Annotated in this window: 47 protein-coding genes (2 of these 47 running past the window's edge); 23 read left to right on the forward strand and 24 right to left on the reverse strand. The window is 54.8% G+C overall.

What is annotated here, in order from left to right; genetic code table 11:
- The 4 genes from bcsC to AC07UY_RS05485 form a co-directional block, all read left to right on the forward strand.
- Window positions 1–2,871 carry the 3' portion of a cellulose synthase complex outer membrane protein BcsC gene (gene bcsC, locus AC07UY_RS05470; protein ID WP_494700850.1) on the forward strand. The gene continues 612 nt to the left of window position 1, outside the view, so 2,871 of the gene's 3,483 nt are visible here — the last part of the coding sequence; its start codon lies beyond the left edge, outside the window; its stop codon occupies window positions 2,869–2,871.
- A gap of 81 nt (window positions 2,872–2,952) precedes the next feature.
- On the forward strand, window positions 2,953–4,959 hold the full coding sequence (hmsP, locus tag AC07UY_RS05475) for a biofilm formation regulator HmsP (protein ID WP_494659670.1): 2,007 nt from the start codon (window positions 2,953–2,955) through the stop codon (window positions 4,957–4,959).
- Window positions 4,960–5,116: 157 nt separating this feature from the next.
- Window positions 5,117–6,403: a dicarboxylate/amino acid:cation symporter gene (locus tag AC07UY_RS05480; RefSeq protein WP_203359647.1), complete on the forward strand. Its 1,287-nt coding sequence runs from the start codon at window positions 5,117–5,119 to the stop codon at window positions 6,401–6,403.
- Window positions 6,404–6,626: 223 nt separating this feature from the next.
- Window positions 6,627–8,123, forward strand: coding sequence for a M16 family metallopeptidase (locus AC07UY_RS05485; RefSeq protein WP_494659671.1), 1,497 nt, complete (start codon window positions 6,627–6,629; stop codon window positions 8,121–8,123).
- Window positions 8,124–8,220: 97 nt separating this feature from the next.
- On the opposite strand, the gene kdgK is transcribed toward AC07UY_RS05485, so the two are convergent.
- Complete coding sequence (kdgK, locus tag AC07UY_RS05490) at window positions 8,221–9,150, reverse strand: 2-dehydro-3-deoxygluconokinase (protein WP_203359649.1); 930 nt, start codon at window positions 9,148–9,150, stop codon at window positions 8,221–8,223.
- 232 nt (window positions 9,151–9,382) lie between these two features.
- Here kdgK and pdeH point away from each other — a divergent pair, with 232 nt between their 5' ends.
- The 3 genes from pdeH (at window position 9,383) to AC07UY_RS05505 (ending at window position 13,450) form a co-directional block, all read left to right on the forward strand.
- Window positions 9,383–10,150: a cyclic-guanylate-specific phosphodiesterase gene (gene pdeH, locus AC07UY_RS05495; RefSeq protein ID WP_494700849.1), complete on the forward strand. Its 768-nt coding sequence runs from the start codon at window positions 9,383–9,385 to the stop codon at window positions 10,148–10,150.
- A 121-nt stretch (window positions 10,151–10,271) separates the two neighbouring features.
- Window positions 10,272–12,320, forward strand: a complete 2,049-nt coding sequence (locus tag AC07UY_RS05500) for an AsmA family protein (RefSeq protein WP_494700848.1) — start codon at window positions 10,272–10,274, stop codon at window positions 12,318–12,320.
- Between the two features lie 533 nt (window positions 12,321–12,853).
- Window positions 12,854–13,450: a hypothetical protein gene (locus AC07UY_RS05505; protein WP_203359652.1), complete on the forward strand. Its 597-nt coding sequence runs from the start codon at window positions 12,854–12,856 to the stop codon at window positions 13,448–13,450.
- 67 nt (window positions 13,451–13,517) lie between these two features.
- Here the strand turns inward: AC07UY_RS05505 and AC07UY_RS05510 are convergent, their stop codons facing one another.
- From AC07UY_RS05510 to AC07UY_RS05520, 3 genes are all read right to left on the reverse strand, one after another.
- On the reverse strand, window positions 13,518–14,840 hold the full coding sequence (locus AC07UY_RS05510; RefSeq protein ID WP_494700847.1) for an MFS transporter: 1,323 nt from the start codon (window positions 14,838–14,840) through the stop codon (window positions 13,518–13,520).
- A gap of 273 nt (window positions 14,841–15,113) precedes the next feature.
- Window positions 15,114–16,142: an inner membrane protein YhjD gene (yhjD, locus tag AC07UY_RS05515; protein WP_494659674.1), complete on the reverse strand. Its 1,029-nt coding sequence runs from the start codon at window positions 16,140–16,142 to the stop codon at window positions 15,114–15,116.
- A gap of 80 nt (window positions 16,143–16,222) precedes the next feature.
- Window positions 16,223–17,122: a LysR family transcriptional regulator gene (locus tag AC07UY_RS05520; protein ID WP_494700846.1), complete on the reverse strand. Its 900-nt coding sequence runs from the start codon at window positions 17,120–17,122 to the stop codon at window positions 16,223–16,225.
- 119 nt (window positions 17,123–17,241) lie between these two features.
- Between AC07UY_RS05520 and AC07UY_RS05525 the strand changes: the two genes are divergently transcribed.
- The gene (locus AC07UY_RS05525; RefSeq protein ID WP_494659676.1) at window positions 17,242–18,000 is read left to right on the forward strand and encodes an SDR family NAD(P)-dependent oxidoreductase; all 759 of its coding nucleotides are present in this window, start codon (window positions 17,242–17,244) and stop codon (window positions 17,998–18,000) included.
- A 63-nt stretch (window positions 18,001–18,063) separates the two neighbouring features.
- Here the strand turns inward: AC07UY_RS05525 and AC07UY_RS05530 are convergent, their stop codons facing one another.
- Window positions 18,064–18,591, reverse strand: coding sequence for a GNAT family N-acetyltransferase (locus AC07UY_RS05530; RefSeq protein WP_494700845.1), 528 nt, complete (start codon window positions 18,589–18,591; stop codon window positions 18,064–18,066).
- Window positions 18,592–18,855: 264 nt separating this feature from the next.
- Here AC07UY_RS05530 and AC07UY_RS05535 point away from each other — a divergent pair, with 264 nt between their 5' ends.
- The gene (locus AC07UY_RS05535) at window positions 18,856–20,442 is read left to right on the forward strand and encodes an STY4199 family HEPN domain-containing protein (protein WP_494700844.1); all 1,587 of its coding nucleotides are present in this window, start codon (window positions 18,856–18,858) and stop codon (window positions 20,440–20,442) included.
- Between the two features lie 11 nt (window positions 20,443–20,453).
- On the opposite strand, the gene AC07UY_RS05540 is transcribed toward AC07UY_RS05535, so the two are convergent.
- The 3 genes from AC07UY_RS05540 to AC07UY_RS05550 all read right to left on the reverse strand — a co-directional run bounded on the left by AC07UY_RS05540 (window position 20,454) and on the right by AC07UY_RS05550 (window position 24,647).
- On the reverse strand, window positions 20,454–22,103 hold the full coding sequence (locus AC07UY_RS05540) for an alpha,alpha-trehalase (protein ID WP_494700843.1): 1,650 nt from the start codon (window positions 22,101–22,103) through the stop codon (window positions 20,454–20,456).
- Between the two features lie 277 nt (window positions 22,104–22,380).
- Window positions 22,381–23,733, reverse strand: a complete 1,353-nt coding sequence (gorA, locus tag AC07UY_RS05545; protein WP_301700358.1) for a glutathione-disulfide reductase — start codon at window positions 23,731–23,733, stop codon at window positions 22,381–22,383.
- A 71-nt stretch (window positions 23,734–23,804) separates the two neighbouring features.
- A complete protein-coding gene (locus tag AC07UY_RS05550) occupies window positions 23,805–24,647 on the reverse strand; it encodes a 23S rRNA (adenine(2030)-N(6))-methyltransferase RlmJ (RefSeq protein WP_203359661.1) in 843 nt (280 codons plus the stop codon).
- 292 nt (window positions 24,648–24,939) lie between these two features.
- Between AC07UY_RS05550 and prlC the strand changes: the two genes are divergently transcribed.
- Window positions 24,940–26,982 (forward strand): oligopeptidase A, encoded by a 2,043-nt coding sequence (prlC, locus tag AC07UY_RS05555; RefSeq protein WP_494700842.1) that lies wholly within the window; start codon window positions 24,940–24,942, stop codon window positions 26,980–26,982.
- Between the two features lie 7 nt (window positions 26,983–26,989).
- Window positions 26,990–27,742, forward strand: coding sequence for a 16S rRNA (guanine(1516)-N(2))-methyltransferase RsmJ (gene rsmJ / locus AC07UY_RS05560; protein WP_494700841.1), 753 nt, complete (start codon window positions 26,990–26,992; stop codon window positions 27,740–27,742).
- Window positions 27,743–27,897: 155 nt separating this feature from the next.
- Here the strand turns inward: rsmJ and AC07UY_RS05565 are convergent, their stop codons facing one another.
- A complete protein-coding gene (locus AC07UY_RS05565) occupies window positions 27,898–29,100 on the reverse strand; it encodes an NAD(P)/FAD-dependent oxidoreductase (protein ID WP_494700840.1) in 1,203 nt (400 codons plus the stop codon).
- A gap of 219 nt (window positions 29,101–29,319) precedes the next feature.
- On the opposite strand from AC07UY_RS05565, the gene AC07UY_RS05570 reads away from it, so the two are divergent.
- Complete coding sequence (locus tag AC07UY_RS05570; protein ID WP_494659684.1) at window positions 29,320–29,823, forward strand: RrF2 family transcriptional regulator; 504 nt, start codon at window positions 29,320–29,322, stop codon at window positions 29,821–29,823.
- 35 nt (window positions 29,824–29,858) lie between these two features.
- Here AC07UY_RS05570 and dtpB read toward each other — a convergent pair whose 3' ends face one another.
- Complete coding sequence (dtpB, locus tag AC07UY_RS05575; protein WP_494659685.1) at window positions 29,859–31,331, reverse strand: dipeptide/tripeptide permease DtpB; 1,473 nt, start codon at window positions 31,329–31,331, stop codon at window positions 29,859–29,861.
- Window positions 31,332–31,611: 280 nt separating this feature from the next.
- Complete coding sequence (gene uspA / locus AC07UY_RS05580) at window positions 31,612–32,046, reverse strand: universal stress protein UspA (RefSeq protein ID WP_125400568.1); 435 nt, start codon at window positions 32,044–32,046, stop codon at window positions 31,612–31,614.
- A 391-nt stretch (window positions 32,047–32,437) separates the two neighbouring features.
- On the opposite strand from uspA, the gene uspB reads away from it, so the two are divergent.
- The gene (gene uspB / locus AC07UY_RS05585; protein WP_490469364.1) at window positions 32,438–32,773 is read left to right on the forward strand and encodes a universal stress protein UspB; all 336 of its coding nucleotides are present in this window, start codon (window positions 32,438–32,440) and stop codon (window positions 32,771–32,773) included.
- A 76-nt stretch (window positions 32,774–32,849) separates the two neighbouring features.
- Here uspB and pitA read toward each other — a convergent pair whose 3' ends face one another.
- Window positions 32,850–34,346, reverse strand: coding sequence for an inorganic phosphate transporter PitA (gene pitA, locus AC07UY_RS05590; protein ID WP_203359667.1), 1,497 nt, complete (start codon window positions 34,344–34,346; stop codon window positions 32,850–32,852).
- A 230-nt stretch (window positions 34,347–34,576) separates the two neighbouring features.
- Between pitA and AC07UY_RS05595 the strand changes: the two genes are divergently transcribed.
- From AC07UY_RS05595 to AC07UY_RS05630, 8 genes are all read left to right on the forward strand, one after another.
- Window positions 34,577–35,776 (forward strand): BaiN/RdsA family NAD(P)/FAD-dependent oxidoreductase, encoded by a 1,200-nt coding sequence (locus tag AC07UY_RS05595; RefSeq protein WP_494659686.1) that lies wholly within the window; start codon window positions 34,577–34,579, stop codon window positions 35,774–35,776.
- Window positions 35,777–36,040: 264 nt separating this feature from the next.
- The gene (locus tag AC07UY_RS05600; RefSeq protein ID WP_494724430.1) at window positions 36,041–37,516 is read left to right on the forward strand and encodes an MFS transporter; all 1,476 of its coding nucleotides are present in this window, start codon (window positions 36,041–36,043) and stop codon (window positions 37,514–37,516) included.
- Entirely contained in the window at window positions 37,513–39,057 is a 1,545-nt protein-coding gene (locus AC07UY_RS05605; protein ID WP_494700838.1) for an FGGY family carbohydrate kinase, read from the forward strand. Before AC07UY_RS05600 ends, AC07UY_RS05605 begins: the two co-directional genes overlap by 4 nt.
- Window positions 39,054–40,733: a glycerol-3-phosphate dehydrogenase/oxidase gene (locus AC07UY_RS05610; protein ID WP_494700837.1), complete on the forward strand. Its 1,680-nt coding sequence runs from the start codon at window positions 39,054–39,056 to the stop codon at window positions 40,731–40,733. The genes AC07UY_RS05605 and AC07UY_RS05610 overlap by 4 nt, the downstream gene beginning before the upstream one ends.
- Window positions 40,730–42,286 carry an FAD-binding oxidoreductase gene (locus tag AC07UY_RS05615; protein WP_494700836.1) on the forward strand — a complete coding sequence of 519 codons (1,557 nt, stop codon included), beginning with the start codon at window positions 40,730–40,732 and terminating at the stop codon, window positions 42,284–42,286. The genes AC07UY_RS05610 and AC07UY_RS05615 overlap by 4 nt, the downstream gene beginning before the upstream one ends.
- Complete coding sequence (locus tag AC07UY_RS05620) at window positions 42,286–42,861, forward strand: glycerol-3-phosphate responsive antiterminator (protein ID WP_203359673.1); 576 nt, start codon at window positions 42,286–42,288, stop codon at window positions 42,859–42,861. Before AC07UY_RS05615 ends, AC07UY_RS05620 begins: the two co-directional genes overlap by 1 nt.
- Window positions 42,862–42,878: 17 nt before the next feature.
- Window positions 42,879–43,193, forward strand: a complete 315-nt coding sequence (locus tag AC07UY_RS05625) for a putative quinol monooxygenase (RefSeq protein ID WP_494700835.1) — start codon at window positions 42,879–42,881, stop codon at window positions 43,191–43,193.
- Window positions 43,194–43,226: 33 nt separating this feature from the next.
- Window positions 43,227–44,393 carry an iron-containing alcohol dehydrogenase gene (locus AC07UY_RS05630; RefSeq protein ID WP_494700834.1) on the forward strand — a complete coding sequence of 389 codons (1,167 nt, stop codon included), beginning with the start codon at window positions 43,227–43,229 and terminating at the stop codon, window positions 44,391–44,393.
- A gap of 40 nt (window positions 44,394–44,433) precedes the next feature.
- Here the strand turns inward: AC07UY_RS05630 and nikR are convergent, their stop codons facing one another.
- The 8 genes from nikR to AC07UY_RS05670 form a co-directional block, all read right to left on the reverse strand.
- Window positions 44,434–44,835, reverse strand: coding sequence for a nickel-responsive transcriptional regulator NikR (gene nikR / locus AC07UY_RS05635; RefSeq protein ID WP_203359676.1), 402 nt, complete (start codon window positions 44,833–44,835; stop codon window positions 44,434–44,436).
- A 15-nt stretch (window positions 44,836–44,850) separates the two neighbouring features.
- Window positions 44,851–45,648 carry a nickel import ATP-binding protein NikE gene (gene nikE, locus AC07UY_RS05640; protein WP_494700833.1) on the reverse strand — a complete coding sequence of 266 codons (798 nt, stop codon included), beginning with the start codon at window positions 45,646–45,648 and terminating at the stop codon, window positions 44,851–44,853.
- Window positions 45,645–46,409: a nickel import ATP-binding protein NikD gene (nikD, locus tag AC07UY_RS05645; RefSeq protein ID WP_494659693.1), complete on the reverse strand. Its 765-nt coding sequence runs from the start codon at window positions 46,407–46,409 to the stop codon at window positions 45,645–45,647. The genes nikE and nikD overlap by 4 nt, the downstream gene beginning before the upstream one ends.
- Entirely contained in the window at window positions 46,409–47,242 is an 834-nt protein-coding gene (nikC, locus tag AC07UY_RS05650; RefSeq protein ID WP_494659694.1) for a nickel ABC transporter permease subunit NikC, read from the reverse strand. Before nikC ends, nikD begins: the two co-directional genes overlap by 1 nt.
- A complete protein-coding gene (gene nikB / locus AC07UY_RS05655) occupies window positions 47,239–48,183 on the reverse strand; it encodes a nickel ABC transporter permease subunit NikB (protein WP_276293581.1) in 945 nt (314 codons plus the stop codon). Before nikB ends, nikC begins: the two co-directional genes overlap by 4 nt.
- Window positions 48,183–49,757, reverse strand: a complete 1,575-nt coding sequence (gene nikA, locus AC07UY_RS05660; RefSeq protein ID WP_494700908.1) for a nickel ABC transporter substrate-binding protein — start codon at window positions 49,755–49,757, stop codon at window positions 48,183–48,185. Before nikA ends, nikB begins: the two co-directional genes overlap by 1 nt.
- Before the next feature lie 179 nt (window positions 49,758–49,936).
- Window positions 49,937–50,524, reverse strand: a complete 588-nt coding sequence (acpT, locus tag AC07UY_RS05665) for a 4'-phosphopantetheinyl transferase AcpT (protein ID WP_494659695.1) — start codon at window positions 50,522–50,524, stop codon at window positions 49,937–49,939.
- A gap of 54 nt (window positions 50,525–50,578) precedes the next feature.
- A complete protein-coding gene (locus AC07UY_RS05670; RefSeq protein WP_494659696.1) occupies window positions 50,579–51,628 on the reverse strand; it encodes an AI-2E family transporter in 1,050 nt (349 codons plus the stop codon).
- Window positions 51,629–51,719: 91 nt separating this feature from the next.
- Between AC07UY_RS05670 and AC07UY_RS05675 the strand changes: the two genes are divergently transcribed.
- A complete protein-coding gene (locus tag AC07UY_RS05675) occupies window positions 51,720–52,979 on the forward strand; it encodes an MFS transporter (RefSeq protein ID WP_494659697.1) in 1,260 nt (419 codons plus the stop codon).
- 3 nt (window positions 52,980–52,982) lie between these two features.
- Here AC07UY_RS05675 and AC07UY_RS05680 read toward each other — a convergent pair whose 3' ends face one another.
- Both AC07UY_RS05680 and AC07UY_RS05685 read right to left on the reverse strand, forming a co-directional pair.
- On the reverse strand, window positions 52,983–53,540 hold the full coding sequence (locus AC07UY_RS05680; protein WP_192614221.1) for a DcrB family lipoprotein: 558 nt from the start codon (window positions 53,538–53,540) through the stop codon (window positions 52,983–52,985).
- 72 nt (window positions 53,541–53,612) lie between these two features.
- Window positions 53,613–54,278, reverse strand: coding sequence for a 7-cyano-7-deazaguanine/7-aminomethyl-7-deazaguanine transporter (locus AC07UY_RS05685; protein ID WP_192614222.1), 666 nt, complete (start codon window positions 54,276–54,278; stop codon window positions 53,613–53,615).
- A gap of 234 nt (window positions 54,279–54,512) precedes the next feature.
- On the opposite strand from AC07UY_RS05685, the gene tusA reads away from it, so the two are divergent.
- Window positions 54,513–54,758, forward strand: coding sequence for a sulfurtransferase TusA (gene tusA, locus AC07UY_RS05690; protein ID WP_494700832.1), 246 nt, complete (start codon window positions 54,513–54,515; stop codon window positions 54,756–54,758).
- Between the two features lie 103 nt (window positions 54,759–54,861).
- Here tusA and zntA read toward each other — a convergent pair whose 3' ends face one another.
- Together zntA and AC07UY_RS05700 are read right to left on the reverse strand one after the other, a co-directional pair.
- Complete coding sequence (zntA, locus tag AC07UY_RS05695; protein WP_494700831.1) at window positions 54,862–57,063, reverse strand: Zn(II)/Cd(II)/Pb(II) translocating P-type ATPase ZntA; 2,202 nt, start codon at window positions 57,061–57,063, stop codon at window positions 54,862–54,864.
- Window positions 57,064–57,139: 76 nt separating this feature from the next.
- Window positions 57,140–57,671, reverse strand: the 3' portion of a protein-coding gene (locus AC07UY_RS05700; protein ID WP_192614224.1) for a lysoplasmalogenase. The gene runs 95 nt beyond the window's last position; the window shows 532 of its 627 coding nt (coding positions 96–627); its start codon lies off the right edge, out of view — the gene reads right to left on this strand; its stop codon occupies window positions 57,140–57,142.

A 57,671-nucleotide genomic window follows, 5' to 3' on the forward strand; every position in this document is an offset into this window, starting at 1 on the left:
GAACAGATGGCGAAATCCAGCAGTGGACGCAACGCGGCGGCGGATATCTGGTATAAGCAGATCAAAGATTTACCGGTGAGTGAATCCAGCGTGCAGGCACTGCAAAAGTACCTGACGGTGTTCAGCGAAGGCGACAGCGTCAATGCGGCGCGCGGTAAGCTGAATGATCAACAAAAACAGCTGGCCGATCCCGCTTTCAGAGCAAGAGCCCAGGGGATGGCCGCAGTTGACGCCGGACAAGGCGGCAAAGCAGTGACGGAATTACAGCAGGCGGTCAGCGCAAACCATAACGACAGCGAAGCCGTTGGCGCGCTGGGTCAGGCCTATTCACAGCGTGGCGATCGCGCGCGCGCCGTGGTGCAATTTCAGAAAGCCCTTGAGATGGACCCGCAAAGCAGCAGCCGTGATAAGTGGGAAAGCCTGCTCAAAGTCAACCGTTACTGGCTGTCAATTCAGCAGGGTGACGCCGCCCTGAAAGCCAATAATCCAGACCAGGCAGAGCGTCTTTATCAGCAGGCGAGAAACATTGATAACGCCGACAGCTATGCGGTGTTGGGGCTGGGTGATGTGGCGATGGCGCGTAAAGATTACGCCGCCGCCGAACGGTACTATCAACAAACGCTGCGCATGGACAGCAGCAACAGCAACGCGGTGCGCGGGTTAGCGAATATTTATCGGCAGCAATCCCCGGAGAAAGCCTCGGCATTTATCGCCTCGCTCTCCACCAGCCAGCGTCGCAGTATTGATGACATTGAGCGCAGCCTGGAAAACGATCGCCTGGCGCAGCAAGCAGAAGCGCTGGAAAATCAGGGGAGCTGGGCACAAGCCGCTGAACTTCACCGTCGCCGACTGGCAATGGATCCGGGCAGCGTCTGGATCACTTATCGTTTATCACGCGATTTATGGAGCGCCGGGCAGCGCAGTCAGGCCGATGCGCAAATGAGCGCGCTGGCGCGCCAGAAGCCCAATGACCCGGAACAGGTTTACGCCTACGGACTTTACCTCTCCGGTAACGATCAGGATCGTGCGGCTATGGCGCATATTAACAGCCTGCCGCGCAGTCAATGGAACAGCAACATTCAGGAACTGGCAGACCGGTTGCAAAGCAATCAGGTGCTGGAAACCGCTAATCGTCTGCGTGACAGCGGCAAAGAGCGGGAAGCGGAAGAGTTACTCCGACAGCAACCCGCCTCCACACGTATTGATTTAACGCTTGCCGACTGGGCGCAGCAGCGCCGGGAATACACAACCGCACGCGCGGCGTATGAGGCGGTTCTGGCTCGCGAGCCGAATAATGTTGATGCCCGTCTTGGTTTGACGGAAGTCTATCTCGCTCAGGGGGATAAAGCGGCGGCACGCGCCGAACTGGCAAAACTGCCGGCGACTGGAGCTGGAGAAACGTCGTCCATCAATATGCAGCGTCGTATCGCGCTGGCGCAGATGCAGTTGGGCGACACTGCGAGCGCGCAGCAGACGTTCAATAAAATTGTACCGCAGGCGAAATCGCAGCCGCCGTCAATGGAAAATGCGATGGTGCTGCGTGACGCTGCCGCGATTCAGGCGCAGGCGGGCGAACCAGAGCAGGCGCTCGACACCTACAAAGATGCGATGGTCGCTGCGGGGATCACGCCAACACGTCCCGAGGATAACGATACATTTACCCGTTTGACGCGCAACGATGAGAAAGACGACTGGCTGAAACGCGGCGTACGTAGCGATGCGGCGGATTTATATCGTCAGCAGGATCTTAACGTCACCCTTGAGCATGATTACTGGGGATCGAGCGGCACCGGCGGGTATTCTGACCTGAAAGCGCACACCACCATGCTGCATGTGGATGCGCCGTATTCCGACGGACGCATGTTCTTTCGTACCGATATGGTCAACGTGAACGTGGGTAGCTTCTCTGATGATGCTAACGGGCAATACGATGACAACTGGGGCACGTGTACCTTGTCCGACTGTAGCGGCAGCCGCAGTCAGTCGGATCGTGGCGCCAGCGTCGCCGTGGGTTGGGCGAATGACACCTGGAGCTGGGATATTGGCACCACGCCAATGGGCTTCCAGGTTGTTGATGTCGTGGGCGGCGTGAGTTACAGCAACGACATCGGTCCGTTGGGATACACCCTTAACGCGCACCGTCGTCCTATCTCCAGTTCCCTGCTGGCCTTTGGCGGGCAGAAAGATGCGCCAAGTAATACCAACAAAACATGGGGCGGTGTCCGTGCGGATGGGGGCGGAGTCAGCCTCAGCTATGACAAAGGCGAAGCGAACGGCGTCTGGGCATCGCTGACTGGCGATCAGCTCACCGGGCAGAATGTGGAAGACAACTGGCGCGTGCGCTGGATGACCGGTTACTACTACAAGATCATTAACGAGAATAATCGTCGTGTCACCATCGGTCTGAACAACATGATTTGGCACTACGACAAAGACCTGAGCGGATACTCGCTGGGTCAGGGCGGTTACTACAGCCCGCAAGAGTATCTCTCATTCGCCGTACCGGTGATGTGGCGCCAACGCACAGAGCACTGGTCGTGGGAGCTGGGCGGTTCCGTGTCATGGTCGCATTCGCGCACCAAGACCATGCCGCGTTACCCGCTGATCAATTTGATCCCAGAAGATTTTCAAGATGAAGCCCGCACCCAGACCAACGATGGCGGTAGCAGTCAGGGCTTTGGCTACACGGCGCGGGCGCTGATTGAACGTCGCGTCACCTCTAACTGGTTTATCGGAACGGCGATAGATATTCAGGAGGCGAAGGACTACACCCCGAGCCATTTCTTGTTGTATGCGCGGTACTCTGCCGCAGGCTGGCAGGGCGATATGGATTTGCCGCCACAGCCGCTGGTGCCTTACGCCGACTGGTAAGTTTTCAGATACCGCCTCTCTTAATGCCGTCACGATCGGGTATACTCTGGCGGCTTTTAAAGATATCCCTGGAGAGTCAATTTGCGCGTCAGTCGCTCGTTAACAATTAAGCAGATGGCAATGGTTGCGGCTGTTGTCATGGTGTTCGTTTTTATTTTTTGCACCGTTTTGCTGTTTCATCTGGTACAGCAGAACCGCTATAACACGGCTACGCAACTGGAAAGCATCGCTCGTTCTGTTCGGGAACCTTTGTCTGCGGCAATACTCAAGGGCGATATCCCCGAAGCGGAATCTATTCTTGTCAGTATTAGACCTGCCGGGGTGGTCAGTCGCGCCGATGTCGTATTGCCTAATCAGTTTCAGGCGCTGCGCATCAGCTTTATTCCCGAGCGCCCAGTGCCGGTCATGATCACGCGCCTGTTCGAGCTGCCGGTACAGATTTCGCTGCCGGTTTATTCGCTTGAACGCCCGGCAAACCCGCAGCCGCTGGCGTATCTGGTGCTCCAGGCCGACTCGTTCCGCATGTATAAGTTTGTCATGAGTACCGTCTCCACGTTAGTGACCATTTACTTACTTTTGTCGCTGGTGCTCACGGTGGCCATCTCCTGGTGTGTGAACCGCCTGATTTTGCACCCGCTGCGTAACATTGCGCGTGAGCTCAATAACGTTTCGCAAGAAGACCTGATTGGGCATCAGTTGACGCTGCCGCGCCTGCATCAGGATGATGAAATTGGCATGCTGGTGCGCAGTTACAACCTGAACCAGCAGATTTTGCTGCGTTACAACGAAGAACAAACGGACAACGCGATGCGTTTTCCGGTTTCAGAGTTGCCGAATAAAGCGTTCTTGATGGGGATGCTGGAGCAGGTGGTGGCGCGCCAACAGACGACGGCATTGATGATCGTGACGTGCGAAACACTGCGGGATACCGCTGGCGTGCTTAAAGAGACGCAGCGGGAAATCCTGCTGCTGACGCTGGTGGAAAAGATGAAATCCGTGCTGGCGCCGAGAATGGTGCTCACCCAGGTGAGCGGTTACGACTTTGCGATCATCGCGCACGGCGTCAAAGAGCCGTGGCATGCGATAACATTAGGTCAGCAAGTGCTCACTATCATTAATGAGCGACTGCCGATCGAAAGCATACAACTGCGCCCCAGCTGTAGCATTGGTGTTGCGATGTTTTATGGCGATCTGAGCGCGGAACAGCTGTACGGTCGCGCGGTGTCCGCCGCCTTTACCGCGCGGCGAAAAGGCAAAAATCAAATTCAGTTCTTTGATCCGAAACAGATGGAGCTGGCGCAGCAACGCCTGACTGAAGAGAGCGATATTCTTAGCGCGCTGGATAATCACCAGTTCTCCATTTGGTTACAGCCGCAGGTGGAGATGTCCAGTGGCAAGGTGCTGAGCGCAGAAGCGTTGTTGCGTATGCAGCAGCCGGATGGAAGCTGGGAACTGCCTGAAGGGTTGATTGAACGCATTGAATCCTGTGGCCTGATGGTGACGGTCGGCCATTGGGTGCTGGAAGAGTCCTGTCGTCAGCTTTCGGCCTGGCAAGAGCGCGGTCAGATGATGCCGCTTTCCGTGAATCTCTCCGCGTTGCAGCTTATGCACCCGAGTATGGTGTCGGATCTGCTGGAGTTGTTAAACCGTTACCGCATTGAGCCGGGCACATTGATTCTGGAAGTGACAGAAAGCCGCCGGATTGACGACCCTCATGCCGCAGTGGCGATCTTACGCCCATTACGTAACGCAGGCGTCCGTATTGCGCTGGACGATTTTGGTATGGGATACGCGGGGTTACGCCAGCTACAACACATGAAGTCGCTGCCGGTCGATGTGCTCAAAATCGATAAAATGTTTGTTGAAGGGCTACCGGAAGATAACAGCATGGTTACCGCAATTATCCTGATGGCGCGTAGCCTCAATTTACAGATGATTGCAGAAGGCGTGGAGACGGAAGCGCAGCGTGACTGGCTGGCAAAAGCGGGTGTCGAAGTGGCGCAAGGTTTCTTATTTGCCCGTCCTGTTCCTGCTGAAGTGTTTGAAGATCGTTACCTGAAAGACGTATCGCCTGATTACAAAAGTTAAAAAAGGTCGGGCTTGTGCGAGCCAGTTCAAACTTTTTAACATTTTTGTTTCAATTATGATCCAGGTACATTTCTGTCATGTTGTCGGGGTGTTATTTTAAGGCCGCAGGTCAATCATAACCTTACAAGGCCTGTGGTTTTTACTTCAAGGACACCCTATGAAAACCTCTCTGTTCAAAAGCCTTTACTTTCAGGTCCTGACAGCAATCGCCATTGGTATACTCCTTGGCCATTACTACCCTGAATTAGGCGCTCAAATGAAACCGCTTGGCGACGCGTTCGTTAAGCTCATTAAGATGGTCATCGCTCCTGTCATCTTCTGTACTGTCGTGACCGGCATTGCAGGCATGGAAAGTATGAAAGCCGTTGGCCGCACAGGTGCGGTTGCGCTGCTGTACTTTGAAGTCGTCAGTACTATCGCGCTGATCATCGGCCTCATCATTGTTAACGTGGTGCAACCTGGCGCCGGGATGAACGTCGATCCGGCAACTCTGGATGCCAAAGCTGTCGCGATTTACGCTGAGCAGGCGAAGGACCAGGGGATCGTGGGCTTCCTGATGGATATCATCCCAGGTAGCGTTATCGGTGCATTTGCCAGCGGTAACATCCTGCAGGTCTTGCTGTTTGCCGTGATGTTCGGTTTTGCTCTCCATCGCCTGGGCAGCAAAGGACAGATGATTTTCAACGTGATTGAAAGCTTCTCGCAGGTCATCTTCGGCATCATCAATATGATCATGCGTCTGGCGCCTATCGGTGCGTTTGGCGCGATGGCCTTTACCATCGGCAAATACGGCGTGGGGTCGCTGGTGCAGTTAGGGCAGTTGATCATCTGCTTCTATATCACCTGTATCCTGTTCGTGGTGGTTGTACTGGGTGGGATCGCCCGTGCAACCGGCTTCAGCATTTTCAAATTTATTCGCTACATCCGTGAAGAGCTGCTGATTGTACTGGGGACCTCTTCTTCCGAGTCTGCGTTGCCGCGTATGCTCGACAAGATGGAAAAACTGGGCTGTCGGAAGTCGGTCGTCGGGTTGGTTATTCCAACCGGCTATTCATTCAACCTGGATGGCACATCCATCTATCTGACCATGGCGGCGGTGTTTATCGCGCAGGCGACGAACAGCCATATGGATATTTTCCATCAGATAACGCTATTGGTGGTGTTGCTGCTCTCCTCGAAAGGGGCCGCAGGGGTTACCGGAAGTGGCTTTATCGTTCTGGCTGCCACCATCTCCGCCGTCGGGCATTTACCGGTTGCGGGTCTGGCGCTGATCCTCGGTATTGACCGCTTTATGTCTGAAGCTCGTGCGTTGACCAACCTGGTCGGTAACGGCGTGGCGACAGTCGTGGTCGCCAAATGGGTGAAAGAACTGGACCACAAAAAACTCGACGATGTGCTGAATAATCGTGCGCCGGAAGGCAAATCGCACGAAATATCCTCTTAATCTCGCCTCTAATGCCCGCAGTCCCTTCCAGGACTGCGGGTGTTTGCGCATAATTGACCCCTGCACCAGAATCGCCTTATCGGGCGGCTTCGGTTTTTTTACACTTCATCCGTGACATTTCCATGTTCTTGCGGTCTAACACGAAGTGTTTTTAACGTCATATTCAGATAAGCCTTTTTCAGGATTGTCTTTTTATTACCAGGATTGTTGATCAGGGGTTCACATGCAGGGCACAAAAATTCGACTTTTAGCAGGCGGTTTGCTGGTGATGGCCACTGCCGGCTATGTGCAGGCTGATGCGCTCCAGCCCGATCCAGCATGGCAACAGGGGACGCTGGCAAATGGTTTACAGTGGCAAGTGTTAGCCACTCCGCAGCGCCCCAGCGACCGAATTGAGGTTCGCCTGCTGGTCAATACCGGTTCTCTCGCTGAGAGCACACAACAGAGCGGTTTCAGCCATGCTATCCCGCGTATTGCGCTGACGCAAAGCGGCGGCCTGGAGGCCGCGCAAGCACGTTCACTTTGGCAGCAGGGGTTTGATCCTAAACGCCCGATGCCGCCAGTTATCGTTTCCTACGATTCCACGCTGTATAACCTCAGCTTGCCGAATAGCCGTAACGATCTGCTTAAAGAAGCACTCTCTTACCTGGCCACTGTCTCAGGTAACCTAACGATCACGCCGGAAACGGTGAATTACGCGCTGAGCAGCGAAGATATGGTCACGACCTGGCCGATGGACACCAAAGAAGGGTGGTGGCGCTATCGTCTGAAAGGGTCGGCATTGTTAGGCCATGACCCCGCAGACCCGCTGAAACAGCCGGTCGATGCGGCGAAAATTGAAGATTTCTACCAGAAATGGTACACCCCGGACGCGATGACGCTGATTATTGTCGGCAACGTTGATGCGCGTTCGGTTGCAGAGCAAATCAATAAAACCTTTGGCGAATTAAAAGGTAAGCGTGAAACACCTGCGCCAGTACCGACCCTTTCACCGTTACGTGCGGAAGCGGTCAGTATCATGACGGATGCCGTACGCCAGGATCGTCTTTCCATTATGTGGGACACGCCGTGGCAACCTATCCGCGAATCTTCCGCATTGCTGCGCTACTGGCGTGCTGATTTAGCCCGTGAAGCGCTGTTCTGGCATGTTCAGCAAACGTTGAGCAAGAACAACGCGAAAATTGGTCTGGGCTTCGACTGCCGGGTACTGTTCCTGCGCGCCCAGTGCGCGATCAACATCGAGTCAGCCAACGACAGGCTGAATGCGAATCTGGGGATGGTGGCGCGTGAGCTGGCGAAAGTTCGCAACGATGGCCTGCCGGAAGAGGAATTTAACGCGCTGGTGGCGCAAAAGAGTCTGGAATTGCAGAAGCTGTTTGCGACCTACGCGCGTACCGATACTGACATCCTGATTAGCCAACGCATGCGTTCGCTGCAAAATCAGGTGGTGGATATCGCCCCTGAGCAGTATCAGAAACTACGCCAGGACTTCCTCAACAGCCTCACTGTTGAAATGCTGAATCAGGATCTTCGTCAGCAGTTATCGCAGGATATGGCACTGATTCTGCTGCAACCGAAAGGCGAGCCAGAGTTCAACATGAAGGATTTACAGGCAACATGGGATCAAATCATGGCACCTGTAGCCTCAGCGGCAGCCACGACCAGCGTAGAAATGGATGAGTCGCATCCTGAAGTGACCGATATCCCGGCGGCACAGTAGGCAGGATAAGGCGTTAACGCTGCCATCCGGCGATGGTGTGATGCCTGATGGCGTTACACTTATCAGGCCTACGCTCTTGTAGGCCTGATAATGAGCATTACTGAGGCATTGCGTCGCGTGGGATGATTGCCCCGCGATGCTGGATGACGGTGCTGGCGGTCAGATGTCCGCGTTTTGCTGCATCAACCGCAGTGCCGCCAGTCAAACGCACAGCCAGATAGCCTGCGCTGAAAGAGTCGCCCGCAGCGGTAGTGTCAATCACCTTCTCTTTCGGCAGTTTCACCGCTGCGACGTCAATCAGTTCTTCACCTTGAATTGAGACCAGGCAAGAGTCCGCACCGCGTTTTACCACCACTTCCTGTACGCCCGCCGCATGGGTGCGTGCAAACACGTCCTCAACCGGTTTTACACCCCACAGCGCGTCTTCATCATCCAGCGTCAGGAAGGCGATGTCGGTGCATTCCAGCATTTGCTGGTACACCTGCTGCGTCTCTTCAATACTTGCCCACAGGCGAGGACGGTAGTTGTTGTCAAAAATGACTTTTCCGCCGTTGGCGCGACACTCGCGCAGCAGGGTCAATAACTTCTCGCGGCTGGTTGGACTCAGGATTGCAAGACTGATGCCGCTCAGATACAGGTAATCGAATGTCGCCAGCTCCTCGCAGATCGCGGCAGACTGCTCGCTCTCCAGCCAGAATTTCGCGGCGGCTTCATTACGCCAGTAGTAGAACGTGCGCTCGCCAGTGCTGTCGGTCTCAATGTAGTAGAGACCCGGCAGACGGTTCTCCATGCGTTGCGTCAGGGAGGTGTCGACGTTTTCACCCTGCCAGGAATCCAGCATTTGCTGGCTGAAATTATCAGTGCCCAGCGCTGTGACATAGTGAACGGATAATGCCGCAGAATCGACCTGGCGGGCGATATAAACGGATGTATTCAACGTGTCGCCACCGAATCCGCGCTGAACATCGGCGCCTTTCTGTGACAGCTCAATCATGCATTCGCCAATCACGGCAATCTTTTTGGACATAGTCGTGAACCTGCTCTGAAAATAATAGCGGTAGTGTGCGCTGTGGGTGTTTAGTGGTCAACCATATTAAAACAACGTTCCATTATTTTTTTGAGCCAACGCGTATTCTGTGATGATTTTTTGACGATCTGTTTTTTATTTTGCAAGGGACTGAACATAAAGTTCTCCGCTTAAGCGCCGATAACCTTTGACGAGTCCGGGCAGTCACACTCTCACACACAGGACATCTGAGATGATAAAGCAGGTTATCCAGCAGCTAAGCATTCCTGATGCAAGCATCGAAAGCTTGCAGGAGCGGCGCTTTTGGCTGCAGTGCGAGCGGGCTTATACCTACCAACCGATTTATCAGACCAGCGGGCGATTGATGGCTGTTGAACTGCTGACGGTGGTGACACATCCTGATAATCCCGCCCAACGTCTGGCCCCGGATCGCTATTTTGCCGAAGTGACGGTGCGACACCGTATCGATGTTGTCAAAGAGCAACTCGCTCTTCTGGAAAAGAATGAACGATTTTTCAGGCATCATGACTTACTGGCCTCGGTGAACGTCGATGGCCCAACGCTTATCGCCATGCGCCAACAGAGCGATATCCTGCATACGATTGAACGTATGCCCTGGCTGCGCTTCGAGCTGGTAGAGCACATTCGCCTGCCAAAAGATTCATCGTTCGCCTCAATGTGCGAGTTTGGCCCGCTCTGGCTGGATGACTTTGGGACTGGAATGGCAAACTTCTCCGCGCTCAGTGAAGTGCGTTACGACTACATAAAAGTCGCCAGGGATCTGTTTGTTATGCTGCGGCAAACCCCAGAGGGGCGAAATCTGTTCACTTTGCTGCTGCAACTGATGAACCGTTATTGCCGTGGTGTCATTGTCGAAGGCGTTGAAACACTGGAAGAGTGGCGTGATGTGCAGAACTCGCCAGCGTTTGCCGCGCAGGGCTATTTCTTGTCGCGCCCGGTCGCGCTGGACACCCTCGAAGAGGTGATTTTGACGCTGTAATACTGGGCTGTCTCCCGTAATGTCGCGTGGCTGACGCGGTATTCCCGGACACTGCCTGCCTCCTTTTTCGCCTGCTGGACTATCTTTAGGACAGGCAAGGAAAGAAGCGAGGACGTAACCTATGACGAAAGCAGGCAAAATAACGGCTGCAATATCAGGGACTTTCTTGTTGTTGATCGCAGTACTCATCATTCTGATCGCGACATTTGACTGGAATCGCCTCAAACCGACCATCAACCAGAAAGTCTCTACCGAACTCAATCGACCCTTCGCCATACAGGGCGACCTCGGGGTGGTGTGGGAACGCCAGCCGCAGGAAACGGGTTGGCGTAGCTGGATTCCGTGGCCGCACGTCCACGCAGAAGACATTATTCTCGGTAATCCGCCGGATATCCCGGATGTCACCATGGTGCACCTGCCGCGCGTTGAAGCCACGCTGGCGCCTCTGGCGTTATTGACCAAAACCGTCTGGCTTCCGTGGATCAAACTGGTGAAACCGGATGCACGCCTCATTCGCCTGTCTGAACAAAACAATAACTGGACGTTTAATGTAGCGGGCGACGATCGCAGCGATCCGTCTGCACCGCCGTCGGGCTGGTCTTTCCGGCTGGATAATATTCTGTTTGATCAAGGCCGTGTCGCGATCAACGACCAGGTGAGCAAGGCTGACGTCGAGATCCTGGTCGATCCGCTGGGTAAACCACTGCCCTTTAGCGAAGTGACGGGCGCGAAGGATAACAACAACACCGCCAGGGTTGGGGATTATGTTTTTGGCCTGAAGGTGCGGGGACGCTACAACGGTGAGCCGCTTACAGGAACTGGCAAAATTGGCGGTATGCTGGCCTTACGCAGCGAAGGCACGCCGTTCCCGGTGCAGGCCGACTTTCGTTCGGGCAACACCCGCGTGGCGTTGGTGGGCGTAGTGAACGATCCTGGCAGGATGGGCGGAGTCGATCTTCAGCTCAAATTTTCCGGTGATTCGCTGGGCGAATTATACGACCTGACAGGCGTACTGCTGCCCGACACCCCGCCGTTTGAAACGGACGGGCGTCTGGTGGCGAAAATCGACGCGGAGAAATCCTCTGTCTTTGATTATCGCAACTTTAACGGGCGGATTGGCGACAGCGATATTCATGGCTCGCTGACCTATACCACTGGCAAGCCGCGACCAAAACTGGAAGGCGATGTGGAATCGCGCCAGCTTCGGCTGGCCGATCTCGGCCCGTTGATTGGCGTGGACTCCGGCAAGGGGAGCCGAACTGAACAACGCAAAGGTGAGCAAGACCTTCAGCCTGCGGGCAAAGTCCTGCCTTATGACCGTTTTGAAACCGATAAATGGGATGTGATGGATGCCGATGTGCGTTTTAAGGGGCGACGCATTGAGCACGGTAGCAGCCTGCCGATTCGCGATCTTTCCACACACATCATCCTGAAGAACGCCGATTTGCGCCTGCAGCCGCTGAAATTTGGTCTGGCGGGCGGCAGCATCGTCTCCAACATTCATCTGGAAGGGGACAAGAAACCCATGCAGGGGCGGGCGGAAATCCAGGCGCGTCGTCTCAAGCTCAAGGCGCTGATGCCTGACGTGGAATTAATGCAAAAAACTCTGGGCGAGATGAACGGGGATGCCCAGATTCGTGGCAGCGGGAACTCCATCGCGGCGCTGTTAGGCAACAGTAATGGCAATCTGAAACTGTTGATGAACGACGGTCTGGTCAGCCGGAATCTGATGGAAATTGTTGGATTGAACGTAGGTAACTTTATTGTTGGGCAAATATTTGGCGATGACGAAGTGCGAGTGAATTGCGCGGCGGCGAATCTCGACATTACCAATGGCGTAGCACGCCCACAACTCTTTGCTTTTGATACGGAAAATGCAGTGATTAACGTCACCGGAACGGCCAGTTTTGCCTCTGAACAACTTGATTTAACCATTGATCCGGAGAGTAAAGGGATTCGTATCATTACCCTGCGTTCACCGCTGTACGTGCGTGGGACGTTCAAGAATCCACAGGCGGGCGTGAAGGCTGGCGCATTGATAGCACGAGGTGCGGTTGCCGCGGCGCTGGCAACCTTAGTGACCCCCGCTGCCGCGCTGCTGGCGCTGATTTCGCCTTCCGAAGGCGATGCTAATCAGTGCCGGACGATTCTGTCGCAGATGAAGAAGTAGATAAGGGCTAAACAGGCCGTCATATAACCAGGCCTGTTTTCGTTCCAGGAATTTTTTGGGATATCGACAGGAACCTGTGAATGTTTAGATATTTATTTCGCAAAATGCTGTTAATGATATTTTTAATATCTTAGCAATATCGCTGTCTACCATATGATAATTTATCAGAGAAAGAATTATTAATGTGTAAAACAAAAGGGTTGATCGTCAGACGCATAATAAGAAAAGTTTAGGTGTACCAGAAAATATGCGTTCACCTTTCTTCGTAAGGCGATGATCATATCTGTCGGAAGATGCAATAGGGTTTTAGTGGTTTTTGGAATAGCAAATTCATTCTAATTTACTATGTATCAGCCGTTGTTTTAACTCTATAGATTAACCAGGCACGCAATTTCTTAAGCGTGGGATACAATTATTTTATTAAATATCAGTGTATTGAAAATGGAATGTGTGTTTGTGGCCTCAGGTTCATAAGCAGATGATAAGGCTACTTATGAACACCTCCGGGAAAATCTGTGACTGGAGATACGTCAATGACAGACCAACACGACAGTTTTCTTAAAGATGAATACTTAAAGCTGCAGGATCAATATGAAGATTATGACCGAAGAGCCTTGCTTATAAAAGGCTGGATAGGTGCAGGATCTATTGCCGGGTTTGCGTTAGGAACCAATGGCGATAAACCCATCACCTTTCTGACACTTTTTTCAATTGCACTGATCGCCTGTTGCTTTTGGTATCTTGAAGCTAAATGGAAAACATTCCAGTACGCTATCGCGAGTCGTATCAGAGTTATTGAAGCGCATTTTCGAAAAGACCCTGATATTTTATTTAAAAACCCCGCACCATTTCAGATTTATAATTGGTGGTTTAAGTCCTATGCAAAGAATAACCCTATTTATAAGTATGAACGATATTATAAGCCGGTAAGCCGTCTTGTTCGCTTAAAAAAGGCCGCCTTTCAGGATTTTGTTCATTTGCCCTATTCCCTCATTATTGCACTGTGCCTGTTAATGGGGTTAATTAACCTGTTTTCCGGTAAGCCAGCACCTTCGCCATGTAAGCCTGTCGTGGTGGTCGCGCAAACATTAACCCCGAACTCCAGCGTTGTGTGCGTACCTGGCTCATAATTCAGAGATAATGTTGCCCCTGGACGATAGCGTCCCGGGGCAACATGTCGCGTATCCGGCACTCACATTACAGCGACTGGTGGCGCGTCTCATGCGTTAACAGGAGTGCTATCAGCGTCAGCCCCGCCATTGATGCCAGGTAAATCCCCACCGCCGCCAGCCCGTAGTTTGCCTGCAACCACGCGGCAATGTAGGGGGCGACAGAGGCTCCGAGAATCGACGCGACGTTATAGGAGAACGACGCACCGGTGTAGCGTACCTCGGTTGGGAACAACTCCGGCAGCAGCGCGCCCATCGGACCGAAAGTCAGCCCCATCAGACTCAGCCCCAGCAACAGGAAGGCGAAGACCAGCACCGGATTACCAGAGCCCAGCAGCGGTTTAAAGGCGAACAGCGCAAACAGAATGATCATCGTGGTGATAATGACCATGCTTTTACGACGGCCAAAGGCATCTGCCAGCAGGCCCGCAACTGGCACCATCACGCCGAATCCAATGACGGCCATCATCAGCATCCACAATACGTCGTTACGCGACATACCGAGGCCCACAGGGGCGGCAGCGGTACTGAAGGTCATGGAATAGACGGTCATGATATAAAACAGCGTATAGGTCGCCAGCATGATAAATGTGCCAAGCACCGTGACGCGCACATGTTTTGTCAGCAGGGTTCCCAGCGGAATTTTTACCTGTTTTTTGGCGGCGGCGACTTTCGCGAATACCGGCGTTTCGTGCAGAGAGACGCGCACATACAGGCCAATAATCACCAGCACCGCAGAGAAGATAAACGGTACACGCCAGCCCCAGCTCATGAATTGTTCCTCGGTCAGTAACCAGGAGAGCAACAGGAACGTACCGTTGGCAAAGAAGAAACCGATAGGCGCGCCCAACTGAGGGAAGGAGCCGTACAGCGCGCGTTTGCGCGGCGGCGCGTTTTCCGTCGCCAGCAGCGCCGCGCCGCCCCATTCACCGCCAAGTCCCAGCCCCTGGCCAAAACGCGCCAGCGCCAGCAACAGCGGGGCGAAAATACCGATCGTCGCGTAGCCGGGCAGCAGACCAATGATGACGGTGGAGATCCCCATTGTCAGCAGTGAAGCTACCAGCGTCACTTTGCGTCCAACGCGGTCGCCAAAATGGCCGAATACGGCGGAGCCAATCGGGCGTGCCACAAAGGCGATGGCGAAGGTGGCAAGCGACTGTAGCGTGGCGGCCGCAGGATCGCCCTGTGGGAAGAAAATATGGGGGAACACGATCACGGCGGCGGTGGCGTAAATGTAAAAGTCGAAAAACTCAATGGCGGTGCCGATGAGTGATGCGATGACGACTTTATTACGCGAATTGACCGGCGTGTGTTCCTGTTCGTTGTCGAGTGTTGTGGCGGTTGCTTGCATAGTATTTTCTTATTTTTTGGCGAACGAATGGCCATATTACGCACAGCAAAAGAGACATTTCAATATGTAACAAAATGGGGTTTTGCTCAAAAAAGCGACAAAAAGGGGATAATTTTTAGGCCAGCGATTTCGCTTCTATGAAATGCTTCACAGAATTTTAAACTTAGATAATAAAACTGGTTTTTGGTTAAATAAAAGTTAAGGACTGGATTTATATTCTGAAATGGCGAGCGGGGCTGATATTTTTTGTTTTTCATCAGCCCCATGAATGATTTAGCGGTGTGTTTTGCCAGGCATCCGAGGGTCGTCTTTGTATTGCGCGGTGGCAATCCAGGCCGCGCAGAAGAGCGTCAGGCGGGCGAAGAAATAGAAGAACGCCATCAGACCCAGCACCGAGCCAAATGCGGCACCGGAAGGGGATTTCACCAGCGCGGGCAGGGTCCACGTCATGATGATTTTGATGACTTCAAAGCCGATGGCAGCAATAAATGTTCCGCGAATCAGCGCTTTCTTGCGCGGGCGATGGCGCGGCAATCGCCAGAAAATCCAGAAGAACAACAGGTAGTTGGCAAAGATTGAAATGGCCAGACCAATCAGCCGCCAGGCGGGTTTCAGCCATTCGATACTGTCGAGATACAGCGCCGAAATGATCATCTGCTGGGCGGACCCGGCGATGGAGGTGATGGAGAGGGTGACAATCAACGCGACCAACAGGCCAATCAGGGAGATAAAGTCACGCAGGTATTTTATCCAGATTTTTTCCTGATCCTGCGGCGTGCGTTCCCACACGTCCCGCGACTGGGCGCGAATCGCTTCCCGCAGATTCCCCATCCAGTTGATGCCGGAATAGAGCGCGATCCCCAGACCGACCAGACCGACGGTGGTACGCTGCTGAACGGCGGTATTGATGGTGCTTTTCAGGGTAGCGGCTAAGGTGGGGTCGCTGACGTTCTGCAGAATTTTTTCGAAGATATCCTGGAGCAGCGTGGGGTGCGACGCGAGAATAAAACCGGCGGCGGCGAATGACACCATCAGAATGGGGATCATCGACAGAAACGAGAAGTAGGTAATGGCCGCGCCGAACTGGTTTCCCAGTCGGTCATTAAAACGTTCTGCTGCACGGATAAGATGGGCAATCACGGGCTGGCGTTGGATCTTTTGCGCTGTCGTGGTGACGGTTTTCAGCGTCTTGTGGGCTTTGCCGCTTTTCTCTGACGCTTCATGCGCGTCAGTCTCTGTTGTTTGAATCGGGTCGTGCTCCAGTTCCTGATCCGGGCGTTTTACGTCATTTTCCTGCATCATCAGGTCGATAGTCCTTTTTTTGTCTGCTATCGGGTTAGTATAGCCTCTCAGGGCGGCTTCCCGAAAAGTGCGGCCAGACGCTAATCCACATAACCTTTCATCACCCCGGTTAACCACTCCATAAACAGATGAACCCGGCGGGAAAGGTTGCGACGGTGTGGATACAGCAGTGAAACCGGCATGGCGTCGGCACGATATTGCGGTAACACTTCAATGAGCGTTCCTGCACGAAGCGCATCACGCACTCCAACGCGCGGCACCTGAATGATGCCCAGACCCGCCAGGCAAGCCGCATGATAGGTCTCGGTGCTGTTAACCGTTAGTATGCCGCCTGTTTTAATCCACTGCGTCCCATTGACTGTTGCGACTTCGAAACCCTGCGGCCGTGTGCCCAGATTCAGTGAGTAGTGCACCACTGCGTGCGAGGCCAGATCTTCCAGACTCTCCGGATAGCCAAAGCGCGCCAGATACTGGGGGCTGGCGCAATTAATGACCGACAGCTTCCCCAGTGGGCGAGCGATCAATCCAGAATCTTTCAGCGCGCCAACGCGCACAACGCAATCAAAGCCCTCGCGAATTAAATCGACCAGGCGGTCGCTGCTGCTGAGTTCCAGTTCAATCCCCGGATACTGATGCAAAAATTGAGGGAGCTGCGGCATGACCAGGTTTTTGGCAATGCCCACCGGCATATCCACTCGCAGTTTACCGCTGATGCTTTTGGGGTCGTGCTGAAACAACCCGTCCAGCTCATCAAGATTGCTCAGCAGATCTTTGGCGCGCTCGTAATAGACCATACCGTCCTGCGTGAGCTGAACGCGTCGCGTAGTCCGGTGCAGTAGCTGCGTCCCAAGCAGGTTCTCCAGCGCCTGAATCTGGCGAGATACGCTACCTTTAGGGAGGCCGGATGTCTCGGCGGCGCGCGAAAAACTCTCCAGTTCCGCGACGCGGATGAACAACTGCATTGCGTGAATTTTATCCATCCCGACCGCCTATTGTTGTTCTGTGTGAAACAGTGATGCGCATCTGGCTATATTTATTGTTTTTCTATCACCTAATAAGCTCTTTCTCAATCTTCACAACAGCTGAAATGAGGTTTCTTATGACACAACGTATCGCATTAGTGACCGGCGGCAGCCGTGGACTGGGTAAAAACGCGGCGTTGAAGTTGGCAGACAAGGGAACGGATATTATTTTCACCTGGAATAGCCAGCAGCAGGCGGCGCTGGATGTTGTCGCTGAAATTGAGCGAAAAGGGAGGAAAGCGGTGGCAATACAGCTGAACGTCAGTGATATTGCCAGTTTTGCGACATTCACCCGTGACGTCAAAACACAACTGAAAAGTGTCTGGAATCGCGAGACGTTTGATTGTTTAGTGAACAATGCCGGTATTGGCCTGTATGCGCCGTTTGCAGACACGCCGGAAGCCATGTTTGATGAATTATTGAGCATCCATTTTAAAGGCCCTTTCTTCCTGACCCAGCGCCTGTTACCGCTGATTAAAAATGGGGGACGGATCCTGAATGTCTCAACGGGGCTGGCCCGTTTTGCCCTGCCGGGGTACGCGGCCTACGCCTCAATGAAAGGGGCGATGGAAGTGCTGACACGCTATCAGGCCAAAGAGTTAGGGGAGCGTGGGATCACGGTGAACAGTATTGCGCCTGGCGCGATAGAAACCGATTTTGGCGGCGGCAGACTGCGAGACAACAAAGAACTGAATGCCTACGTTGCGTCGCAAACCGCGTTGGGACGCGCAGGCTTGCCGGGGGATATTGGTGATGCCATTGTCGCATTGCTCAGTGATGAACTGGGGTGGATGACGGCGCAGCGGATTGAAGTGTCGGGCGGCATGTTCCTGTAAGCGTGGGGTGGATGCGATCCGGCGGGCGAGGTTGTCCGCCGGAGTAGCATCGGCGAGCGAATATCAGCGCCACTCATGCTTTAACAGGCCAAAGAGCCAGTCATCCTGCCACCGTTGCTGTAGCCAGTAGCTTTCGCGCAGCGTCCCTTCCAGCACAAATCCTGTTTTCTCCAGCAACTGGCGAGAAGCCTGATTACCTGCGGTGACGCAAGCTGTCAGTCGCCGCAGACCACCGGCGGAAAAAGCATAGTCGCAGACGGCGCGTAAAGACTCTGTCCCATAACCTTGTCCCTGAGACTCGGGAGCCAGCAGGAACCCGACTTCGGCGCAATCTTTCCCCCGATGAATATAACCATTGATGCCAAGCGGTTTGCCCGTTTCGTTATCGCAAAGGATCAGACACAGCCAGTGAGGGCTTCCAGGATGCCATTCGGGTAATCGGGAGTCGAAGGCCTCGCGAATGTCTGCTTCGCTACGCGCATCGTCCACATAGCGCATTACGTCAGGGTGTTGCTGTAGCGAAAGAAAAAAGGGCCAGTCGGCAGGCTCAATCGGGCGACAGGTCAGGCGAGAGGTTTTCAATACGGGCATGAACGTTCCTCCGAATAATTTTCTCAATGTTCACGTCGTGGTCACTGTTATATATGTTTAACTTGTTATATCTATAAAAACAGATAATTAAAATGAATATTACGAACCCTCTGGAGGTAACACCGTTAGTTTAAGACCGAGATATCCGGGGCGACCACCGGGTTTGGCGTCCCTCCGGGAACCAAATCCCGGTGTTTCCCCTCATTCATCAGCTTAAGTGAACGGTGTTACCCCAGGTGGGCGTTTTTTAAATTAAGGATGATAATGACGATCAGCGTTTTACAGACGACAAGCACTACCTTTGAGCACTGTCTGGGTATTATCCGCCACGCATCGGTAGAAATTTTGCTGTTGTTAGGGGTCCATGCCTCAGAAGGGAAAGATCCGCGCTGGTTTCTCGAACAACTGGATCAGGCCCGTTTGAACCTCGGCGGCTGGAATGCCATCGCAAAGCGACTGCATATGGATGACGCACAACTCAGCCAGTTTACCCTCCGGTTGCGCCATCTCCAGCAATGCGTACCGCAATATGAAAACGGACAGGCCGTAAGTGAGAATCAGCTCATTGCCGCGCTGCGTTTCGTCACCGCGCTGGAACAGTTACGCCAGTGCCAGCCGCTGCTCACATATCTCACTGACGTAGACGCCAGCGATGAAAGCCAACAACGGCGTGCAGAGCGCCAGCTTCGCGCGATTGAGCTGGTTTTAAAAGGGCTGGTGGCGCAGGTCTGGCCGGACAGCCAGTCACTGAATGCGTATTTAAAACAGCACTTTGGCGGTGATCGTCTCAGGCGCTGGATTAAACAGGGTGATGGCCAGGAAGCGCTCAGTGGAATGTGTTTTAGTGAACTGGCGCTGATGGTCGTCGATAAAAAGAGCTTCGCCCGCCACTACGCCGGGGTGTTTAACGACACCTCGGTACTGACGCTGTTTGTTGAACCCCGTGCGACGCTACGGCAATTTCTCGACGATTGTCGACAGGCGCGTAATGACGTGATTGCCGGTAAACCGCTCACGGCGGCGCAGTTGACGCTGCTGTCCTGCCAGTATCAGCATATTACCCGCCCGGTACAGCGGGCGTTTGAGCGCGGGCGTACGCGGGTGAATCCCGCCTCGTTGTTGATTGTCGATGACGCGCCACTGGAACAGTATTGGGAACGTGCGCGGCATATTAATCACCAGGCGGGTGGCGAGCTGCAAGAGATCGGTGAAACGATAGAACCCCCGCGCAAACGGCCGCAACGTACAGCTGAAGAGCGGGAACAGCTGATCTCCGGCACCCTGTGGGGCGCTGTCGGCGTCATGGTACTGGCGATACTGGGGGGCGGAATTTGGTTATTCAGTTCGCAGGAGCCACCAGCTGCGCCGGGCGTTGAGATCGTACAGAATGAGCCGAAACGGGAAGCCCCTTCGCCGCGGGAGAGCATCACGCAGAAGGGGATCACATGGGATGCATTTAACATGCGGGCGGCTATCGACAGGAATGACACCCATGTCACAACCCTGTTTTTACAGGGCGGGATGAACTGGCAGTTAGCCTGGACCGAGCAGGCTTTCTCACTGGGAAATACTGACGTGTTGCAGCTGTTGCTCCGGTATCCCTCGCAGATGGATGAACCTAAACCCTGTCGGCGGTTTATCAATACCCTGGGGCACGCCATGTCGAACGGCGCGTCGCTGACCGCCGAACACGCCTTGTATCTGCAACGTTTTTGCACGGTGCCTGCGGTCGTGGCGCGCCAAAAACATGAGGCTGAGCAGGCGACATTACGCGCTCGCGCTGAACCCAGCGCGGACAACAAGAAATGGCTGAAGATCCAGACCGCCATTTATAAGGAGATTCGCGGATAGCAGGGGGGGAGCTACGGCTCCCCGTACAATCCAATCAGGCGGCGCACCACGCCGTTAGTCCATCCGAACCCATCCTGTAAGGGATATTCGCCACCGCCGCCTTCACGCGGCGTGCCGCCCGCGATATGGTATTTTTCAATAAGCTTATGATGATGCTGGTAAAAATGGTTTACCGTTTGTAGCCAGCTACGGGCAATCTCATCACCAAGGGCATCATCGCCATACATCTTGAACCCCTGAATCGCCATCCACTGCAGCGGCGCCCAGCCGTTGGGTTTATCCCACTGTTCGCCGGTTTCGTATTCGGTCGCCATAATCCCACCGGGCGTCAGTAGGCGACTGCGGACCGCGCTGCTCAGGCGATCGGCCTGTTCATGGGTCGCCATGCCGACATACAGCGGCACAATGCTGGCGGCGGAGAACAGGGCCATCTGCTCGCGCCGCCAGTCGTAGTCCCGATAGCAGCCATTATCGTCATCCCACAGGTAACGGTTCACGGCGGCCCGACGGTTGCTGGCCTTCTGGCGGAAAAGAGCTTCGGTGTCCCGGTCGCCTTTCAGCGCAGAAATATTGGCAATGGCGCTCTCCAGTTTGAACAAAAAGGCGTTGAGATCGACCGGGATAAACTGGGTGGTGCGAATACTTGCCAGTCGCGCTGTATCGCGCAGCCAGCGGGATGAGTAATCCCAGCCGGAAGCCGCGCCAGCACGCAGATCGCGATACACCTCATTGGGAGGGCGACCGGAATGTTTGGCGGTTTCCACATCCTCCAGCCACGACTCGTCACGCGGGGTGTCGCGATCGTCCCAGTAACGGTTAAGCAGCGAACCGTCGGGCATCCGGACGACGTGACGATACGCCTGATTGAGCACCAGTGATTCCGCGCCGTCCATCCAGAATGCGTACTCCATCTTCAGATGGTCGAGGTAGCGCCGTGCGCCGCGGACGCCATCTTCCTCGAACAGTTCAACCATCAGGGCAAACACCGGTGGCTGCGAACGACTCAGATAGTAGGTACGGTTGCCGTTCGGAATATGGCCGTAGTTCTCAATCATCCAGGCGAAGTTGTCCGCCATACATTTCAGGAGATCTCCGCGACCGCTTTCCGCCAGCCCCAGCATGGTGAAATAGGAGTCCCAGTAGTAGGTTTCGCTGAATCGCCCGCCCGGGACAATGTAGGACTGCGGTAACGCCAGCAGCGAAGACCACGGAATGTGATCCTGCGGCTCGCGCGTCAGCACGGGCCAGAGCTGGTCGATATGCTCTTTCAGCGAGTTTTCCGGGTTAGAGACATATTCCGTGGAGGACACGTCCGGCAGCCAGAAGTGGTTTTCCACAAACTGTCGCAGGTTGAAATCCCGGTGTCGTTTGACTTTCCGGTATCGGATCAGGATATCGAGCGGATCCATTTTCGGCGCACAGTCCGGGAAGGTTTTGCTGTCGGCAAAGATTCGGGCGGATTGCACATGCTCGAACAGTTCGAGGTATCGATCGGCTGGCGTAAGCGCGTCGGAGGCGGGAAGCCCCTCAATCATCTCGGGTTCCGGCTCTGCCTCGATCATTTCATCCAGCTTTAACTCGTGCGGATCCGTTTCATAAATCAGATCAACCTCGATCGTCATTTCGTCGGAGGGGACGTGTTGCAGTTTCTGGTTGAGCATAATGAGAAGGACCTCCGGATTGCGTCGTAAAAGATACGGGTGTTGCCCGGCTGTTTTTTAAGCGTAGACATTCGCTTCGGTGCGCGGGGTGCAAAGTGTGCGGTGGTTCACATTTATGACTGAGGGGAACGAGTGCGTATATCTCGTGACTTGATGATTTATAAGCCGTTATCGCCAGAGGGATTTACAACAATAGCGGACAAAAATTCAGAGCATTCGTTTGAAAGCGACTGATGAAGGGTAAAAAAATGCCCCTCCGGGGAGGGGCATTCGAAACTTAACGCATCGTAACAAATTCTTCCGACGCGGTGGGGTGGATGGCGACAGTGTTGTCGAAGTCTTTTTTGGTTGCGCCCATTTTCAGCGCCACCGCAAAGCCTTGCAGCATTTCATCCATACCGAAACCGATGCCGTGGATGCCGACAATCTTCTCTTCCGGTCCTACGCAGACCAGCTTCATGCGGCACGGCTGACGGTGAGAGGTCACCGCCGTGTACATCGCGGTAAATGACGATTTGTACACTTTTACCTGATCGTCGCCATACTGCTCGCGCGCCTGGGGTTCGGTCAGGCCCACGGTGCCAATCGGCGGGTGGCTGAAGACCACGGTCGGAACGTTGCTGTAGTCCAGATGCTCGTTCGGTTTGTTGTTAAACAAACGCTCAGAGAGACGACGACCCGCTGCCACTGCGACTGGCGTCAGCTCTACGGCGCCGGTGTTATCGCCCACCGCGTAAATGCCATCTACATTCGTATTCTGGAATTTATCGACGACGATGTAACCTTTTTCACTGGTTTTCACGCCCGTTGCCGCCAGATTGAAGTTATCGGTTGCCGGTTCGCGACCGATAGCCCAAATCAGGCAATCAACGGTTTCGCTGCGACCGTCTTCCAGTTGCAGCGTCAGGCTGCCGTCGGCGTTTTTAACCACTGCTTTCGGGATGGCGTTGGTGTGAAGCTGAGGGCCTTCGGCATTCATCACTTCGACCAGCGTCTCGGTGATCATCGGGTCAAAGTTGCGCAGCGGCGCGTGTTTACGCACGAACAGATGCGTTTTAGCGCCCAGACCGTTGATCACACCCGCCAGTTCGACAGCGATGTAACCGGCCCCGACGACCGCAACGCGTTCCGGCAGCGCGGGCAGTTCAAAGAAGCCGTCAGAGTCGATACCGTATTCCACGCCCGGAATGTCCGGGTGGCTCGGGCGACCGCCGGTGGCAATCAAAATATGGTCGGCAGTGATCGTTTCGCCATTCACTTCAATGGTTTTCGCATCAACGAAACGGGCAAAGCCTTTGATCACATCAACCTTATTTTTGCCCAGCACGTTATCGTATGAGGTGTGGATACGGTCGATGTAGGCGCTACGGCTGGCGATTAACGTGTTCCAGTTGAACGCGTTAATGGTGGTGTCAAAGCCGTAATCCGGGCCATACAGGTGGATCGCTTCACGAATCTGCGCGGCATGCCACATCACTTTCTTCGGTACGCAGCCGACGTTCACGCAGGTGCCGCCTAACTCTTTGGCTTCAATCAGCGCACATTTCTGGCCGTACATGGCCGCGCGGTTAATGGAGGCGATACCACCGCTGCCGCCGCCGATAGCGATGTAATCATAGTGTTTGGTCATGACTTTTGTCCTTAATCGTTGATTGCTGCGATTGTAGCGCGAGACTTAAAAGGTTCCACCGATGGCTGTGATTACTCTGGCACTACCCAGTTTACTGAGGTATGACCGGTGCCTGCCGGGACCAGCTTGCTGTGCAACCACGGCAGCACGGCATTCATCTGTTGTTCCAGCTTCCACGGCGGGTTGATCACAATCATGCCGGATGCTGTCATTCCCCGCTGATCGCTGTCCGGGCGGACTGCCAGCTCAATTTGCAGAATACGGCGAATACCGGTGGCTTCCAGCTCTTTGAGCATGCGTTTGATTTGTGCACGCAGGACGACCGGATACCACAGCGCGTAGGTGCCGGTGGCAAAACGTTTATACCCTTCGTTGATCCCGCTGACGACGGCCTGATAGTCCGTTTTCATTTCATAAGGCGGGTCAATGAGGATCAATCCGCGACGGGAAACCGGCGGTAATTTCGCTTTCAACTGTTGATAGCCGTCGGCGCGTGCCACACGGGCGCGTTCATCTTTCTGAAACTCGGAGCGCAGCAGAGGGAAATCGCTCGGGTGCAGTTCGGTCAGTTGCAGGCTGTCTTGCTCACGCAGCAACTGACGGGCAATCAGTGGCGAACCAGGGTAATAACGTAGCTGACCGCTGCGGTTAAAATGCTGCACAACGGAGATGTATGGCTCCAGCTCAGTCGGTAAATCATCCTGCTGCCAGATGCGCGCGATGCCTTCCAGATACTCCCCGGTGCGCTCGGCATGCTCGCCACTCAGTAGATACCGGCCAGCGCCCGCATGGGTGTCCAGATAAAGAAACGGTTTTTCTTTCTCTTTGAGCGACTCGATGATCAGGCTCTGAACGGTGTGTTTAAGGACGTCGGCGTGGTTGCCAGCGTGATAGCTGTGGCGATAACTGAGCATGGGTAAAGGAGTTCCAGGTTAAAAGCGTAGGCACGATAAGCGAAGCGCCATCGGGCGAAAATAGAGCATATCGGCACAGTATACAGAAAAGTCGCCATCGCCGCGAAAGGACAACGCACAGCATTGAAATTCACTACACTTAACCCCATGCTACTGAGTATGACGCGCCGGATGGCGGCTGACGCCTTATCCGGCCTACAAATGATGAAACCTGTAGTCCGGATAAGACGCTTCGCATCCGGCGAAAACGCGTGACGCGTTTCGTTCCCCCTTTTTAACCAGGACTGTGCATATGACGAATCCATTACTGACTCCCTTCGACCTGCCGCCGTTTTCCAAAATTCAGCCCGAGCATGTAGTTCCCGCCGTTACTCAGGCGCTGAATGACTGCCGCGAAAATGTGGAACGTGTGGTCGCGCAGGGCGCGCCGTACACCTGGGAAAACTTATGCCAGCCGCTGGCAGAAGTGGATGACGTGCTGGGACGTCTTTTCTCGCCGGTCAGCCACCTGAACTCGGTGAAAAACAGTCCGGAACTGCGTGAAGCGTATGAACAAACCCTGCCGCTGCTGTCTGAGTACAGCACCTGGGTTGGACAGCACGAAGGGCTGTACCAGGCATATCGCGACCTGCGCGACGGCGATCACTACGCCACGCTCTCCACCGCGCAGAAAAAAGCCGTGGATAACGCGCTGCGTGATTTTGAACTCTCGGGTATTGGTTTGCCGAAAGAAAAACAGCAGCGCTACGGTGAAATCGCCACTCGCCTGTCTGAACTCGGTAACCTTTACAGCAACAATGTCCTTGATGCCACGATGGGCTGGACGAAGTTAGTGACAGATGAGGCCACGCTTGCCGGGATGCCGGAAAGCGCGCTGGCAGCCGCCAAGGCTCAGGCCGAAGCGAAAGAGCAGGAAGGGTATCTGCTGACGCTGGATATCCCGAGTTATCTGCCGGTGATGACCTACTGCGACAACCAGGCATTGCGTGAAGAGATGTATCGCGCCTATGTGACCCGCGCCTCCGATCAGGGGCCAAACGCGGGCAAATGGGATAACAGCCCGGTGATGGAGGAGATCCTCTCCCTGCGTCATGAGCTGGCGCAACTGCTGGGCTTTGAAAGCTTCGCCTTTAAATCGCTGGCCACCAAAATGGCGGAAAACCCGCAGCAGGTGCTCGATTTCTTAACCGATCTGGCGAAACGCGCTCGTCCGCAGGGTGAGAAAGAACTGGCGCAACTGCGCGCTTTCGCAAAAACGGAATTTGGCGTTGATGAGCTACAGCCGTGGGATATCGCCTACTACAGCGAAAAACAGAAGCAGCATCTGTACAGCATCAGCGACGAGCAACTGCGCCCATACTTCCCGGAAAACAAAGCGGTTAACGGCCTGTTTGAGGTCGTGAAACGTATTTATGGCATTACCGCGAAAGAGCGTACGGATGTGGACGTGTGGCATCCGGAAGTGCGCTTCTTCGAACTGTATGACGAAAACAACGAACTGCGCGGCAGTTTCTATCTCGACCTGTACGCCCGCGAAAACAAACGCGGCGGGGCGTGGATGGATGACTGCGTGGGTCAGATGCGTAAAGCTGACGGCTCGCTGCAAAAACCGGTCGCTTACCTGACCTGTAACTTCAACCGCCCGGTCAACGGCAAACCGGCGCTGTTTACTCACGACGAAGTGATCACGCTGTTCCACGAGTTCGGTCATGGCCTGCACCATATGCTGACCCGCATTGAAACCGCCGGTGTTTCTGGCATCAACGGTGTGCCGTGGGATGCGGTCGAACTGCCGAGCCAGTTTATGGAAAACTGGTGCTGGGAGCCGGATGCGCTGGCGTTCATCTCCGGTCACTATGAGACTGGCGAACCGTTACCGAAAGAACTGCTGGATAAAATGCTGGCGGCAAAAAACTATCAGGCGGCGCTGTTTATTCTGCGTCAACTGGAGTTCGGTCTGTTCGACTTCCGCCTGCATGCCGAATTTAGTCCGGAACAGGGGGCGAAAATCCTGGATACGCTGGCAGAAATCAAGAAACAGGTTGCTGTGGTGCCGGGGCCGTCATGGGGCCGTTTCCCGCATGCATTCAGCCACATCTTTGCCGGTGGTTATGCGGCGGGTTACTACAGCTATCTGTGGGCTGATGTGCTGGCGGCCGATGCCTTCTCCCGCTTTGAAGAAGAGGGGATTTTCAACCGCGATACCGGACAGTCGTTCCTCGACAACATCCTGACCCGTGGGGGTTCTGAAGAGCCGATGGAGCTGTTCAAACGCTTCCGTGGCCGCGAACCGCAGCTCGATGCGATGCTGGAGCATTACGGGATCAAAGGTTAGTCCACGAGTGAAAATTTGTTTACTTGATGAAACGGGCGCCGGAGACGGCGCCTTATCTGTTCTTGCTGCCCGCTGGGGGCTGGAACACGATGAAGATAATCTGATGGCGCTGGTGTTGACTACGGAACATCTGGAGTTGCGTAAACGCGATGAACCGAAGCTTGGCGGCATTTTCGTGGATTTTGTCGGTGGGGCGATGGCGCACCGCCGCAAATTTGGCGGTGGTCGTGGCGAGGCGGTCGCGAAAGCGGTCGGTATCAAAGGCGATTATTTGCCGGACGTGGTGGATGCCACGGCAGGACTGGGGCGTGATGCCTTCGTGCTGGCGTCGGTGGGTTGCCGCGTGCGAATGCTGGAACGTAATCCGGTTGTGGCGGCGCTGCTTGATGACGGTCTGGCGCGTGGCTATGCCGACCTGGAAATCGGTCCGTGGCTGCAAGAACGGTTGCAGTTGATCCATGCTTCCAGCCTGACGGCGTTGACTGACATCACTCCGCGTCCGCAGGTTGTTTATCTCGACCCGATGTTTCCGCACAAGCAGAAAAGCGCGCTGGTGAAAAAAGAGATGCGCGTGTTTCAGTCGTTGGTGGGGCCAGATTTAGACGCCGACGGGCTGCTGGAACCTGCGCGGCAGCTGGCGACAAAACGTGTGGTGGTGAAACGCCCGGACTACGCGCCGCCGCTTGCGGATGTCGCCACCCCCAACGCGGTGGTCACCAAAGGGCACCGGTTTGATATTTATGCGGGGACGGCGGAATAGATTTGTCGCCGCCGAATCGATCGCGCCGTTTTCTGTAGGCGGGGTAAGGCGCTTGCGCCGCCATCCGGCAATGGTACAAAAATTGCCGGATGGCGCTACGCTTATCAGGCCTGGAGCACCGTGCTCGTTGTAGCCCTGATAAGGCGTTGACTTAGCTACACAAATGGCGCGTACGGATCCGCCATCTCAAACGCCGCTGTTCTCTCTGCCTTCGGCGGGTAAATCAGCTCGCGGGTAATCGACATCTTCAGCGTCTTCGCTTCTTCACGCGTCAGTTTCACCTGCTGATCCCAGCCTTCGGTATAGACCGCACCCCAGGCGCCGAGGTCCAGACAGGTGACATACATCTCCTGGCGATACGGCGACGGTTCCACATTCAACAGGCTGGCCGCCGCGTTGTTCCCGGCGAATTTACCCAACAGAATTGCGTGCTGACAGGTCATCAGCGCGTGGTTGCCTTTGTCATCGGTGGCGGCACAGGCGACATCGCCGGTGGCGTAGATATTGTCATAGCCTTCCACCTGCAGATTCGCATTCACATGCAGACGGCCCTGACGATCGCGCGGGGCGTTAATCTGCGCCGTCAGGTCGCTTGCCTGGACACCCACGGTCCAGATAACCGTCGAAGAGGCGATTCTCTGCCCCTCTTTCAGCGTCACGCCCGAGGCATCAACCGATTCCACTTCCGCATTCACCAGCCACTCGACGCCCAGTTCGGCGGAGGCGTCGATGATGATATTGCGCAGTTCTTCGCTGTAGCGCGAACCAGGCTGTGGGCCGCGTTCAACTACGACTACTCTGGTCTTAGCATTTGAGCCGAGGATTTCGCGCAGGCGACCCGGCAGTTCCATCGCCATCTCAATACCCGTGAAGCCGCCGCCGCAAACCACGACCGTATTGCGCGCCTCGCTTTCTGGCTGGTGGGCCAGTGATTTCAGCTGTTTCTCTAAAATGGCGGCGCTTTCCAGTTGATCAAGGTCGAAGGCATGCGCCTCTACACCCGAGACAAATGAACGGTTTACGTGGCTGCCGCTCGCCAGAATCAGGCGATCATAGTGGTGCTGATGGGTTTCGCCGTTGGCATCTTTCCAGCTCACACTGTGTGAGTCAGGATGGATGTTTGATACGGAGCCGCGCAGGAATTTCACACCGGTGACGTCAAACAGCGGCTGTAACGGAGAGACCAGCGTTTCAACGTGACTCTCATAAAAACGTGGACGTACGCGAAGCTCTGGCTGTGGCGCAATCACTGTAATATCAATGGCCTGGTTGGCATGTTTGTCTGCCAGACGCGCCGCGCTCAGGGCGGCCCACATGCCCGCAAAACCGGCACCTACGATCAGAATTTGTTTACGCATTGCTCTTTCACTCTGTTAACTCCGATTAATTGACTCGGATTTTATTGGTCGTAGTTATGAAATGCAATGCGAAAAGTGATAGCGCTGATTGTTTTTCGTTTATGACATTGATTAATAATTATTTATTTCTTAAGTAGAGCCTGTCTGAAAGGAACGGTATGGCATGGCGAGGGTGAAATAGCTACAATAACTCAGAATTATTTTGGCTGAGATTAGAGAATGGCATTTTACAGTTCCGGGGTTGAGTACGGCATCCATAGCCTGATGTGTATGGTCGATAGCAAAGGTGATGCCCGCGATATGAGCGTACGGGAGATTGCCGCGCTGCAAAGTGTCCCCTATGACTACCTGGCCAAAATCTTTACGCGTCTGTCAAAGGCCGGACTGGTGCGCAGCATTGAAGGTAAGGGCGGTGGATTCCAGCTGGCCAGGCCTGCTGAACACATCACGGTACTTGATGTAGTCAACGCGATTGATGGTGACAAACGTATTTTCGAATGCCGTGAAATTCGTCAGCGACTGGCTGTGTTCAATGAGCAACCGCCGGAATGGGCGTGCGAAGGCATTTGTGGTGTGCGGTCGGTGATGGATATGGCGCAACAGCGGATGGAAGAGGCGCTCAGCCAGCATACGATCCTCGACCTTGCGCGCAAAATGTACCGCAAAGCACCGGAGACGTTTGTGGTTGAAGTTCAGGAGTGGATTGCCGCGCGGAAAAGTTAACCTCAGCCAGCGTTGGCTGACTGAGGTTATTGCCGTTATTTGCTGCTATCCGGCGTATTGATCATCCGGTTTAGCCACGGCACCATAATTGCCATCACTATCGTTACGGCCATAGTAACCAGCCCGATTTTACTGAACACACCTGTGTAGATAGGCAGCGTCTGCAACGGATCGGTAATGTTCTCCGGTACGGCAGTGAATGTTGCCACATATCCCCCCATCAGGAAGGCTGCGGCCTGCGTCAGGAACCACATCCCAAGGATAAAGCCCATCAGGTGTTGCGGCACCAGGGCGGCAACCATGGCCAGCCCCAGGGCGCTAATCAGCAATTCACCCAGACTCTGGAACAGATAAACCAGCACGATAAACCACGGTGACGTCAGCCCCTGCGCATCGGCAAACCACATCCCCGCCGCAGCGGCAGTCAGAAAGCCCAGCGCACACAGGAACATACCGAGCGTAAATTTCATCGGCATGGTCAGGTCTTTGCCTTTGCTCCCCAGACGGGTGTAGATGGCCGCCAGCACCGGACTGGCGAGCACGACCCAGAACGGGTTCAGCGCCTGGAAGCTGACCGGGTTAATGGTGATGCCGAGGATCTCATGGTGTACGTTGTTGATAGCAAAGAAGTTAAGCGAAGTCGGCATCTGTGCGTAAAGAATATAAAACAGCACCGCTTCCAGCATCAAAATGAAGGCGACAAACATCTTGTTGCGCCCGGTTTTATCCAGCTTGAACGCTTCGCGGAAGAAGATAATCGTAACGACAAGCGACAGCACGATCAGCACCAGGTTGGCGATTTTGACGTTGTGCATCAGCCAGGCGCACAGGAACACCATCGCCACCGTACCGACTAATACATACAGCAGATTACGCAGAATCAACGGCTTGTGGTCTGGCTCTGAACCGATATCTTTCACCATACCGCGACAGGCGAAATAGACCAGCAGAGCGATGATCAGACCTGCGCCGCACAGGTTGTAGGTGACGGCATAGCCAAATTTTTCGGCAATGACCGGCGCCAGCGACAGCGACAGCAGGGAACCGATGTTAATCGACATATAAAACAGGGTGAAGGCGCCATCAAGACGGGCATCCTTCGGTGGATAGCATTTAGATAGCAGGCTTGCCGGGTTCGCCTTAAATAACCCGTTACCGACGGCAATGGTGCCAAGTGCAATAAAGATCAGATCGGGGTTGAGCAGTGACATCCCGGTCATGAAGTAACCCAGCGCCAGGACGATCGCGCCGAGCACCAGCGTACGTTTGGTTCCCAACAAGTGATCGCCAACGTAGCCACCAATAGAAATCAGGCCATAGACCAGTGCGGCAAACGCGCCAAAGGTAATGAACGCCTGTTCCTGAGAGAACCCAAGCTGTTTAACAAAAAAGACCGCCAGGATGCCCTGAACGCCGTAATAGCCAAATCGTTCCCATAATTCTACAAAAAAGATCATGAAGAACGGACGAGGTTGCTGCAGCAAACCCGTAGGTGCAGTTGTATTCATATTCCTTCGCCTTTCAATGCCATCCTGAAAAGTATGAACGCGTATGCTAAAACGCGCCGAAAAAGTCTGACTCTGTTATAGACTGCGGTCATTAACCGGATGGGTAGAGTATTATATTGAGTGGTTTCGATCTAACTAGATGATCACACTATTTATGATTTATGGGCTGGAGTGATGTACTAACCATTTAAAAAACAGAAATAAAAACGCCCGCATAAGCGGGCGTAGTGTATCGACAATTTACCGGATAAGGCGTCAGATACCCTCCGGTACAGAACGCTTATTCTTCTTCGTCACGCAGTGGAACAATCAGCATGTCAACGTGAACGGTGTTGATCAACTGGCGTGCGGAAGACATCAGCTTGCTCCAGAAGTCCTGGTGGTGGCCGCAGACGACCAGATCCATGTCGTATTTCTTGATAGCATCAACCAGCACCTGGCCAAGATCGCCGCTGCCGCTCAACGTTTCAGTGATCGGATAGCCCGCATTGCTGGACAGCTCGGTCAGCGCATGGTGGGTTTCTTCAGAAATGCGTTTCTGCATATCGCCGAGATTGACGTCGATAAGCCCGGTGTACAGGTCAGAGTAGTTCACGTCCACGTGGATGAGGGAGACTTTCGCGTTGTAAGGACGCGCCATAGAAACCGCTTTCTCTACCAGAACTTTGCTTTCCGGGGAAAGATCAACCGCGATAAGAATGTGTTTGTAAGCCATAGTGTTACTCCTTCCATAAAGTTGTCGATGACTAGCCAGCTAGCGTTTCTTTGCCGTCGCGTCACCCGCGTCCTGCGAACTATATGCGCGGGGCTAGCCCAGCCGTAAAGATGGATCGTTTAGACTATCATTACATTATAGCGACCAGGATAATCCGTCAATCCGCCTTGGTTGCCAACCAGTTAAACAAATTTTTCTGTTAAATGCATTGATAGCGGTTAACGTTCTGGCAAAAAAATTAACTGATCTCCTACAATATTTAAAGAGCCGTTCGGATGCAGAGTATCCTCATCATGGCTTGGTAGGACTTTTTCATTGAACTGTCTGGCAGGGTATCGGGGAGCGATTGTCCCGGAGAGGAGCTCCGTGGGTGGGTCGCCGGGGAGGTGGTATGATAAGCACCGTCGCATTATTCTGGGCTTTATGTGTCGTTTGCATTGTGAATATGGCGCGTTATTTTTCGTCATTACGTGCACTGTTAGTGGTACTCCGTGGTTGCGATCCATTGCTCTATCAATATGTCGATGGAGGGGGGTTTTTTACCTCGCATGGCCAACCCAACAAGCAAATGCGTCTGGTGTGGTATATCTATGCCCAACGCTATCGGGATCATCACGATGATGAGTTTATTCGCCGTTGTGAACGTGTTCGCGGCCAGTTCATCCTCACCAGCGCGTTATGCGGTCTGGTGATTATCAGTATGGTAGGGTTGGTGATGTGGCATTGAGCCATTTGGGTGTATCGCACAGGCAAAAAAAAGCGGGCCAGTTTCCTGGACCCGCTTTTTTTACAGACTAACCCGCTTAGATAAGCTTCAGGGAGAGCCAGTACAGCCCCCCGGAAAGCACAATCGCTGCAGGCAGGGTAAAGACCCAGGCCATCAGAATACTGGTAACCGTTTTACGCTGCAGACCGCCACCGTCAACGACCATCGTCCCCGCAACAGAGGAGGAAAGTACGTGGGTAGTGGAAACAGGCATACCAGTGTAACTCGCCAGACCGATAGATACAGCGGCAGTCATCTGCGCAGACATCCCTTGCGCATACGTCATACCTTTCTTACCGATCTTCTCGCCGATAGTGGTTGCCACGCGACGCCAGCCAATCATCGTACCAAGACCCAGCGCCAGTGCGACGGCCATGATAATCCAGACCGGTGCGTACTCAATGGTGCTCAGCATATCGGTTTTCAGTTTCTTCAGCAGACGCTTGTCGTCGTTGCTTACGCCAGGCAGTTTCACCACTTTATCGGTGGTGTCAGAGATGCACAGCATAATGCGACGCAACTGACCACGTTGGTCAACGCTTAACTTGTCGTAAGTTTCCAGATTCGCCAGCATGCCCTTCACGCGATCGAGCGCATTCAGGGTGTTTGCCGGGTGGCAGTGGAACTCAGTCTGTGTCGTTGTCGCGGTTTCCACAGGCGGAACCTGCTGATCAACGCCGGTCACTTTTTTCAGCATATCAGGATGCTGCTGGAAGTAAGTTTCGACGTTGTTGATGGCGTCACGGGTACGGGTGATTTCATAGCCGGAAGCGTTCATATTGACCACGAAGCCCGCAGGCGCCACGCCAATCAGAACCAGCATCACCAGACCAATGCCTTTCTGTCCATCATTAGCGCCATGGGAGAATGCGACGCCGATAGCAGACAGAATAAGAGCGATACGCGTCCAGAATGGCGGCTTTTTCTTGCCGTCTTTCTTTTCACGTTCCGCTGGGGTCAGGTGAATACGCGCCCGCTTTTTGGTGCCGCTCCAGTAGCGACGTAACAAAAAGATCAGACCGCCAGCAAACACCAGGCCGACAATGGGGGAAATAATCAAAGAACCGAAAATATTGATCACTTTCGGTATGTTAAGTGCATCCACTACCGATGTGCCGGTCATCAAAGCATTGGTCAAACCAATACCAATGATGGCGCCAATCAGCGTGTGAGAACTGGAGGCCGGAAGACCAAAGTACCAGGTACCCAGGTTCCAGATAATTGCCGCCAGAAGCATGGAGAACACCATGGCGAGGCCATGTGAGGAACCCATGTTAAGCAGCAGATCCGTTGGCAACATATGCACAATGGCATACGCTACGCTGAGACCGCCCAGCAAAACACCAAAGAAGTTGAAGACCGCCGCCATGATAACCGCGAGTTGCGAACGCATTGCGCGGGTATAAATCACGGTTGCGACTGCGTTTGCCGTATCATGGAAGCCGTTAATCGCTTCGTAGAACAGCACAAAAGCCAGAGCAAGCAATAGTAAAAGCCCGGTATGCAAATCCAGGCCAGCAAACAAATGTAGCATAGGACGTTACGCCATTTTGAGGACATGAACGCGGCGCATTATCAGGGACTTTGGCGACGCGGGCAAAGTGAAATATAGACTTTTTTTGATTTGTCTCCTGAATTGTTTTCCCCCACTAAAGAATTATCTTATAGATTTCAAATAAATAATTGTTTTTCACGATCTTGTCGCTGGTACGGTCACTGAGGAAACTTTACAATTCACGCCCAGATTTAAGAGAGGATCGCAAAGTGGAAAGGTTTGATACCGTTATTATAGGCGCTGGCGCGGCGGGTATGTTCTGCGCCGCACAAGCAGGGCAACGGGGTAACCGCGTGTTGCTCATTGATAATGGTAAAAAGCCGGGACGTAAAATCCTCATGTCCGGCGGGGGACGCTGTAACTTTACTAATCTTTATGTGGAACCCGCGGCGTATTTAAGTCAAAACCCTCATTTCTGTAAATCAGCGTTGGCGCGCTATACCCAGTGGGACTTTATCGATCTGGTCGGTAAACACGGAATCGCCTGGCATGAGAAAACGCTCGGCCAGCTATTTTGCGACGATTCTGCCCAACAAATCGTCGACATGCTGGTGGCAGAATGCGAGAAGGGTGGCGTCACCCTGCGGTTGCGCAGTGAAGTGCTCAGCGTTGCCCGTGATGATGAGGGGTTCACCTTTGAGCTGAACGGTATGACGGTCAGCGCGGCAAAACTGGTGATTGCCAGTGGCGGACTCTCGATGCCGGGCCTGGGGGCTACGCCGTTTGGTTATAAAATTGCCGAGCAGTTTGGCCTGAATGTGCTGCCGACGCGCGCGGGTCTCGTTCCCTTTACATTGCATAAACCGTTGCTGGAACAGCTCCAGGTGCTGTCAGGCGTTTCCGTATCTTCTGTTATAATGGCGCAGGACGGCACGGTATTTCGTGAAAATCTGCTCTTTACGCACCGCGGACTTTCAGGTCCGGCCGTTTTGCAGATTTCGAGTTTTTGGCAGCCCGGAGAATTTGTCAGCATTAATTTATTGCCTGATATCGATCTGGACGCTTTCCTCAATGAGCAGCGTAGCGCGCACCCGAATCAGAGTCTGAAAAACACTCTGGCGATGCAGTTGCCGAAACGACTGGTGGAATGTCTGCAAGCGTTAGGGCAAATCCCCGAGATCTCTCTGAAACAGCTCAACGTACGCGACCAACAACTGCTGGTGGAGACGTTAACGGAATGGCGCGTGCAGCCTAACGGCACGGAAGGATACCGTACGGCGGAAGTCACGCTGGGCGGCGTCGATACCAATGAGCTTTCCTCCCGCACGATGGAAGCGCGTAAGGTGCCAGGTCTCTACTTTATTGGCGAAGTGATGGACGTGACCGGCTGGCTGGGCGGGTATAATTTCCAGTGGGCATGGTCGAGCGCCTGGGCCTGTGCGCAGGATTTAGCACCAGCCCACGCGTAACCCAGCATAAGCGACAGGTAAACGGTGGAAGGCGTTGTCTCTATCGTTTTACCTGATTGTTTTGTTAATTAATCATTAACAATTGTGCTACATATCACAAAATAACGTTCCAGCTGAAAAGTCGCTTTGACACGCTTTTCCTTCCCTTCTAGAGTGAAACTTACAGATTTTAGATAAGAGACTATCTGTGCTATTAAGATGGTCTCTTATTGCTTTTTTTTAGCTATTGGCGACCTTCTTCCTAATATTATGAAGGGGAACGCCATGTCCGCATGCTCATTCTCACATCCTGTAAAAATCCGTGGTGTTGATGATGTTATTAATTTCATCGATGCCAGGACGAATATTTCCGGCAGAGCCAGTGTTATTTGGTGGTTAGCATTAGGTGGCCTTTTTCTTGATGCGTTTTCAAATTCAGCGCTCAGTGCTGGATTAAACCCAATGACGCGTAATTTAAATCTCAGTGCAACGGAAGTCGCGCTGTTGACCTCTTTTTCATCGTGGGTTGCTATCTTATTTAATCCGATTGGCGGCTGGATTGCCGATCGCTGGGGTCGGGTTCCTCCGTTGATCATCGCCAAGCTGATGGCTGTTATCGGTGCGCTGCTGGTGATGTTCTCCGCTGATTTTGGCACGATAATACTGGGGCGCTTCTTCGTTGGCGTCTCGTATGGGATGGATTTTGCCGTCGCGATGGCGATGCTGGCCGAGTTCACCCCCGCGAAGCTCAAGAGCCGATTAAACACCTGGCAAGGGGTCTGGTATGTCGCCGTGTGTTTAAATCTGGCACTGGCCTTAATGTTTTATTCATGGAATGTCGGTGATGCTATCTGGCGTTATTCTATTGCCGTAACCGCATTATGTGGATTAATTATCCTGTTTTTCCAGTTCCGCTATTTGGTTGAAAGTCCGATATGGTTAGCAAGAAAATCACGCCTTTCTGAAGCAACGGTAGCCATGAATAAAATATACGGTGATCAATTTATTCTGGCGCCAAAGGCAGAACAAAAACCTGTTATTGGGCAGGCGCAGAAAGGTGTTAAAAATGTTCTGCTGATTTTTCGTGGTGTTTATTTACCCCGTACAATTCTGGCCTCTACGGTACAAGTGTGCCAGTCGATACAATATTTTGGTGTCGGCTGGTATTTACCCGTGATCAGCGCGGCGATGTTTGGTAAAAACTTTGTCTACGCAACTTTATGTTCACTATTTTTTAACGTGTTCGGGATTGTCGGAGGATTTCTGTCGCCCGTGATTGGCCGTCGTCTTGGTTTGCGCCGGGCCTCTGCAATGGGTTTCGCCGTCGCGTTCCTCGTCCTGCTCACGCTGGGGCTATTCAGTGACAGCATGCCGCTGTGGGCCTCTTTGTTGGTACCCGCGTTATTTATCCTTTGCCACTCGGGTGGTCCCGGCGCGAACGGGAAGAGCCTGTCATCGCTGTCGTTTCGTAGCGAATTACGCGCTGGCGCAAACGGTGTGGTCGGGGCTCTGGGGGCCATCGGCGCGGCGCTGGGGCTGTTTATCTTCCCCGTATTCCGCGAGCTGTATGGCCTGCAAACGACGTTCTTAATCATGTCGGTCGTTCCCCTTTTTGCCAGTGTCGTCTGCTTTGTCATCCAGTGGGACCCAACGCGTACGGCGATTCAACCGGATAACGAGCCAGGCGCGCCGCAATTTGAATCGCGCACCTCCCCTTATCCTGAGTCAATGGCACCGGAGTCCAGCAGGAGCTCTAAATGACAGAATATAAAGATGTAATTTTGGCGATTGATGAGGGAACGTCGGGCACGCGTGCTGCGGTAGTCACCCAGAACAGTCAGGTTCACTGCCTGGAATATCAAACGCTGCAGGTGAGTAGCCCACGGCATGGCGTTGTTGAACAAGACGCTGATGAAATTCTGTGCGCTACCGTTGACGTTTGTCGCAAAGCGATTGCCAGCGCGCAACAGCAGAATATGCGTATCGTGGCGCTGGCGATTGCTACCCAGCGTTCAACGGCGGTGCTCTGGGACTCGCAAACAGGAAAAGCGCTAACCCCTGCGATGGTCTGGCAAGATTCGCGTTTTACGGATGTTCTTGCCGAACTGGCCCCGGAGTGGGATGCGAAACTGATCCCGCAGATTGGCCGCCCGGTAGGAATTCGTTCACCTTATCTGTGGGCAGCGCACCATATTGCGAATACGCCCGCAGTGGCGAAGGCGCATCAGGCGGGAACATTAGTTTTTGGCACTGTCGACAGCTGGCTGCTGTGGCATCTGGCGGAAGAAAAAAAATGCGTCACGACGCCAACCAATGCGACGTCGGCAGGCGCTTATCGTCTCAAAGACCACCAGTACCACGCTGAATGGCTCCAGACCCTTAATTTTCCTGCTTTATTGCTGCCTGAACTCCGTGACGATGCCGATAACTTTGGCGCAACGAGTCAAAAAATTCTGGGCATTCACGTTCCTATTCTTGCCTGCGCGGGCGATCAGTTTGCCGGTGCGATTGGGCTCGGCTGCACAGAGCGTGGACACGCTTTCTGTATGCATGGCACCGGCAGTTTCGTCGATCTGATGGTGGGGCCGCAGGTTCCGGCGCTGAACCCTGTCTGTGAGAGTACGCTCACGATGACCGCGCGCCGTCAGAAGGGACTTTCGCATTACTCCGTCGAAACCTTTGTGCCAACCACCGGTTCGGCGCTGAATTGGGTGTGCGAAAAGCTGCACTGGTTTGACTCGCCGGAACAGATCAGCGAGCTGGCGTCGCAGGTGACAGACTCCGGCGGCGTCAGTTTCATTCCGGCGTTAACCGGGCTGCGGGTGCCGCATCTCCAGCCGCAGGCGCGCGCATCGCTTAACGGCATCTCTATTTCCACGACACGTTCGCAGGTGGCGTACGCCGTCCTGGAAGGCATCGCGCATTCGGTAGCGGCCTGTATGCGGGCCAATGAAGCGGCGACCGGGATCGCGGTAAAAGAACTGGTGGTCGGGGGCGGTCTCTCCAACAGCGACACATTGCTGCAAATTCAGGCCGACCTGAGCGGAGTTCCTGTTCGCCGGATGGCGGAAACTGCAAGGGCCAGTCTTCGCGGCGCTGCCTTTTTGGCAGGCTCTGCCGGCCTGCTGTGGGATTCGCTGTCCGATGCCTGCGCCACGCTAAAAACGGCTCAACTGTTTGAACCCCGCATTGACGATCGCTGCCGTGAACAGAAGCTCGCCCAGTGGGAGTCCCGCATTGTGCTCGAAATGGAGACGGCTTCCCGTCACACCTCTGCTACTCAGGAGTCCACCCGCTCATGAAGTTTTTCCCCTCGCGAAAACCAAATAAATCCCGCAGTGAAATGTACGGCGCACAACCGCTACGCCTTCACCGCGCTGAACAACTGGGCATGCTGGAGAGCGATACCTTCGACATTCTGATTGTTGGCGGTGGCGTGACCGGCGCTTATGCCGCGCTCGATGCCAGTTTGCGCGGCTATCGGGTGGCGCTGGTCGAAAAGAGCGACTTTGCCTCCGGCACGTCGTCGAAGTCATCAAAAATGGTCCACGGCGGGTTGCGCTATATCGAACAAGGGAACCTGGGATTGGTTCGCCATTCTCTCCTTGAACGCCAGCGTATGCGCCGAAATGCGCGCCACCTGGTGCAACGGCTTCCATTTTTGTTTCCCGTGCTCGACAAAAACGGCGTCTTTGATAAGCGGCTGTCTTCGGCGTTCGAAAGTCTGCTCTGGACCTACGATTTTGCAGGCGGATGGCGTGAAGGCATCCTGCATCAAAAATTAACGCCAGCGGAGGTGCTTTCGCACTGCCCGACGCTGAAAGAGGAGCAGTTGTCCGGCGGGTTTATGTATTTCGATGCCCGCGTGGACGATGCCAGGCTGACGCTCGCGTTGATCCGCACGGCGGCTTTTCATGGCGCGGTGGTGACTAATCATGCCGAGGTGATCGCCACCACGCACGACCCGCATGGCAAGGTGAACGGGGCCATGATACATGCCGATAGCCGGGAGATTCATGTCAAGGCGCGGGTGGTCATTATGGCTACCGGCGTCTGGCTGCGCGACTGGAGTGGGCTGAAGAAAGGCGAGGCGTCGCCGCTGCATATCCGTCCTGCAAAGGGAGTTCACGTCGCGATTCCGTGGATGAAGATTCGTAACGACTGCACGGTGACGATTCCGGTCGCCGGGCGCAGTCGCCGCGCCACCATTACGCGCTGGGGCAACGTTTCTTATCTGGGAACGACAGATGAAGATTACCAGGGCGATCTCAATGATGTGCACTGCAATCGTTCTGAACTGGACTTTCTGTTAGAGGGGGCAAATTCGGCGCTGAAAACAGATCTTCGCCCCGAGGATGTGGTGGGGAGTATTGCCGGTTGTCGCCCTCTGGTCGGCACGGCTGGCGGGAAGACGGTGGAGATGAAACGTAACCATGAAATTACCGTCGCTCCGGATGGGCTGATCACGATTGTTGGCGGCAAGCTCACCACATCGCGTCATATGGCGGAAGAGACGATTGATGTGGCCAGCAAAATCCTGGGGCGTAAAAAAGCCTGTTCAACGAAAACGGCGTACCTGTTAGGGGCGGCGGGGTACGACTCGCAGGCCATTCTGGCGTCCGGCGGGCTTTCCGCACATTTGGGCGAGCGCTATGGCACGGAGGCCCATTTCGTGAGCGACATTATCCAGAGCGATCCCCGCTTGCTCACTCCTATCGTTGAAGGGCTTCCGTATACCGAAGCTGAGGTGGTGTATGCCGTGCGTCACGAGCTTGCCAGTACTGTGGATGATGTGCTGTCGCGCCGAATTCGCGCGCGCTTAATGGCCCGGGATGCGTCGGCCAACGCCGCCGGGCGTGTCGGTGAAATTCTGCAAAAAGAACTCAAGCTGCAACCGGAACAGGTCGCAGAACAGGTCGCCAGCTATCGGGCGGCAATTAAACATGAAAAATCCGAACTGATGGGGACATCTGAATGATCAGCAAAGAAGCGATAAAACGAGGCTATAACCGGGGCAATTACACTGTTGGCGCACATACGCGTCCGGGATGGGCAACCGAAATCGACAGCAGCAACGGCGCAAAAGGGATGCAGATTGATCCCATCGTCATGAGCGAGGCGGTCATTGACCGGCTGAGGGTGATTGCCGATGAGGTGATGACGGCAGAGGCTGATGTCATCACCTGGACCCGCGACTGGTGGGCGGGCTCCATGATTGCGGAAACGCAAGGCGCGCCCGCCACGCCAAAAGGGGCGATTGTTCGCGTCTCTACGGTGGAACAGATCCAGGACGTGATGCGCCTTGCGAGCGAATCTGCTATTCCGGTCACGGTGTCGGCAGGGCGTAGTAATGTCACGGGGGCGGCTCTGCCGTTGCGCGGCGGGATCGTGCTGGATGTGTGTGAACTCAATAAATTGATCGGTTTTGATCAAGAGAGCCAGATTGTTGAGGTCGAAGCGGGCATGTTTGGCGATATTTTCGAGCAAACGATCCAACAAGAGTATGGCATGACCCTTGGACACTGGCCGTCATCCTTCGGGATCAGCACCGTCGGGGGATGGGCGGCTTGTCGCGGCGCAGGCCAGCTCTCCACGCGCTACGGCAAAATCGAAGATATGGTGTTTGGTATGGATGTCGTGCTCGCGGATGGACGCTTAATCACCGTCGGCGGTTATGCGCGAAGTGCGACGGGGCCGGATTTACAACAGATGTTTATCGGTTCGGAAGGCACGCTGGGCGTGATTGTCCGCCTGCGTTTGAAACTGCACCGCCTGCCTGATTATGGCCGTGCAATTGCCTGGGGTTTCTCCAGTTTCGCCAGCGGGTTAGACGCCTGTCGCGAAATCCTACAGCATGGCGCGAACCCTGCCGCGCTTCGCCTGTACGATAATCTGGAAAGCGGCGTGCAGTTTGGCCTGCCTGACACCAATGTCCTGTTAATTGCAGATGAAGGCGAACCGGAAATTGTTGATGCCGTGCTGGCGATCAGCGAGCGCGTTTGCCAGCGTAGCGGGCAAAAACTCGATGGCGATACGCTGTTCGAGCGTTGGCTGGACACCCGGTATCTGACCGGAAAAAGTGCCGAAGGCTTCAAGAAAAGCCCAGGGCTGGTGGCGGATACGCTGGAGATGGTCGGCCCCTGGCGCGATCTCAGTATCGTCTATGATGATGTGCTGGCGGCGATTAACGCGGTACCGGGGACACTGGCCGGTTCTGCACACCAGTCCCACGCTTATGTCGATGGCGCCTGTCTCTATTTTTCATTGCGTGGGGACGTGGCCGTCGAACAGCGTGCCGCCTGGTACCGTGCGGCGTGGGATGCGGCGAATGCCGTATTAATTAAACACAACACGTCACTCAGCCATCACCATGGCGTGGGACTGCTTCGCTCACCTTATATGCAGGCATCGTTGGGCGAAACGCTCACCGTTCTGGCTGATATTAAGAAAGCGCTCGATCCGCAAAATATCCTTAATCCGGGAAAACTGGGGTTGAGCGCCACACTTTCACCCCTTCAGGCAGGTGAGTAATGATCAAAAATCTTGGCGCGCTTCTGGCGCGCCAACCCGTCATCATGGCGATATACGGTATTGAGCAGTTGAAAACCGCGCTCTCCAGTACAGCAGAAGTGTGCATCATCGCCAATATTGACCTCATTAAGCTGCAACCGGTCATCGAAGTGCTCTCGAAGGCGGGGAAGTACGTCATCGTGAATATCGACAGTTGCAACGGCTTGTCGCAGGACAAAGGCGGCATCGATTATGTCGCTGAAACCGGCGCGATGGGGCTGCTCTCAACGCGTTTGCAAACGGTGCAACGGGCGAAGAAATGCGGGCTGGTCACGATGCAAAAAATCTTTGTGACTGACCGCTCTGCATGGTCACGAAGTCTGCATGCGGTTGAGCAAAGCGAACCTGATTATGTGCAACTGATGCCGGCGCAGATGTTGCCGCTCCTGTCACAAACCGATCGCAATGTACTGCCGCCGATAGTGGCCTCCGGGTTTGTATCTAATGAAGAACATGCCCGAACCGCCTTACAACACGGCGCTGTCGCTGTTTCAAGCAGTGACAGCGCGTTGTGGAATCTGAATATTCAACGTTAGAAAAGCGGGAGTCAGGAATGGGGAACACGCATCTACAGGTGATAGCCTGGTATTTTGTCCGTGAATCAATGGGCGATAAGGTTGATGAGGCGCTCAGGGCGCTTGCTGACGCAACACGTCAGGAACCTGAAAACCTCTCGTATGAATTTTTCCGCTCGACGGAAGACCGCGATCGCTTTGTCATTCTGGAAACCTACCGCAGCGCCGACGGCCTTGAACTTCACCGACAAACGGACCACTTCCAACGGATTGGCGTTGGGGTCATCACGCCACTTCTGCTGCGTAAAGAGGTGAAAAGTTTTCTCGTCAATACCGACGATCCGCGAGGTTAAAAAGCGCACATTGTGCAAGCAAGGAATACCTGAATGAATAATGTCATTAAGCCTTTTGAATTTGCGACCGTGGCGGAAATCATTGTTGAGTGGGCGGGCGCGGCGCGACTCGGAGAGATACTGCAAACGCGCTTGCGTGCCCGCAATGCGCTGTTAGTGACCGATCCCGGCCTGGTGAAAGCGGGGGTTCTCCCCCCAGTTCTGTTTAGCCTGCGGGAAGCTGGTTTTCAGGTCACCCTTTATGACCAGGTTCAGGCCGATCCTCAGGAGTGTATTGTCCGCAAGGCGACGCGTGTGGCGCGGGAGCATCACTGCGACATGGTGATTGGCCTGGGCGGCGGCTCCTCCCTGGATGTGGCTAAACTGGCGGCCGTATTAATCCCCTCAGAACAAGAAGTACAGGATCTGTATGGCATTGGGAAAGTGAGCGGGCAGCGTCTGCCGCTGGTGCAGATCCCGACCACCGCAGGTACCGGTTCTGAGGTCACCAATATTGCGATTCTCACCACCGGTGAAAACAGCAAAATGGGGGTTGTCGACAGACAACTCTATTGCGATCTGGTGCTTCTTGATGCGCAACTGACGCTGGGTTTACCCCGCGTTCATACGGCTGCCGCGGGAATCGATGCCATGGTGCACGCCATTGAAGCGTATACCGGAAAGCACAAGAAAAACCCGATTTCGGATGCGCTTGCCCGTGAGGCGTTATGCTTGATAAGCCGCCATCTGGTCACCGCGTGCCATGACGGACAAAACCGTGAAGCGAGGGAGAGTGTCCTGCTGGGTGCGTTGCTGGCGGGTCAGGCTTTTGCGAACTCGCCCGTTGCCGCCGTGCATGCCTTAGCCTATCCGCTGGGCGGGCGGCATCACATCCCTCACGGCCTCTCGAATGCGCTCATGTTGGTTCCTGTGCTGCGGTTTAATGCTGTGGTGGCGGCGCCGCTCTACGCGGAACTGGCCGCGGTGGTTGGGGCCGGAGGAACCGGTAATGTCGAACAAGATGCGCAGGCGTTTATCGACGAGATGCAACGGATTATCGTGGCAAGCGGCGCGCCGCAGCGGCTTCGTGATGTCGATATTCAGCAGGGGGATCTGCCTGTGCTGGCGCATGACGCGATGCAGCAAACTCGCTTACTGGTGAATAATCCGCGGAAACTGAGTGAAGCTGACGCTCTGCAGCTTTATCAGCAGGCATTCTGAGACGAAAATACGCCCGACGATTCACCTGTCGGGCGGGATATCACTCTTCCTTCGGCAGACACTGCAAATGACCGTGACGCACGCCGCGCTGGGCGATGACGTCATCAGCAAAATGTTGGACGTCGCCCATGTCGCCTTTCAGGACGGCAATCTCCAGACAGTCATCGTGATTGATGTGCACATGCAAGGTGGCGACGGACAAATCGTGGTGGTGGTGCTGCGTGGAGACAATGCGGCTGGCTAAATCGCGCTTCTCGTGCTCATAAACGTATGAAAGCACTGCGAAACCCTGGGTGCCGTGCTCTTGTGTCGTCTCCTGCGACAACGCGCCGCGCAGAATATCGCGGATCGCTTCCGAGCGGTTATTGTAGCCACGGCGCTGACTCAGGCTGTCCAGCGTTTCCAGTAAATCGTCATCGAGGGTGATGGTGACACGTTGCATCTGAGTTAAACCTTATTATTTCCGGCTGCGGCGCACGGGGAATGCGGGAAGTACCGCATTTTGTAGCACACGTCCGGCGTCCGTGGAAAACGTTAATGCGTCGCCCACATCCTGCGTCTCCACAATTTTGCCGTCTTCCATCACCATCACGCGATGGCAAAAGCGTTCTACCAGACGTAAATCGTGCGTGATAAACAGACAGGCGGTGCCGAACTGCTGCTGCAATTTTTTGAGCAAGCGGATCACGCCCGCCTGCAACACCAGGTCGAGGTTAGAGACCGCCTCATCAAGAATCAGCAGTTTGGGTTCAACCGTCAGTGCCCGCGCCAGGCACACGCGCTGGAGCTGTCCGCCGCTGAGCTGCGGCGGCTGCTTGTCGAGTACGCTGTCGTCCAGATCCACCGCGTTGAGCATTTCACTGGCGCGGGCCATTTGCTCAGACTTGTTCAGCGACAGCAGATGACGCATCGGTTCGCGCAGGATCTCACGGACGGTTTTGCGCGGATTTACCGCGCTGATGGAGTCCTGAAACACCATCTGAATATCACGGCGAAACGCTTTTTGCGCCGCACGGTTAAGCTGGGATAACGGTTTTCCCTGCCAGCACACCTCACCCTGCGTCGGGGATTCTAAACCGACCAGCAGACGCGCGAGGGTGCTTTTGCCACAGCCGCTACGGCCAAGCAGTGCCACGGTTTCACCCTTTTTCAGGTGCAATGACACCTCTTTCAACACCGCCTGATGCTGATGTTTGCCGCTCAGGTTTGAGTGCGCATACTGGTGCGAAAGGTCAGAGACGGTGAGTAATGTCATGATGCCAGCTCCATACCGTACAGGGCGAGATGCGCCGACACCAGATTACGAGTGATGTTGTGCTTTGGTGCGTTGAACACGGTTTCGACGTCGCCCTGTTCCACGATATTCCCGTTGTCCATGACCGCCACATCGTCCGCCAGCCGCGCGACGACGCCCATATCATGGGTGACCAGCAGCATACCGGGCGCCCGGCGTTGCATAATGCTCTCCAGCAGGTCGAGAATGCGCGCCTGCGCGACAACGTCCAGGTCAGTGGTCGGTTCGTCGGCGACGATAAACGGCGCGTCGCACAGCACCGCCATCGCGATCATCATGCGTTGTAACATCCCGCCGCTCATCTCGAACGGATACAGTTTCAGGACGCGCTCCGCGTTCTCAAGCCCCACGGCCTCCAGCGTCTGGATAAGCGTGGCGTCGTCAGCGGGTTTACCTAATGCCAGACAGGTTTCCCGCGCGTGGGTCGCCATGGTGTGCAGCGGATTAAACGCGCTACGTGGGTTTTGCATAATGGTAGCGATTTTGACGCCGCGCAGGTCGCAGGGGGAAATTGGTTTACCATCCGCCAGCAGGGAGCCCGCCGTTTGACGTACACCCGGAGGCAGAATACCCAGCGCCGCCGCGCAGGTCAGCGATTTTCCGCTGCCGCTGCCGCCTACCAGCGCCAGTACCCGCCCGCGTTTGAGCGACAGTGAAACGCCATGCACCAGCGGTCTGTCCGCTGCCAGGGTAATATTCTGTAATTCAATCTGTTGCGGCATCAGTGAGCATGCTCCGTGTCCAGATGGGGATCGAGATGATCGCGCAGTGCGTCACCCACCAGGTTAAAGGCCATCACGCTGATAAACAGCGCCAGACCCGGCCAGAACATTTGTAATGGCTGAGTCCAGATATACTGGCGGGCATCGTTAATCATCACGCCCCATTCCGGGGTTGGCGCGGTGACGCCGAGGCCGAGGAATGACATCCCGGCAACGTGCAGCATCATGTGGCCAATATCCAGCGTCGCCAGCACCAGCAAAGAGGGGATCACCGCCCCGGCCAGATGGTCGACAAACACCCGTACATGACCGGCACCGGAAAGGCGCGATGCGAGCACAAATTCGCGCTGGCGCAAAGAGATGACCAGACTGCGCACCATGCGTGCGTACCATGCCCAGTGTGAAAGCGCGATGGCAATGATGACGTTGGTCAGTCCCGTCCCCAACACGCCCACCATAAAAAAGGAGAGGATCGAGGTAGGGAAGGTCATAAACATATCCGCGATGCGCATGGTGATTTGATCAACACGACCGCCGATCAGCCCGGCGCTGCCGCCAACGGCAAGCCCCAGCGCCAGCACTAGCAGCAGGCAGGCCATCACCGAACCCAGCGAGACCCGCGTTGCCGCCAGCAGACGAGAAAAAATATCACGACCCAGATGGTCGGTGCCCAGCCAGTGCTGGCTATCCGGGGAGAGCAGACGCGACGATAAATTAATGGCCTGCGGATCGTACGGCAGCCACCACTGGCTGGTGAGCGCAATTATCGCCAGCAGGGCGATAATGATCATTGCCAGGCGCACCGACCAGCGCGAAGAGAGGAAAAAGTTCACGAATGCGCTCCTTCATGGCGGCGAATGCGCGGGTCCAGCGCAGCGTTCAGTAAATCCACAATCAGATTACAGACGACAAAAACCACCACCATCATCAGTGTAAAGCACTGAATAACGGGGTAGTCCCGGTTAAAAATCGCCGAAACCGCATAGCGCCCGACCCCAGGCCAGGCAAAGATGTTTTCGATAATCATGGTGCCGCCAATCAGCTCGCCAATGTGCATGCCCACCGCCGTAATCATCGGCAGCGACGCGTTACGCAGAATATGACGACGTTCCGTTTGTTTCTCGTTCAGACCGCGCAGACGCGCCCAGGTGACGTGCCGTTGTCCGGCGACCTCGAGCATGCTGGCGCGCAGCAGACGGGCGTTGATTGCCAGCGACATAAAGGCTATCGACACGGCAGGCAAAACGATGTGCTGCCAGCCGCCGTAACCCATCGCGGGTAGCCATTGCAAATAGACGGAGAAGAACATCACCAGCAGAAAGGCGAGCCAGAAGTTAGGCATCGATACGCCGAGAAAGGCGATGAAACGCACGGCAAAATCTGGCAGACGGTCGCGGTGACGCGCCGCCCAGATGCCGAGCGGTACGGAGGTGAGCAGGATCAACACCAGCGCTGCGCCCGCCAGTTGCAGTGTGGCGGGCAGGAAGTTGAGTACGTCATCCAGCACCGGACGCTGAGTGGCGAACGAGATGCCGAAATCCAGATGCAGCGCTTTCCACAGCCAGGTTCCGTACTGGACGGCCAGCGGCTGATCCAGTCCCAGCATGACCCGCGTAGAGGCGACCATTTCCGGCGTCGGCGGCAGGTTAGAGAGACGCAAATAGTCGAGTGCCGGGTCGCCAGTACCCAGGCGCAGCATCAAAAAGATAATCACCGAGGCGGCGAAAACCATCGGGATCAGCAGCAGAATACGCCGCAAAACATAACGTAACATCAGGGTTTCACCGCGCTTATCTGTTCAAATGGGATTTCAGTGGCGATAGGGGCATAAGGGATGGTTCCCAGCGCCGGTTTCGCGACCACCATCATGGAGATGTAGCTGATCGGGAGATAGACCGCGTCGTTGTGCAGGCGGGTCAGAATGTCGCGGTACAACGCCTGGCGCTTGTTCTCGTCAGTGGTGGAAAGCACCTCGCCAATCTCTTTATCGATCAGCGGTTTGTCTGGCAGTCCTTGCTGTGCCTGAAAATCAGCATGCGAGGGAACGCGCATTGAACTCATAAAGGCATGCGGATCGTACGGCGCGCCCCAGGTGCGGTTGAAAACCATCCCGAAGCGCCCGTCGCGCTGGCGGGCGTAAATACTGCTCTCTTCTTCGCCGACCAGTGCCACATCGACGCCAACCTGACGCATATCAGCCTGAATGATTTCGGCCATCGATTTGCTCAGCGCATCGGTGCCGATAAACGACAGTTCAATGCGCAGCGGCTGGCCGTTTTTCTCGCGGATCTCTTTCCCTGCGGGCAGAACCCAACCGGCTTTTTCCAGCAGGGATTTGGCCTGCTGCGGGTCATATTCGCGTGGTTTCAGACCAATGTCGGCGTAAGGCACAGAGGGCGAAAACAGCGTATTTGCCACCTGTTGTGTGCCGTACAGCGCATTGTCGATGAGAGATTTTTTGTTCACGGCATGATTCAGCGCTTCGCGTACCGCCAGCTCGTTGGTGGGGGCTTTAGCGGAGTTGAGCGCCAGCATCACGGTTTCAATCGGTTGTGAAAGCTGGGTGTGGTAAGCCGGTGTCTGGCTAAACCGGGCGAACGTGTCGAGGGGCAGCAATCCTTCGTTACCGTAAAGCAGATCGATATCACCGGTTTCAAAGGCCACGGCGCGAGTGGTCGGGTCCGGGATCACCTTGACGGTGATCTGCCGAATCTGGGGTTTTTCTCCCCAGTAATGGTCGTTACGTACCAGCACGTCGTATTGATTGAGCTTCGATTCTTTGAGTATCCACGGACCCGTGCCGATGGGCGCTTTAATACCGTTCATCGTTTCGTTGTTTTTAAATTGCGATGGGGCGATAAAGCGGAAAGGACGCGGCAGGGCAAGTTCCTGCAAGAAGGGGTAGTACGCGCTTTTCAGCGTGATTTGCAGCTCGGTTTTGCTTAACGCTTTGACGTCGGTTATCTGATTGGTCAACTCCAGCCAACTGTGGCGTTGGCGGTTATCTAATACCGTGCGGAAATTCTCCGCCGCAGCGTGTGCATCAAAGATTTCACCATTCGAGAATCTGACGTCATCGCGCAGGGTAAACACCCAGGTTTTGCCGTCTGCCGAGTGGGTCCAGCTTTTTGCCAGCCACGGTTTCACGGAACCGTCTGCCTGATATTTCACCAACGGTTCATACACCATGCTCTGGGCGAACATTTGATTAGGCGTGTAAAGATGTGGGTTGAGTGGCCCCACATTTACCGGCCATGCGGTGGTTATCTCGTCAGGTGCGGCGGCGTGTGCGAGGAATGACGCACAGGCCAGCAGCGCAAATACAGTGCGGCGCAATCTGGTCAAAATGGTGGTCCCGATTGATGAATAGAAGTACGACTAATTGGGTATGACGATTCTAGGGATTCATCATACTTTTGACGTGTTCTGGATCAATAGATGGGCAACCAGAAGGGAAAAGTACACAAAAATCGTAGAGTAAATAGGGAGAAACGGGCGCGGGATGCCCGTGTTTCTCAGGCGTTGTGTCAGGCAACCGCGTCCAGTCGCTGTACTGATGCGGCGGTTACCTGAAACGGTGTAGGGGTGCATACGGCCAGGCTCAGTGCGTCAAGCTGGCAGTGGCTGACCGACAAGGCAGAAGCGAGTGTGCTGTCGACGCTGACGATTTGCCAGGCGGTGCCGCCGCGCTGTTTCACCATCGCTTCTTTACGCGTCCAGATGCGCCAGAACGCGGCCAGTTGCTGGTCCGGATGCTCTGCTTCCATCTCGGCATGTTCTCCGAGACTGAATACCGCATTCGCCAGCGCCCGCCAGTTATGGTGCGGGCGGATGATTTCGAGATCGCAACCCACCTCGCCTTCATCACTCAGCAGCAAAACGATGTCATCGCCGCTGTGGCTCAGGTTGAACCACAGCGGGGTCTGGGCTGAAAACGCCGGTTTTCCCTGTTCGCCGTAAACAATCTCGGGCAAGGGTGAAAGCGCGTGGGATAGCAGCACACGACCCGCCAGCCAGCGGGCACGACGCTTGCCTTGTGGGGCTTGAGCGTACAGCGAAGGCGGTAACGCGCCTTTGCTCAGAGTCGACACTTTTCCCAGAACGATCCGGTACATATCAGGACCAACGTTTAATAATAATGGAATTTACACAGTGTATCATTTGTCATCTTATCCCGGTAATCGACTCTTGGGCCGTCCAGGCCCCAGTAATATCGCCAGTTTGCTGCCGCCTTTGGTGGTTTCCATCCAAATTTTGCACACGCTGGTTAAGGGAACAGAAAGTAACATACCTACCGGACCTAATAACCATCCCCATACCAGTAATGAGAGGAATACCACGAGAGTGGACATTCCCAGGCGATGCCCCATGATGCGCGGTTCCAGGATATTACCAATAACCATATGGACCACTAAAAAGAGCGCCCCCACCAGGATGCATTCATAAAACCCGTTAAATAACAGCGCCTGGATCATCGGCGGCACCGCAGAAATAACGGAACCAATATTGGGGACATAGTTCAGCAGGAAGGCCAGCACGCCCCACATGAGTGCGAACTGAATCCCCATTAGCGCAAGCCCCAGCCAGATAATGGCGCCGGTCCATAAACTCAGCAGCGTTTTCAGCGCCAGATAGTGTGAGACGCCTTTTAACGCCCGATGCAGACCGGCAATGTGGATCTGCGGATTGTTCAGCGCAAAACGCAGTTTGTAGGGGACGTGGCGGACTTCAAACAGCATGAACACGACGGTCATCACCAGCAGAATAATGCTGGCCATCGCGCCTGACAGCCCGGTCATCAACGCCGTGGTGAAGGTCATCAGCTTGTCAGAATCAATGCGTTGCAGCATACGCTCCGGCGACAAATGGAGATTGAGAAACGGCACCATCTCTTGCAGATGCAGGAGTTTGCGCGTCAGCTCTTTGTTGTATTTCGGCAGCATAGCAATGAACTCATTCACCGAGGAGGCCAGCACGCCGATCACCGCAGTGAGAACGATGAGCATCACCACGACCACCAGTGTAATCGCCAGCGGACGATGCAAACCCCGACGGATGAACCAGGTGACCAGCGGGTTCAGAACAATGGCGAAAAAGAGCGCCAACAGGAGTTGCACAATGATATCCGCTGCGGCATGAATACCGGCCAGAATGACCACTAACGCTGCCAGTTTTAGCAGAATGTGCAAACCCGTTTTGTCAGGCTGAGGGGTCGTCATGTCTACGTCCTTCTTGTGTTCCGTTTGCTAAGTGTAGCGGCTGGCTTGCTGCTGCTAATCTGAATCTTGCTGCTGATTTTCGTGGCCGGGCATGATAGAAATGAAACACTGTTGTAAGAACGTGGTGGATCCCATGCCAGAACCCGTCGCTGAACCGGCGCTCAATGGATTACGTCTTAATCTACGCATCGTCTCGGTTGTCATGTTTAACTTCGCCAGCTATCTGACCATCGGCCTGCCGCTCGCGGTACTGCCTGGCTATGTTCATGATGTGATGGGATTTAGCGCCTTCTGGGCGGGACTGGTCATCAGTCTGCAATACTTTGCGACCCTCCTGAGTCGGCCCCATGCCGGACGTTTTGCCGATCTCCTGGGACCGAAAAAAATCGTGGTATTCGGTCTGTGCGGCTGTTTTTTAAGTGGCCTGAGTTATTTTTTGGCAGGCGTCACCAGCGGTTGGCCGATAGCGAGCTTACTGCTGTTGTGTCTGGGACGGCTGATCTTAGGTATCGGCCAAAGCTTTGCGGGCACTGGCTCCACGCTGTGGGGCGTAGGGGTAGTGGGATCGTTGCACATTGGGCGGGTGATTTCGTGGAACGGGATTGTCACCTATGGGGCAATGGCGATGGGGGCGCCGCTCGGTGTGCTGTTCTACGCCTGGGGAGGTTTGCAAGGGCTGGCGCTGACGATTATGGGCGTCGCCTTGCTGGCGGTGTTGTTTGCGCTTCCACGTCCAGCAGTGAAAGCCAGTAAAGGCAAACCTTTGCCGTTTCGCGCCGTTCTCGGACGTGTCTGGCTGTACGGCCTGGCCCTGTCGCTGGCGTCTGCCGGATTTGGCGTGATCGCCACCTTCATCACACTGTTTTATGACGCCAAAGGCTGGGATGGTGCGGCATTCGCCCTCACACTGTTTAGCTGTGCGTTTGTCGGCACGCGTCTGTTGTTTCCCAATGGCATCAATCGGATCGGCGGTTTAAATGTGGCGATGATCTGTTTTGCGGTGGAAATCGTCGGGCTGCTGCTGGTGGGGATGGCGGTACTGCCGTGGATGGCGAAAATCGGCGTATTGCTGGCAGGGGCCGGGTTCTCGCTGGTTTTCCCGGCACTGGGCGTGGTGGCGGTGAAAGCGGTGCCGCAACAAAATCAGGGTGCAGCGTTGGCAACCTATACGGTGTTTATGGATTTATCGTTGGGCGTCACCGGGCCACTGGCCGGGCTGGTTATGACATGGGCGGGTGTGCCGGTTATCTATCTGGCGGCGGCGGGACTGGTGGCGGTTGCGTTTTTGTTGACCTGGCGGTTAAAAAAACGGCCCCCGGCAACAATGCAGGAGGCCGTATCATCGTCTTAACCGTTACTGAATGACCAGCGTGTTAATGATGTTTTCAGCGGCAGTTTGCGCTTTTTGCTGATCGTCTGCAGGCAGTGTGATCTGCATGGTCAGCAGTTGGTCGCCCACTTTACCCAGCACGACGGAAGAGTAAGCGGTCTGGCCTTTCGCCGAGATAATGCTGTCTAACTGCTGGAACGTGTGGCCCTTCAGCTCGATAGATTTGTTGGTCACGACCTGCAATTGCGGGTCGCGGCTACGCTGTTGCTCTTCCAGACGTTTCGCCAGCACGGCCAGCTCTTCTTTGGTGTCGTCGCCCACAATCACAATGACGGCTTTCTGGCCAGTGGCGTCAGAATAGACGTGCATATTGTTGGCCTGAGTCCCCAGCTTGCCGCTCTGATCGGTCATCTCTGCCGGCAGTGAGAAACTGAGTTTGCCATCCATCAGGCTGACAGGTTGTCCGGTTGCGTTACTTTCCGCTGTGGCACCCTCTGCCGGAGCTTTCGTATCGCTGTTATCACAGGCCGCAAGCCCCATAACCAGCAGGCCAATACCGACATATTTAACCAGATTGCGCATTGACTTCTTCCTTTCGATAAACGGCCATAACGGCTCATTCACCCATCTTATCACAACTCGGAAAATGAACCTTTAACTCGTCTGCAATGCCGAGATTTCAGATTTATCTGCCAGCCTTTTCAGCAACATATTCAGCAATACGCCATACATCGGCAGGAAGAAAACAAGGCTGATCAGCACCTTGAATGCGTAGTCGACGAGGGCGATTTCCATCCAGTGCTCGGCCATAAACGCGTCCGGGCTACGCCAGAAAGCGATAAAGAAGAAGGCGAGCGTATCACTGACGTTACCAAACAGCGTCGATGCTGTCGGCGCCAGCCACCAGCGACGATTCTGGCGCAGGCGATTAAAGACATGCACATCCAGAATCTGCCCCAGCGCGTAAGCCATAAAACTGGCGGCGGCAATACGGGCGACAAACAGGTTGAAGTGCAACAGCGCGCCAAATCCCTGCCAGGAGCCCATATAGAACAGCGACGAGATGACATAGGAGATCAGCAGCGCCGGGATCATTACGGCAAAGATGATTCGACGTGCCAGCGGCGCGCCAAAAATACGCACGGTCAGATCGGTGGCGAGAAAAATAAAGGGAAAGCTGAACGCGCCCCACGTGGTGTGGAAACCAAAAATGGAAACCGGGAGCTGCACCAGATAGTTACTGGAGGTGATCACCAGCAAATGGAATAGCGATAGCCAGAACAACGCGTTTACGCGCTGCGTTTGAGAGAACTGCGTCATATTGTACCTTTTTAATTAAATTGGGGTGAGGGAACCCATTTCGTGCGACACGCTATTTTACTGGCCCCAATCAAAGGGCTGCGCCAATAACGCGTCTTAACATTTTCAAGCCGCCGCATGATACTGCTTTAACTACGCAATGCAATGGTTGTTTTTCACGCAATCGTTAACCTGATTGGCTTACTCGCAAACTGGGGGTAAACTACCGCCGTTTTTTGCGTAAATGAGACGATAATGACCGATCTGCTTTCTACCCCCGACCATACGCTTGATGCTCAGGGACTGCGCTGCCCGGAACCCGTGATGATGGTGCGTAAAACGGTACGCAACATGCAGACAGGTGAAACGCTGTTGATTGTCGCCGACGATCCGGCAACGACCCGCGATATTCCTGGTTTTTGTACCTTTATGGAACATGAACTGTTAGCGAAAGAGACGGAATCACTGCCGTATCGCTATTTGCTCCGTAAAGGACAGTAAGCGGTGCCGGATGGCGCTTACGCTTATCCGGCCTACAAAGAATAATACTCCACGTGCAGCCCGTAGGCCGGATAAGGCAACGCCGCCATCCGGCACAAACACATTAGCCTTTTCGCAACAGCCGCAGTGCGTTCGCCGTCACCAGCACCGTCGCCCCCGTATCAGCCAGCACCGCCAGCCAAAGGCCGGTTATTCCCAGCAGCGTGGTGACGAGGAAAATCCCTTTTAATCCCAGCGCAATGGCGATGTTCTGCCGAATATTGGCGTGGGTCGCGCGCGCCAGTTGAATCATCTGCACCAGGCCGCGCAGGCGGTTATGGGTCAGGGCGGCATCGGCGGTTTCCAGCGCGACGTCCGTACCGCTTCCCATCGCGATACCGATCGTGGCCGCTTTCATGGCGGGGGCGTCGTTAATACCGTCGCCAACCATCGCCAGCGGCGACTGCTGGTTAAGGGCAGAGACGGCCTTGACCTTATCTTCTGGCAGTAGCCCGGCTTTAAATTCCAGCCCAAGTTCACTGGCGATGGCGGCCGCGGCACGCGGGTTATCGCCGGTCAGGATCACGCCATTCACCCCTAACGTTTTGAGCTCGCTAACGGCGGTGTGGGCATCCTCACGCAACGTATCCTGTAGCGCAATCACGCCAAGTACCGTCTCGTTACGCAGCACCAGAACCACCGTTTGTCCGGCGTTTTCCAGCTCGCCGATCTGCCCGGCAAAGGCGTCGGCAGGTTGTTTACCCGCCGCACAAATCAGTACGCGCTCACCGTTGACCAGCGCTTCAATGCCGGAGCCGACCAGTGCTCGTTGAGACTGCGCGGAGGGAATACTCAGTTTGCGCGTTTGGGCTTCAGCGACGATGGCCTGCGCCAGCGGGTGCGTCGCCCCTTGTTCCACCGCCGCCGCCAGCGCCAGCAGGTCAGACTCGCTGATTTCTGCTGCCGGATGGATAGCCGTAACACGGGGTTTCCCGACGGTCAGCGTACCGGTTTTATCAAAGGCGACATGAGTGACTCTGCCCAGTTGTTCCAGCGCCGCTCCCCCTTTGATCAACGCGCCACGGCGTGCCGCCGCGGCCAGTCCGGAGGTAATGGCGGCGGGTGTTGAGATAACCAGCGCACACGGGCAGCCAATCAGCAGCAGCGTTAGACCTTTATAAATCCACTCCTGCCACGAGGCGGCGAACAGCAACGGCGGCACAAGGGCGACCAGCAGCGCGATGGCCATGATCGCCGGGGTATAAATTCGGCTGAAGCGATCGATAAAACGTTCGATTGGCGCACGGCGTTCCTCGGCCTCTTCAATCAGCTTCAGAATGCGGTCAATCGCACTGGCGCCCGGTTCAGAAAGCACTTCGAGCGTAACAAGACGGTCAACGCTGGTAGCGCCCGCGGGCACTTTTTCGCCTGTTGCCCGTTCAACCGGGATGGATTCACCTGTCAGCGCGCTCTCATCAAAACTGGCGAAACCGGAAACCAATTTACCGTCGGCAGGCAAGCGGCCACCGGCGGCAACTTCAATCGTATCCCCCGGTTGCAGGGTAGCGATCGCCACCTCTTCACGCTGTCCGTTACGGATGCGCGTGGCGGTTTCTGGTTTGAGTGCCATCAGCGCGCTGACCCCTTTACGGGCGCGGCTGGCAGCCCAACCTTCCAGGCGCTCGCCAATCAGGAACAGCAGCAGCACCATTGCCGCCTCTGCGGTTGCGCCAATAAACAGCGCGCCAATGGCGGCGACACTCATCAGCGTTTCAATGGCGAAGTAGCTGCCGGTTTTCATCAGGCGCAGCGCCTGGAGGGCAATCGGGTAGAGACCGACCAGCGTGGTGGCGATAAACGCGAACTGACCAAAAGGATGGTTGAACTGCTCCAGCCCCCAGCTGATAGCCATCATGATGATTAGCGTAATCAACGGCAGGTTTTCTTTAAACCGGGACTCAGGGGCGTCTTCCGGTGCCTGTTCGTCGCGCAGGGTGTAGCCCGCGTTTTGGACGGCGCGTTCAATTTGCTGACGCAGATCGGGGTCTGCGTCGACCACCAGTTTTTCCGTCGCGAAGAGAACCTGAACCTGATTGACGCCGCTCACCTGGCGTACCGCATTCTCAACTTTTCGCGCGCAGGCGGCGCAATCCATACCCGCGACTTTCCAGGTATAACGGGTGCCTTCAATAGCGTCGGAAACAAGGGGGGCAGGGGTGCTACACGTCCCTTCACAGCAGCAGTCATCTGCCTTCTGTGGCGCGGGAGCAAGGGTAAAGGATGAAAATTGTGGTGCCTTTTTGCCATCAGTTTCGGGTGTCGACATGGCATCCTCCGGTCGATGATAATTTTCTCATTAACCGGAGGATACACTCTGGAGTCGACTCCAGAGTCAAGCGTTATTAGAGATAAAGTGAGCGAACAATCAGGAAGTGCCCCGCGAAGTAGCAGGCGGCGGCAATCGCGTTATCCGCACGGAAGCGATAGCGATAGTGGCTCCCCAGCCAGACAATATTACTAATGAACAACAATGCCGCCCCCATAAACGCAGAAAACGCCGGTGCGGTGGGGCGGAAGAACCACAGTTCACCGGCCAGCCAGACCATCACCAGCGTCATCGCGATAAACGTACACACCGGTAAGCGTAACTCTTCCAGGCGCGTCCAGATGACGGCGATCAGCAGCGCGCCCAACACCAGCAGTACCAGCGGCAGCGGCCAGAAGAAAGAGAGTGTCATCTGGCTGGCGAAGTAGATGGTGTACAGCAGGTGTGACAGGAAGAACGCGCCAATGGCATACAACAGACGCTGGCGAGGCAGCAGTGTCAGCGCGTCGCCCACCAGTGTGGCACACAGCCCCGCGAGGACCAGGTAGCTGACGGCACTGAACATCGGTGCTTGCCAGGCAAGTAACAGCAGAAGTAATAGAGTGACG

This window comes from Citrobacter sp. GW821-FHT02E08 (assembly GCF_059421685.1).

Bases quoted from the DNA above. Each gene is read 5' to 3' on its own strand.
- AC07UY_RS05605 (WP_494700838.1), top strand. From the start codon at position 37,513: ATGACAGAATATAAAGATGTAATTTTGGCGATTGATGAGGGAACGTCG.
- AC07UY_RS05525 (WP_494659676.1), top strand. From the start codon at position 17,242: ATGACACAACGTATCGCATTAGTGACCGGCGGCAGCCGTGGACTGGGT.
- gorA (WP_301700358.1), bottom strand. From the start codon at position 23,733: ATGACCAAACACTATGATTACATCGCTATCGGCGGCGGCAGCGGTGGT.
- AC07UY_RS05670 (WP_494659696.1), bottom strand. From the start codon at position 51,628: ATGACGACCCCTCAGCCTGACAAAACGGGTTTGCACATTCTGCTAAAA.
- prlC (WP_494700842.1), top strand. From the start codon at position 24,940: ATGACGAATCCATTACTGACTCCCTTCGACCTGCCGCCGTTTTCCAAA.
- AC07UY_RS05615 (WP_494700836.1), top strand. From the start codon at position 40,730: ATGATCAGCAAAGAAGCGATAAAACGAGGCTATAACCGGGGCAATTAC.
- uspB (WP_490469364.1), top strand. From the start codon at position 32,438: ATGATAAGCACCGTCGCATTATTCTGGGCTTTATGTGTCGTTTGCATT.
- AC07UY_RS05620 (WP_203359673.1), top strand. From the start codon at position 42,286: ATGATCAAAAATCTTGGCGCGCTTCTGGCGCGCCAACCCGTCATCATG.
- tusA (WP_494700832.1), top strand. From the start codon at position 54,513: ATGACCGATCTGCTTTCTACCCCCGACCATACGCTTGATGCTCAGGGA.
- pdeH (WP_494700849.1), top strand. From the start codon at position 9,383: ATGATAAAGCAGGTTATCCAGCAGCTAAGCATTCCTGATGCAAGCATC.
- acpT (WP_494659695.1), bottom strand. From the start codon at position 50,524: ATGTACCGGATCGTTCTGGGAAAAGTGTCGACTCTGAGCAAAGGCGCG.
- AC07UY_RS05500 (WP_494700848.1), top strand. From the start codon at position 10,272: ATGACGAAAGCAGGCAAAATAACGGCTGCAATATCAGGGACTTTCTTG.
- AC07UY_RS05675 (WP_494659697.1), top strand. From the start codon at position 51,720: ATGATAGAAATGAAACACTGTTGTAAGAACGTGGTGGATCCCATGCCA.
- AC07UY_RS05570 (WP_494659684.1), top strand. From the start codon at position 29,320: ATGGCATTTTACAGTTCCGGGGTTGAGTACGGCATCCATAGCCTGATG.
- zntA (WP_494700831.1), bottom strand. From the start codon at position 57,063: ATGTCGACACCCGAAACTGATGGCAAAAAGGCACCACAATTTTCATCC.
- pitA (WP_203359667.1), bottom strand. From the start codon at position 34,346: ATGCTACATTTGTTTGCTGGCCTGGATTTGCATACCGGGCTTTTACTA.
- kdgK (WP_203359649.1), bottom strand. From the start codon at position 9,150: ATGTCCAAAAAGATTGCCGTGATTGGCGAATGCATGATTGAGCTGTCA.
- AC07UY_RS05480 (WP_203359647.1), top strand. From the start codon at position 5,117: ATGAAAACCTCTCTGTTCAAAAGCCTTTACTTTCAGGTCCTGACAGCA.
- AC07UY_RS05550 (WP_203359661.1), bottom strand. From the start codon at position 24,647: ATGCTCAGTTATCGCCACAGCTATCACGCTGGCAACCACGCCGACGTC.
- yhjD (WP_494659674.1), bottom strand. From the start codon at position 16,142: ATGATGCAGGAAAATGACGTAAAACGCCCGGATCAGGAACTGGAGCAC.
- AC07UY_RS05600 (WP_494724430.1), top strand. From the start codon at position 36,041: ATGTCCGCATGCTCATTCTCACATCCTGTAAAAATCCGTGGTGTTGAT.
- AC07UY_RS05540 (WP_494700843.1), bottom strand. From the start codon at position 22,103: ATGCTCAACCAGAAACTGCAACACGTCCCCTCCGACGAAATGACGATC.
- AC07UY_RS05565 (WP_494700840.1), bottom strand. From the start codon at position 29,100: ATGCGTAAACAAATTCTGATCGTAGGTGCCGGTTTTGCGGGCATGTGG.
- AC07UY_RS05630 (WP_494700834.1), top strand. From the start codon at position 43,227: ATGAATAATGTCATTAAGCCTTTTGAATTTGCGACCGTGGCGGAAATC.
- AC07UY_RS05485 (WP_494659671.1), top strand. From the start codon at position 6,627: ATGCAGGGCACAAAAATTCGACTTTTAGCAGGCGGTTTGCTGGTGATG.
- nikE (WP_494700833.1), bottom strand. From the start codon at position 45,648: ATGACATTACTCACCGTCTCTGACCTTTCGCACCAGTATGCGCACTCA.
- AC07UY_RS05680 (WP_192614221.1), bottom strand. From the start codon at position 53,540: ATGCGCAATCTGGTTAAATATGTCGGTATTGGCCTGCTGGTTATGGGG.
- dtpB (WP_494659685.1), bottom strand. From the start codon at position 31,331: ATGAATACAACTGCACCTACGGGTTTGCTGCAGCAACCTCGTCCGTTC.
- AC07UY_RS05610 (WP_494700837.1), top strand. From the start codon at position 39,054: ATGAAGTTTTTCCCCTCGCGAAAACCAAATAAATCCCGCAGTGAAATG.
- nikD (WP_494659693.1), bottom strand. From the start codon at position 46,409: ATGCCGCAACAGATTGAATTACAGAATATTACCCTGGCAGCGGACAGA.
- nikB (WP_276293581.1), bottom strand. From the start codon at position 48,183: ATGTTACGTTATGTTTTGCGGCGTATTCTGCTGCTGATCCCGATGGTT.
- AC07UY_RS05530 (WP_494700845.1), bottom strand. From the start codon at position 18,591: ATGCCCGTATTGAAAACCTCTCGCCTGACCTGTCGCCCGATTGAGCCT.
- AC07UY_RS05505 (WP_203359652.1), top strand. From the start codon at position 12,854: ATGACAGACCAACACGACAGTTTTCTTAAAGATGAATACTTAAAGCTG.
- AC07UY_RS05685 (WP_192614222.1), bottom strand. From the start codon at position 54,278: ATGACGCAGTTCTCTCAAACGCAGCGCGTAAACGCGTTGTTCTGGCTA.
- nikR (WP_203359676.1), bottom strand. From the start codon at position 44,835: ATGCAACGTGTCACCATCACCCTCGATGACGATTTACTGGAAACGCTG.
- uspA (WP_125400568.1), bottom strand. From the start codon at position 32,046: ATGGCTTACAAACACATTCTTATCGCGGTTGATCTTTCCCCGGAAAGC.
- AC07UY_RS05535 (WP_494700844.1), top strand. From the start codon at position 18,856: ATGACGATCAGCGTTTTACAGACGACAAGCACTACCTTTGAGCACTGT.
- AC07UY_RS05520 (WP_494700846.1), bottom strand. From the start codon at position 17,122: ATGGATAAAATTCACGCAATGCAGTTGTTCATCCGCGTCGCGGAACTG.
- AC07UY_RS05510 (WP_494700847.1), bottom strand. From the start codon at position 14,840: ATGCAAGCAACCGCCACAACACTCGACAACGAACAGGAACACACGCCG.
- AC07UY_RS05625 (WP_494700835.1), top strand. From the start codon at position 42,879: ATGGGGAACACGCATCTACAGGTGATAGCCTGGTATTTTGTCCGTGAA.